The sequence below is a fragment of the Paenibacillus sp. GM2 genome (assembly GCF_900069005.2).
Classification (GTDB): domain Bacteria; phylum Bacillota; class Bacilli; order Paenibacillales; family Paenibacillaceae; genus Fontibacillus.
Genome location: NZ_LN831279.1, coordinates 1249467 through 1307137 on the forward strand (window position 1 = coordinate 1249467; position 57671 = coordinate 1307137).

Genomic DNA, 57671 nt, shown 5'->3' on the forward strand with positions numbered 1-57671 from the left:
CAATGACGACATGGTAAGAGGCGCGCCAGAGGTCGATCAGGTACTGGATGAATTCATTAAATTCGCCGGAGATGCGGTACTGGTCGCTCATAATGCCCGCTTTGACGTTGATTTTGTAAATGCAAAGCTGAAGGAGCTTGGGAGACCGCCTATGCTCAACCCGGTTCTGGATACACTGGAGCTGGCACGTTTGATTCACCCGAGTTTGAAAAATCATAGATTGAACACACTGGCATCGAAATACAAAGTTTCACTGGAAAATCACCACCGCGCAATCGACGATACCATAGCACTTGCCGGTGTATTAACCGGGCTGATCGAAGACGCGATTACGCAGGAAAGAATGACCACGCTCGATCGTCTGAACGACCGGGTTGGCAAGGATCTGTCCAATACCCGTCCGTTCCATTGCGGAATTTATGCCTTGAATACGACCGGCAAGAAGAATTTGTTCAAGCTGATCTCTATGTCGCATACCGAGTATTTCAAGCGGGTTCCATGTATCCCGAAATCGAAGCTGACTGAAATGCGCGAGGGGATACTTGTCATCTCAGGTTGTGAGAAAGGAGAGTTCTTCGAGGCTGTATTGAATAAGACGGTCGAAGAAGCTGAGGAAGTTGCCGGCTTTTATGATGTACTGGAGATTCAGCCGTTAACGATGTATATGCATCTGGTCGATAAAGGCCTGGTCGGCAGTGTTGAGGAATTGAAGACGGCAATTCGCAAAGTGGTTGAGATTGGCTTTAAGCTGGGCAAGCCAGTCATCGCTACCGGAAATGCACACTACCTTGAGCCTAGGGATAAAATTTTTCGCGATATTACGATCCATGGCATTACCGGTTTCAGTCCGCTGAAGGATCTCCGCAAGCCGGATGCGCACTTCCGCACGACGGACGAAATGTTGGCTGAATTTGAATTTCTCGGTAAGGACAAGGCTTATGAGGTTGTCGTGACGAATACGGCGAATCTGGCGGATTCCTTCGAGGATCTTGAATTGTTTCCGGACAAGCTGTTCACGCCGATTATTGATGGGGCGGACGAAGAAATCCGTTCAACCTGTTACAATACAGCACGCTCTATGTATGGGGAGGATTTGCCTGAGGTGGTCGTCAAGCGGCTGGAAAAAGAACTCGAACCGATTATCAAGTACGGGTTCTCGGCCAACTATCTGATCTCGGCAAAACTTGTTAAGAAATCCAATCAGGATGGCTATCTCGTAGGTTCACGGGGGTCGGTCGGTTCCTCAATCGTGGCTACCTTCCTCGGTATATCCGAGGTTAATCCGCTTCCAGCTCATTATATGTGCCGTAATCCGGAATGCAAGCATAGTGAATGGTTCCTGGATGGCAGCGTACCGAGTGGCTTCGACCTTCCTGCGAAGGATTGCCCGAAGTGCGGCCAGCCGCTAAAGGGAGAGGGACAGGATATTCCGTTCGAAACCTTCCTGGGTTTTAAAGGCGATAAGGTCCCCGATATAGATCTTAACTTCTCCGGGGAATATCAGCCGGAGGCTCACAATTTTACGAAGGTTATCTTTGGGGAGAAGAACGTATTTCGCGCGGGTACGATTGGTACCGTAGCGGAGAAGACTGCGTTTGGCTTTGCGAAGAAGTATGAGGAAGAGCATCATAAGCATTGGCGCAGTGCAGAGCTAAACAGGCTGGCGGCCGGATGTACCGGCGTGAAGCGTAGTACAGGCCAGCATCCTGGCGGGATCGTCGTCGTGCCTGACTATATTGAAGTCGAAGATGTTACACCTGTACAATATCCGGCTGATGATACGAGTGCGGAATGGAAGACGACTCACTTCGATTATCATGCATTTGAAGCCAACTTGCTTAAGCTTGATATTCTCGGCCATGATGATCCGACAATGATGCGGATGCTGCAGGATTTGACCGGGATTGATCCAACGACGATCCCGATGAATGATCCCAAGGTGATGAGTATGTTCAACTCAACGGAATCGCTGGGAGTGACTCCGGAGCAAATTCGGACTCCGGTGGCAACTTACGGGGTTCCCGAGATGGGAACCAAGTTTGTACGCCAGATGCTGGTCGAATCACAGCCATCTTCGTTTGCGGATTTGCTGCAGATTTCCGGATTGTCCCACGGTACTGGCGTTTGGCTGGGCAATGCCCAGGAATTGATCAAGAATGGCACATGCAACATTAAGACGGTGATTGGCTGTCGGGATGATATTATGCTGTTCCTGATTTACAAAGCGGGAATGGATGCCGGATTGGCCTTTAAAATTACGGAAAGCGTTCGTAAGGGGAAAGGCTTGACGCCGGAATGGATTGATGAGATGAAGAAATGCAAGGTGCCGCAGTGGTACATTGATTCCTGCCTCAAGATCCAATACATGTTTCCGAAGGCGCACGCGTCCGCTTATGTTATTTCGGCGGTGCGTACCGCTTACTTTAAGCTATATTATCCGATCGAGTTCTACGCGACTTATTTCTCGGTCCGTGGTGAAGATTTCGATATTGAGTTATGCTGCCAGGGATATGAAGCGATATACCGCAAGATCGAGGAGATCGAGCAGAAGGGCTTCCAGGCGTTGCCGAAGGAGAAAGCGATGCTGCCGATTCTGGAGATGGCGCTGGAAATGACAGCGCGCGGTTTCCGGTTCAAGATGATCGATCTGTACCGTTCTGATGCAACTCGCTTTATTGTAGATGGCGATGCCCTGATTCCTCCGTTTGCCGCTTTGGCAGGAATCGGGGAGAATGCGGCGCGGAACATCGCTGCGGCGAAGGAAGCAGGGGAATTCCTCTCCGTGGAAGATTTTCAGCAGAGATCCAAAGCAAGTAAGACGATCATTGAACTGTTGGGTTCGCTGGGCTGTTTCCGTGACTTGCCGGAGAGCAATCAGCTCTCCTTGTTCTAACCTAAGGATAGGGCTAAGGGTGGTAAAGGTGTTTTACTTGTCACTATTACCAGACTATGTTATAATTTTTTTGGTAATCATGGAGATAGAAACGTTGTCTAAAGAGTGGGGAAACCCACTCTTTACTCTTTGGTATACAGGAAACAATTGATGGAGGTAATGTACTCTTGAGCACACCGAAAATCAAAGCGGCCGTAGAACAGATGGTAATGCCATATCTCGAGCAGAACGGCTTTGAATTGGTTGATATTGAATATGTAAAGGAAGGCAGCAATTGGTTTCTGCGTGTCTTCGTTGACAAGGACGGCGGCATCGATATTGATGACTGCGGCCGGATCAGCGAATATCTCAGCGAGAAGCTGGATGAGAATGATCCGATTCCATCCGCGTACTTCCTTGAAGTGTCCTCGCCCGGTGCGGAACGGCCGTTGAAGAAAGCGGACGATATCGTCAAAGCCGTAGGCAAGGATGTGTTTGTCACTACATACGAGCCGGTGAATGGCCTGAAGGAATTTGAGGGACGCCTTCTCTCTTTTGAGAGTGACGAGCTCGTCATTGAAATCGGCAAGCAGAAACATGCCGTATCGTATAGTAAAGTTGCTAGCGCCAGATTGGCGATTATTTTTTAACAACACTTATATAGGATTATGAAAGGGGGAACTCGAGGCAAATGAGTATGGATTTTATCGAAGCCTTGAATGATTTGGAAAGGGAAAAAGGGATCAGCAAAGATATATTATTTGAAGCTATTGAAGCAGCACTGATCTCCAGCTATAAACGGAATTTTAATACGGCGCAGAACGTTCGTGTAGACATGAACCGTCATACGGGATCCATCAGAGTATTTGCGCGCAAGCTCATTGTTGAAGAAGTTCTCGATCCTCGGACGGAAATTTCGCTGCATTCAGCACGTGAGATCAATCCCAGCTTCCAGCTGGACGATGTAGCGGAAATTGAAGTAACGCCTAGAGATTTCGGACGGATCGCGGCGCAGACGGCGAAGCAGGTGGTAACCCAACGCATTCGTGAAGCGGAGCGCGGACTGATCTATAACGCTTTTGTCGAGAAGGAAGAGGATATCGTTACGGGTATCGTACAGCGTCAGGACTTGCGTAATGTCTATGTCGATCTCGGCAAGATTGAAGCGCATCTTCCGTTGAATGAATTAATGCCCGGCGAGAAGTTCAAGCACGGCGATCGGATCAAAGCGTATATTACAAAGGTTGAGAATACGACCAAAGGGCCGCAAATTTTGCTGTCCCGTACGCATCCTGGTTTGTTGAAGCGTTTGTTCGAGCTGGAGGTTCCTGAGATTTTCGATGGCGTTGTTGAAATTCGTTCTGTTGCCCGCGAAGCAGGGTTCCGTTCGAAGATCGCCGTCTATTCCCGCAATAGCGAGGTAGATCCGGTCGGCTCTTGCGTTGGTCCGAAGGGCACGCGCGTGCAGACGATTGTAACCGAACTACATGGGGAAAAGATCGACATCGTGCGCTATTCCGACAATATTGAAGAGTATGTAGCCAATGCGCTTAGCCCTTCCAAGGTGCTGGAGGTGCAGGTATTCGAGCCCGAGAAGATGGCTCGTGTTATCGTGCCGGATTATCAGCTCTCGCTGGCGATTGGCATTAAGGGGCAGAATGCAAGGCTTGCTGCTAAGCTGACAGGCTGGAAGATCGATATTAAGAGCGAAACTCAGGCAGAGGAAGAATTCGGTAGAGAGAAGACCGAGCAGGATGAAATGCCGCAGGACTCCGTATCTATTGATTTTTAGTATATGAGTGCAACATGAACAACCTCTTTAAAGAGATATAGGCATAACCGGGAGTATGTATGGGGGGCTTGAAATGAAAGCTAAAAAAATACCAATGCGCAAATGCGTAGCTTGCCAGCAAATGATGCCGAAAAAATCGTTGATTCGCGTCGTTCGTTCACCAGAGGGTGAGGTTTCGATTGATTTGACTGGCAAAAAGTCGGGGCGTGGTGCTTATCTTTGCGGACAGGTTGCTTGCTTTAAGCTCGCCCATAAGAACCGCGCGCTGGATCGGGCCTTGAAGGCTACGGTAGGAGCAGAGGTCTACGAACAGTTGGCCCATGATTTCCTGGCGATCGAGGATGAATTCCATCTCAGCCAGGAGCAGGAAGAGGCAGATAGCGATGAGTAAAATGTTGTCCCGGCTTGGCCTGGCCATGCGTGCTGGCAAGTTGGTGACCGGTGATGAGATCGTAATGAAAGCCATTCGGTCGAAAGAGGCCAAACTGGTTATCGTTGCGGGGGACGCTTCAAATAATACCCACAAGAAATTCCGCGATAAATGCGGCACATACAAAGTCCCTTTGATCATCGGGCCGGATCGGATCCGTCTCGGTTCAAGTATTGGAAAACCAGAGCGGGTCGTAATAGCACTGACGGATCAAGGGTTTGCCGATATGATTCGAGAAGAAATCGAGAAAACGCCGGAGGTGGAGTATATTGAGTAAACAAGAAAACAAAGATAAACTCAGAGTCTATGAATATGCGAAGTCACTTAATATGAGCAGCAAGGAAATTATAACCATTCTTAAGCGCCTGAATATCCCAGTTAACAATCATATGAGCGTTATGGAGAATGACACCGTTACAAAAGTGGAGCAATTCTTCAAGGATATTAAGAGCAATGCAGCAGCCAAACGTGATGGAGGCGGGCGCAATGAGGCTTCTTCTAAGCCGGCTTCAGCCAACGCCAAGCCAGAACCAGCGAAGAGTGGTGCTGATCATCATGGGAACCAGGCCCACGCTGCGTCAACCAATCAAGGAACAAGCAACAACAAAAATCAACAAGAAAAGCAGGTAAGCATGAATACAAAAACAAATTCCAATAGACCATCTGCCACAGGCAGCAATACAGCGACACAAGATAGAAGTCAACGTTCCAACGGGGGGAGCCAGCAAGGCTCACGTCCGCAACAGGGCGGCTCACGTCCACAACAGAATTCAAACCAACCTGGGAACCGTGGCCAGCAATCAGGCCGTCCTCAGGGGCAAGGTGGTGGCGGACAACAGCAACGCCCCAATTCATCGCAGCAAACTCGCAGCGGTTCTACACCTTCAACCCAGGCTAGTTCTGATAAGGGAGGCAAGAAGTTTGACCGCGAGAAGCCGGCATTTAACACTGACCGTAGCAATAACAGCAATAGTGGACAAAATCAAGGTGCCAAAAAAGGCAAATTCACGAATAACAACAATAAGTCCAAAGGCTTTGATGATAATCGCCAGGGCGGATTCAGAAATAACCGCGGTGGTAGAGGCGGTAAAGGCGGCAGAGGCGGCAATCAACAGCCTCCGCGCGAGAAGATTGATAATACACCGAAGAAGATCATTGTGCGCGGCACAATGACCGTTGGTGAGGCGGCCAAGCTGCTGCATAAGGATGCTTCGGAAGTTATTAAGAAGCTTATGCTGCTCGGCGTCATGGCAGCAATCAACCAGGAGCTTGATATCGATACAATCCTGCTGTTGGCCGGTGAATTCGGTGTAGAAGTAGAAGTGAAGATCCCTGTTGAGGATGATCGCTTCGAGACGGTAGAGGAAGTTGATGATGAAGCAGACTTGAAAGCACGTCCGCCAGTCGTTACGATTATGGGTCACGTTGACCACGGTAAAACGACGTTGCTTGATGCTATCCGCTCGACGAATGTATCCAGTGGAGAAGCCGGCGGCATTACTCAGCATATCGGTGCATATCAAGTTGAAATCAACGGCAAGAAAATCTCATTCCTCGATACACCGGGTCACGAAGCGTTTACAGCGATGCGTGCTCGCGGTGCGCAATTGACGGACATTACAATTATCGTTGTTGCTGCAGATGACGGCGTCATGCCGCAGACCGTTGAGGCGATCAACCACGCCAAGGCAGCCGGACTGCCGATTATCGTTGCTGTCAATAAGATCGATAAACCCGAAGCTAATCCAGATAAAGTGAAGCAAGAATTGACCGAATACGAACTTGTTCCGGAGGAATGGGGCGGAGATACGATCTTCGTAAACGTATCAGCCAAGCAAAGAATGGGTCTTGAGGAACTGCTCGAAATGATTCTTCTCGTAGCAGAGGTTAACGAGTATAAAGCAAATCCTAACAAGCGCGCCCGTGGAGCAGTCATTGAGGCGGAGCTTGATAAGAATCGCGGACCGGTTGCACGGGTGCTCGTGCAGCATGGTACATTTAAGGTTGGCGATGCCTTTGTAGCCGGCAACTGCTTTGGCCGCGTGCGTGCCATGGTGAATGACAAGGGACGCCGCATTAAGGAAGCAGGGCCTTCAACACCGGTTGAAATTACCGGTCTGAATGAAGTGCCGCAAGCTGGCGATCCGTTCATGGTGTTTGAGGATGAGCGCAAGGCTCGTTCGATCGCCGATAAACGGGCGACGACTGAACGTCAATCCTCGCTTGGAGCCAATACCCGCGTTACGCTTGATGACCTATTCCGCCATATCAAGGAAGGCGAGATTAAGGATTTGAACGTTATTATCAAAGCGGACGTCCAAGGTTCCGTCGAGGCGCTTAAGGGGTCGCTCGAGAAGATCGAGGTTGAAGGCGTACGCGTGAAGATTATTCATAGCGGTGCCGGAGCGATTACAGAATCGGATATTATTTTGGCAGCGGCATCGAACGCGATTGTTATCGGCTTTAACGTTCGTCCGGATAGTCAGACTAAAGCGACTGCCGAGCAAGAAAATGTAGATATCAGGCTTCATCGCGTCATCTACAATGCCATCGAAGAGATTGAGCAAGCGATGAAGGGAATGCTGGATCCGGTTTATAAAGAATCGGTTATCGGGCATGCTGAAGTAAGAAATACGTTCAAGGTCAGCAAGGTCGGAACGATTGCAGGTTGTATGGTTACTTCCGGCAAGATTACCCGTTCCGCAGAAGCACGCTTGATTCGCGACGGCATCGTGGTGTACGAGGGCAAGATCGATTCCCTCAAACGCTTCAAGGATGATGCTAAGGAAGTGGCTCAAGGTTATGAGTGCGGTATTACCTTGGACAATTACCATGATGTTAAAGAGGGCGACGTGATCGAAGCATTTATTATGGAAACCGTCGAACCTAAGTAAGGTGAGGTGTCATCAATGGCCAAGAATCGTACCGGCCGGGTAGGCGAAGAGATCAAGAAGGAACTTAGCGTGATGATCCAACGCGAATTGAAGGATCCGCGCATTGGATTTGTTACAGTCACAGGTGTCGATGTAACCAATGATTTATCGCAAGCCAAAGTGTATTTAAGCGTGTTTGGCGATGAAGAACAGAAGAAGGATACGCTCAAAGCACTCGACAAAGCAACCGGCTTCCTGCGGACTGAAATCGGTAAGCGAATCAGATTGCGCCATACACCTGAGCTGATCTTCAAGATCGACGAGTCAATTGCTTATGGTAGCCGTATCGAGAAGCTGCTCGATGAAATTTCGGATGAAGGCGAAAATTAACAACAAGGTGGATTCAAAAGATGTAAGTCTTTTGGATTCACCTCTTAAAGGAGACGGCAATGCAAACCAAAGAACGTGAGTTCCAGCAGGTAAAACAATTCCTGATGGAGCATGACGATTTCCTGGTCGTAGCGCATATTCAGCCGGATGGAGATGCAGTCAGTTCCACGTTAGCAGTGGGCTGGCTTCTCTCTTGTTTGGGCAAAAATTATAGAATGGCGAATGAGGGGCCGATCCCTCGCCGTATGAGCTATTTATGGGAAGCTAAGCAGATTGTAGATCTCTCGTTGGCTCCGCTTGATACCAAATTCAGCCATGTCATCTGCGTAGATTGCGCAGATTTTAAGCGAGTTGGTCGGACTGCGGAATGGTTCGCTGATGATGCCCTTATCTTGAATATTGATCATCATCCAACCAATGATGCATACGGTGCCGTCAATTTAATTGTGCCTGAGGCGGCTGCGACCGCGGAGATTTTATATGATTTACTAAAATATATGGAGATTCCGTTGAACTTTGAGGTTGCAACGGCGATCTATACCGGAATGTTAACCGATACCGGAGGATTCAGATATTCCAACACGACGCCGAAGGTGATGGCGATTGCTTCAGATCTGCTTGAATACAAGGTGGATGGTCCGGGCTTGTCCGAGCTGCTGCTTGAACAAATGACTTTGCCTCAATTGAAGCTCTTGACGAGAGCGTTGAACGAGCTGCAGATCACGGAGGATGGCAAGATCAGTTGGGTAGTGATCCAGGACGGGGATATGAAAGAAACCGGGGCGATACATGAGGATCTTGAAGGTATTGTGAATTACCCTCGCAATATTCAAGGGGTCGAAGTCGGGATGCTGTTCAAGGTGATTCACGAAAGCGCCGTGAAAGTCAGTCTTCGATCCGCGGGCAAGGTAGATGTGGCCAAGGTTGCCCAAAGCTTTGGGGGTGGCGGCCATGTGCGTGCGGCTGGAGCGCGGATCGAGGGGGATCTGGCACAGATCGTGTCCCGTGTTGTGGAGCAGGTGAAATTACAGCTATGATACCTTATGAAGGAATTCTTCCTATCGCCAAGCCGGTTGGCTTCACCTCACACGATGTTGTTGCCAAAGCGCGCGGCATTTTAAAAATGAAGCGGATCGGCCATACAGGGACGCTTGATCCGGCGGTGACTGGAGTCTTGCCGCTATGCCTCGGAAGAGCAACTAGAATGGTTGAGTATTTGCAAGAATTGCCCAAGGAATATGAAGCCACGCTCGTGCTAGGCATTGCCACTGATACAGAGGATATGACCGGAACGGTAATTGAACGTAGGGAGCATGCCGCTGTAAATGAAGAACAGGTGTCTGCCGTCTTGTCTCAATTCATCGGTACAATATCACAGGTTCCTCCGATGTATTCGGCCGTGAAGCAGGATGGGAAGCGACTCTATGAGCTGGCCCGCGAGGGGAAGGTCGTAGATCGCAAGGCGCGTGAAGTGACGATACATGAGCTGGAGCTGATTTCCTATCAAGCGGATCTTGAATATCCGGAACTGTCATTTCGCGTGCTGTGCTCCAAGGGGACCTATATCCGCACGCTTTGTGTGGACATCGGGCGGGCTCTAGGCATTCCAGCGTCGATGCTTCGACTCAAGCGCACAATGTCCGCCGGAATTCGGGATGAGCATTGCCTGACGCTGGAACAGGTAGCTGAGCAAGTTCAAGCTGGAACCTTGCAGTCTTGCCTGTTGCCAATCGATCGGGCTGTTCAGCATTTGCCGGCCCATATCGTGCAAGAGGAAAAGGTACAGGCGGCCCTGCAAGGACAACGCCTCTCCCCTTATGCGATCAAGCCTTCAGCGAATCGTGGGGACGTCATCCGTCTATACAGTCCTGCCGAGCAGTTTTTAGGCATTTTTCGTATTGGGGAAGAGACCGGGGCGATTACCCCTGTGAAAGTATTTCTGCCCGATTCGAATTAGGCTTGGAGCAGGCTCAGCCTCTAATCTGCTCCGTGATCAAAAAGTGGACTTTTTTTCAAACTATCTCTATATCAGTGAAATTGCAGGTGAGACAAGTGGAAACGATATATTTGACCTATCCTTTAACTGAAGATGTGATCGCACGGTGTGCTAGAAAGCAGGTCATTGCCATCGGACAATTCGATGGACTGCATCTAGGTCATGCGAGTGTCATTAAATCTGCATTACGGGTTGCTGCTGAGCAGGGCCTCCCCTCCGGCGTAATGACGTTTCATCCCCATCCGAAAGAAGTCATGAAGAAAGGTGACTATGAAGGATACCTGACCCCACCGGCGGAGAAAGAGAAGATTATCCGCGATATGGGTGTGGATTATTTATATATTGTTGAATTCAATGACAGCTTCTCGCGAGTAAGTCCGCAGAACTTCGTCAGCGGCATGCTGATGCCGCTTGAGATTCATACCGCTGTCGTTGGCTTTGATTTTCATTTTGGATACCGTGGTGAAGGCCATGCGGGAATGCTGCGCGAGCTGAGCGATTACAAGCTTGATGTCGCGATTGTGCCTCCTTTTCTGATCGAAGGCGATAAAGTAAGCAGCTCCAACATCCGCCTTGATCTTCAAGAAGGCAATGTGAAGCAAGTGCGGCGGTTATTAGGCCGTCCTTACTCCTTGTCGGGAATCGTTATGCACGGTGAAAAGCGCGGACGGACCATTGGTTTCCCGACGGCCAATTTGAAGATGGATGAGCATTTTGTCTTACCGAAAAAAGGAGTTTATGCCGTAAAGGTTGGCTACGAGGCTCAGGTGCTGCATGGAGTTATGAATGTAGGAGTCAAGCCGACCTTCCATGAGAATGAGACGGTTCCCTCCATCGAAATTCATCTGCTAGACTTCAGTGGAGATCTGTACGGAAAACCGCTAGCAGTCGAGCTAATCGATTTTATTCGCGAGGAACGTAAATTCGGTTCTATTGAGCAATTGATTGCGCAAATTACCAAGGATGCCGAGACGGCGAAGCAAATATTACCTTCGGCAGAATAATGCGAACAAGCATCATTTACTTTTATCTCTTATCTATGTTATACTGATTTACGTTGCTCATGCAGGAGTTTCCGCATGTCAACATACAACCTTGGCTTGGTTGTCAGGTCTCACCGTCCGACTACTAGGCTAATGGCGATTCTTGTAAAGGAGGTGGATAGGATGGCATTAACTCAAGAGCGTAAACAACAATTGATCGAAGAGTACAAAACTCATGAATCCGACACCGGATCACCAGAGGTACAAATTGCTATCCTCACGGAGAACATCGTGAATTTGACGGATCACTTGCGTTCCCATAAGAAGGATCATCACTCTCGTCGTGGTCTTCTGAAGATGGTTGGTCAACGCCGCAAGCTGTTGGCTTACTTGAAGAACAAAGACGTTAGACGTTACTCCGCGTTGATCGAAAGACTCGGATTGCGCCGTTAATTTTCCTTTGTTTGAGAAGCAGCCTGGTAGCCGCCGAGCGCTATTACAGCGAATGGCCGGCAGCCGGGTTGCTTTTTACGAAGAAATACAATACGTACCGTTTCCTGAAATAATGACGCATATATGCTAATGAAGGGCTCCGTGAGGAGCTTTTGTTTTAGCTATAATGAGAAAAACAAACAATAATCATTTTTGTTGCTTTATGAATCGGATAGAAGCAGGAAATAATGAGATTTGTAACGAAGTTTTATTTGTGAATAAGGAGGGATTTCATGGAAAAGCATGTGAAGATGGAGTTGGGAGGAAGACCTCTTACATTGGAGACCGGGCGTCTGGCCAAGCAGGCTAACGCTGCGGTAATGGTCCGGTATGGGGATACAGCTGTGCTGTGTACTGTTACAGCATCTGCGGAACCTAAGGACCTGGATTTTTTCCCATTGACCGTGAACTATGAAGAGAAGTTGTACGCTGTAGGTAAAATTCCTGGCGGCTTTATCAAGCGCGAAGGACGCCCTAGCGAGAAAGCCATTCTTGCAAGCCGGTTGACCGACCGCCCGATCCGCCCGCTGTTCCCAGAAGGGTTCCGCAATGATGTACAGATCGTGAATCTGGTTATGAGTGTGGACCAGGACTGTGAGCCTGAAATTGCTGCAATGATCGGTACTTCGGCCGCACTGAGCATATCGGATGTGCCTTTTAATGGACCGATTGGCGGCGTTGCTGTAGGACGTGTAAATGGCGAATTCGTCATTAACCCGAATATTGCTCAGCAAGAAGCAAGCGATATCTATGTTGTTGTCTCCGGCACCAAAGATGCAATCATGATGGTTGAAGCCGAAGCTAATGAGGTTCCGGAAGAAGTGATGCTGGAAGCGATTATGTTCGGACATGATGAGATCAAGAAGATCATCGCCGTTATTGAAGAGCTGGTTGCTGTTGCAGGCAAAGAAAAAATGGAAGTGAAGCTGCACGCTGTTAATGCTGAGGTAAATAGCGAGGTTCGCGCTTATGCTTCCGAGCGTTTGGTTGCAGCGGTTAAGATTGCGGAGAAGCATGCCCGTCAGGATGCGATCGATGCGATCAATGATGAGACGGTCGCTTATTTTGAGGAGAAGTACATAGAATCTCCTGAGTTATTGGATGATGTGAAGGAAGTGCTGCATGACATCGTCAAAGAAGAAGTGCGCCGCTTAATCACTCACGATAAAGTTCGTCCGGACGGACGCAAATTAAATGAGATTCGTCCGATCGAATGCGACATCAATTTGCTGCCGCGTACCCATGGCTCTGGTCTGTTCACTCGTGGTCAGACGCAAGCGCTTAGCATTTGTACGCTTGGAGCATTGGGCGATGTACAAATCCTCGACGGCATCGACCTTGAGGAATCAAAGCGATTCATGCATCATTACAACTTCCCGCCATTTAGTGTGGGCGAGGCTCGTCCTCTGCGCGCACCAGGCCGTCGTGAAATTGGGCATGGCGCATTGGGTGAACGGGCGCTGTCAAAGGTTATTCCGCCAGAATCGGAATTCCCTTACACGATTCGCCTTGTATCTGAAGTTTTGGAATCGAACGGCTCTACTTCACAAGCGAGCATCTGTGCCAGCACACTGGCTATGATGGATGCTGGTGTTCCGATCAAAGCGCCTGTTGCCGGTGTAGCTATGGGCTTGATCAAGGACGGAGAGCATGTATCGATCCTAACAGATATTCAAGGGATGGAAGATCATCTCGGCGATATGGACTTCAAGGTAGCAGGTACAGCAGAAGGCGTAACCGCGATTCAAATGGATATCAAGATCGACGGAATCGATCGTCAAATTTTGTCCGAAGCCTTGGAGCAAGCAAAAGAAGGCCGTATGTTCATCCTGGGCAAAATGCAGGAACGCATCCATGCTCCGAAGGAGCATTTGTCTCCGTATGCCCCTAAGATTACAATCATGAACATTAATCCGGACAAAATCCGCGATGTTATCGGTGCTGGTGGCAAGATCATTAACAAGATCATTGAGGAAACCGGCGTTAAGATTGATATTGAGCAGGATGGACGAGTCTTCATCGCTTCAACCGATGAAGAGATGAATAACAAAGCACGCTCAATTATCGAAGGCATCGTTAAGGAAGTTGTCGTTGGCGAGATTTACGTAGGTACGGTTAAACGGATTGAGAAATTCGGCGCCTTCGTTGAAATCCTGCCGGGCAAGGACGGATTAGTGCACATCTCCCAGCTTTCAACGGAACGTGTTGCAAAAGTAGAGGATGTCATTGCGATCGGGGACACAATTACTGTTAAAGTAACCGAGATTGATCAACAGGGACGTGTTAACCTTTCCCGTAAAGCGGTATTAACCGCGGAGGAAAAATCACACTCTTAAGCTCTAACTTTGAACAGATACCGTTACGGGAAAAGAGGCAGAATGATTATTCTGGCTCTTTTTTGCGTGCTCATTTATTTATACTTGTTTTTTACTTTGAATCTGCGGTTGAATTCATGCCATAATTAATAAATATTCTGCCATCGCAATTAGGGTTGCCAAGAATGGGAGGGGCGAGATGGCTACAAAAGAGAAATTATCAATGACCTGGCTCTTAACCTATTTGAAGCCGGTCAGGGGGAAGCTGGCGCTTCTGCTTGTCATGCTGCTTGCCTCAACAGCTTTGCAGCTTATTCATCCGCAGATTGTGGCACGCTTTATCGATACAGCCGCTGCGGACGGTCTCGTATCCAGCCTGCTGGTGCTTGCGGGCGCTTTTCTCGTGGTGGCTGTAAGCAATCAGTTAATTACAGTAGCCGTAAGCTACATAGGCAATGATGTCGCCTGGAGGTCAACGAACAAGCTGCGTGGCGATTTGCTCAGACACTGTCTGAAGCTGGATATGCGGTTCCATAATCTGAAGACCCCAGGAGAAATGATCGAGCGAGTTGATGGCGATGTAACGGGGATCTCAAATTTTTTTGCTATGTTCATTGTTCAAGTTATCGGGAGCTTTGTACTGCTGGCCGGAATCCTAGGATATATGTATAATGTTAACGCGCTAATCGCTGGCGTAATGACCTTGTTCACCCTGCTTGCGATTCTGTTCATGGTCATCATCCGCAATTTGGGTGTACAGTCGTCCAAGAAAGAGCGGGAAGCGAGTGCGGCTCTATTTGGTCTGATCGAGGAGCGAATCGCCGGGATCGAGGATGTGCAGGCCAACGGGCATGTGCCTTATGTGATGAATCGCTTCTACCGCGCGATGCGCTCGGTAGCGATAACGGGACGAAGGGCATGGATGCTGCGAATCATTCCCTGGAACACGACGGTCGTCCTGTTTGCGCTTGCCGTAACTGCAGTGCTGCTGCTTGGCGTTCATTATTATTTAACGGGGAGAATATCGCTTGGCATGCTGTTCCTCATCTATCAATATACACAGATGCTGAATGATCCGATTGAGATGCTTGGCGATCAGGTGCAGGAGTTCCAAAAGGCGAAATCGGGTATGCTCCGCTCCAGAGAACTGCTGTCAAGCCGCAGCGAGATTATTGGCGGGGATCAGGCGTTATTGCCTGAATGTGCTCTAAGTCTGGAATTTGAAGCGGTCTCGTTCCATTATAGCGAGGATAAGCCCGTCTTGAACAATCTGTCGTTCCGGGTTGAAGCCGGGGAGAGACTGGGGATTATTGGTCGTACGGGGAGTGGCAAATCGAGTCTTAGCCGTGTTCTGCTACGACTCTATAACATCAATCAAGGGGTAATCCGAATCGGAGGCATCGATATTACGAAGCTGGATCTGCCTTCGCTCTATCAGCGTGTAGGGATGGTTACTCAGGACGTACAGCTATTCGACGGGACGCTGCGTGACAATCTAACGCTGTTTAATACAGAGGTAACGGATGAACAAATACTGGAGACGACGGGACGCCTTGGGCTGAGTACATGGATTGAAGCTTTGCCGGATGGACTGGATACTCATCTCTCCTCGGGAGGCTCTTCCTTGTCAGCCGGAGAAGCCCAGCTGTTCGCCTTGACACGTGTATTTCTAACCGAGCCGAGTCTCGTCGTTCTGGATGAGCCGTCGTCAAGATTGGACGCAGCTACGGAATCGATGCTTCAGATCGCTGTGGACTCGCTGATGGAGCATTGCACCGGAGTCGTTATCGCACACCGCCTGGCTACGTTGGAGCAGGTTGACAAGATCCTAGTGCTCGGTGATGGGCAGATCCTGGAGTTCGGTGATCGGAAGGAGCTGGCTGACCGTCCGGATTCGCACTACGCCAAATTGCTGGCAACCGGCCGAGAGGAGGAATTGGCATGAATATTACAGGCTTTATCAGCCGCCTATTCCGATATAAGCCAGTCCTGTTTATTTTAAATGGATTGCTGTGGGGAGTATTTCACTCTTTACCGCTCCTGTTTGGACTCGGAATGCAGTGGTTTTTTGACCGTGCGACGATGGGGAGCGATAATTATTTGTGGCTTGCCACGCCACTGATCTTCCTGGCGGTGGTCAGATTTCTGCGTGTGGGAACCTTCTTCACCGCTTTCTATCAATGGGTAACTTATATTTTTCATATTCAAGCAATTTTGCGTACAAATATGCTGGCGGGAATTATGCGCTGGCCGGGTCGGAACCTGCCTGCGACTCCCGGGGAGGCTATGAGCCGTTTTCGGGATGATGTAAATGAGGTGGTCGAATATGTGGAGTCCTGGGTTGATTTCTGGGGCCGGCTGATATTTGCCGCCGCATCCATTATCATTATGGCCAATATTAACTGGAAGATCACACTGGTTGCGATTCTCCCTCTGCTTATCGTCACCTTGCTGAACAATCTGTCTGGCAATAAAGCGCGCAAATACGGCCAGATGAACCGTGAGGCAACCGGACGCATTACGAGCTTCATTGCTGAGACTTTTGGGGCGGTGCAGGCGCTCAAGCTTGGCCAGGCCGAGGAGCATGTGCATCGCAAGTTTACTGAGCTTAATGAGGAGCGGCGTCAGGCGGCGCTGAAGGACAATTTGTTCAAGCAGTGGATGAGATCACTGAACCAGCATGTGCTAAGCATATGCACAGGGTTGATCTTGCTCATGTGTGCGGCAGAGATGAAGGCGGGGCGGTTTACAGTAGGGGATTTCGCCTTATATACGACCTATCTTACCAATATTGGCTTCAGTATTTCGTTATTTGGCTATATGGTATATCAGCATAAACGTCTAAAAGTATCTTTTGATAGAATGCGTAATTTGTTCAGGCCAGGTGAAGAGGATCGAATTATCGAAGCGAGAGAGACTTATCTGAACAGTGAGCCTCCGGAGCTGCCGGTACGTCAGAAAAAGCCGGAGGAGCGTCTGCGAAGTCTTGAGGTGAATAACTTGTCCTACCATTACCCGGAATCGGACAGCGGGATATCGCAAGTGAATCTGCGGCTTGAGCGGGGACAATTCCTCGTAATTACCGGTCGGATCGGCTCGGGTAAATCAACGTTGGTACGGACGCTGCTAGGGCTTCTGCCTAAAGAAGAAGGAGAGATTCTGTGGAATGGCCAGGAGGTGCACACCGCCGAGTTCCTGATCCCTCCAAGAGCAGCCTACACTCCACAGGTGCCTCGTCTGTTCAGTGATACATTGAAGGAGAATATCGTGCAGGGTGGACCGGATGAGCAAACTCTGGAACGGGCGATCCGCCTGTCCGTCATGGACAAAGATATAGCCGATCTTGATGACGGACTGGATACTTATGTAGGTCCACGTGGAGTTATGTTGTCTGGCGGGCAGATTCAACGGGCAGCGACAGCCAGGATGCTGATGACAGATTCGGACTTGTGTATATTTGATGATCTCTCTAGCGCGCTAGATGTAGAGACCGAGCAGAAGGTATGGGAAGGACTGTTCCAGGAAACGGATGTAACCTGTATTGCCGTATCGCACCGGCGCGCAGCGTTAAGTAGGGCGGATCATATAATAGTTATGAAAGAAGGGCAAATCGAAGCTGAAGGTACTTTGCAGGACCTGTTAGCCTCCTGTGAAGAAATGCGCCTGCTGTGGCAAGGTGAATCTGCGGATTCGGATCGGGCGGAAATCGTTAAAAAGGTGGAATTGAGCTCGATATAAAGAAGATAAATTTAAGCTATAAATTGGACGTACCCGGCGATTAGAATCGCCGGGTACTTGTGTATTATGCGCTATTAGAGTTGTTCAAAAGGTATGCATCCGAGATCGCTTTCTACGAAAACATACCAGACTAAACGCCTCAGCCCTTGGCTTGATCCAGCCCTTTTGGTGCTGAAAAGCGAACTTTTGAACATGAACTATGAATAAAGCGACTCTTATAAATTTAACCTCTGACAGCACAATAGAAAAAATGCTGTACACGGTTCCGTATTTGTGAAGTTCATCAATCGGTACATTACTTCTAAAACAACAAAAGCCCTGCCTCTCTTTCGTCCTTGCGGCTCCGAAGACCGCTCCAGCGTGAATCAGAAAATTTCAAACGTTCCGTAAACTAGAAACTCTTACTTTGTAGGGTTATCAAATAGGAATTTTCTTCACTTCTAGATGGGTTAATTAGAAAACTTAGAGGAACTTACGAGGTTAAATTTACTCAACGAATGTAATTATAACATAAGTTTTCTGAAAAGGACAGGATTATTTCCAAACTGTGCTTATTTCGCATATTCCGGGACTTGTCTTCATAAGATTAGGACAAAACCCGCTGAAGGGGTGAGTCTGTCATGAGTCGAAAAAAACTGGTGGTTATCGTAGCAACAACCTTGCTCGTGATGATGCTGGGTCAGTTTGCCGGAATTCACAAATTTGTAGCAGGCGGAGACCCTGAGAAGGGCAATAAGCTTGTGCTCGGTTTACTTGGGGAGCAGAAAGAGGATGATCCCTTGCTGGCGCAAATACGCGCCGAGGCAGATAAACGGAGAATCGAGCCTATCGATGCAGTCAATGACCGGGTATGGAAAGCTGTTCCCGGATACAATGGTCGTGAGGTAGACATAGATAAGACCTATGAAAAGGCTAAAGCAGCAGGTCCCGGCCAGAAGCTTGAGTTCGTCTATCGCGAGCTGAAGCCGAAGGTCAGCCTGGATGATCTGGGGGCGGTGCCGATCTTTCGCGGTAATCCCAACAAGCCGATGGCTGCATTTATGATTAATGTGGCCTGGGGCAACGAGTATATTACTCCAATGCTGGACACGCTCGATGAAGCTAATGTGAAAGCAACCTTTTTCTTTGATGGAAGCTGGCTGAAGAAGAATACCGATCTGGCGCTGGAAATTCAAAAAAGAGGGCATCAGCTTGAGAATCATGCTTATTCCCATCCGAACATGAGTCAACTGGACGATAGCCGGGCCCGGCTGGAAATATCGAAGACGAAGGATCTGCTGAAGGAGAAGTTAGGGGTAGAGAATCGCTGGTTCGCACCGCCGTCCGGGGATTACAATCAGAGAACGGTCGATCTGGCGGCTGAGCAAGGACTAAAAACGGTATTATGGACCGTAGATACGGTTGATTGGCAGAAGCCTGCAGCAAGCACAATTATACAAAAAATCGCTCAAAAGGTGGAGCCCGGATCGTTGATTCTGATGCATCCCACCGCATCCTCACGAGATGCCCTAAAAGGGATGATTCAGGTGATTGAGCGCAAGGGGATCAAGCTGGGCACGGTGGCAGAGACCTTGTCCTCAGAACGAATCGATACGCCTGGAGTTGAGCGGTAGCCTTTTTTTTGATAGGATAGGATTGCATTTATCAATTCGCGGGTTGCTGGTCAAGCTATCCGTTTAAATGATGGTTCACGAAACAAGTTTTGCGGGGCAAAACCTTTAGGAGGATCCTTAGTGAATAAGACGCAATTAAGCAATGGCCTGCGGGTCGTTACGGAGAAAATTCCATCCTGTCGATCGGTCTCCTTCGGAATTTGGGTGAAAACCGGATCGCGTAATGAAACGCCGGAGCAGGGCGGGATTTCTCATTTTATTGAACACATGCTGTTCAAGGGAACGTCAAAATACAGCGCCAAAGACATCGCTGAGGAATTTGATGCCATCGGCGGCAATGTTAATGCGTTCACCTCAAAAGAGTATACTTGCTTCTATGCCAAGGTACTTGATGAACATCTGCCGATTGCAGTTGATGTGCTATCGGATATGTTCTTTCATTCGCTGTTTGATGCCGAAGAGCTTCGCAAAGAGAAGAACGTCATCCTGGAGGAAATCTCGATGTATGAAGATACGCCGGACGACATGGTTCATGATCTTATAACAGAAGCCGCCTATGGGGGACATCCTCTGGCTCTGCCTATTCTCGGAACCGAGGAGAAGCTTCTGGCGATGACGCCAGATCATCTTCGCCAATATATGAGAGAGAAGTATACGATCGAGAATACTGTGATCAGTGTTGCAGGCAATATCGATGACTCTCTGATGGAGCTGCTAGAGAAATATTTCGGAAGTTTCAGCAATCATGGTATTAGCGATCCATTGGTTGTGCCCGAATTCCTGGGCGAGCTCAAGTTCTATAAGAAGAAGACGGAGCAAAATCATATCTGTCTCTCTTTCCCGGGACTTGCTACTGGGGATGACAGACAATATGCGATGGTGCTGCTTAACAATGCGATTGGCGGCGGCATGAGCTCTCGCCTGTTCCAGGAAATTCGCGAGAAGCGCGGCCTGGCCTACTCTGTCTATTCCTATCATAGCTCCAGTGCGGATAGCGGCCTGTTTACGGTCTATGCCGGAACTGCCCCTAAGCAGACCGAGGATGTTCTGAGCTTGACGAAAGAAATTTTGCAAGATATCGCCCAAAACGGACTGACTGATAACGAGCTCCGCAAGGGCAAGGAGCAGCTTAAGGGCAGCCTGATTCTAAGTTTGGAGAGTACGGGGAGCCGGATGAACCGCCTCGGTAAGAATGAATTGATGCTGGGACGTCATTTTACCCTCGATCAAATGATAGATCGTATTGATGCGGTAACGATGGATGATGTAAACTATTGTATTATGGAAATGTTCAAGAAGCCGTTCGCACTTGCCATGGTAGGTGCTTCGGACCGGGCAATATCCGGATTAAGGAGAGATGAACTTGTCATTTGATGTACAGCTAAAACGTATGCCAGGCAATGAGGATGTAGAGCTTCCCCGCAAAATGTCTGAACTTGCCTCTGGTTTTGATCTTTATGCAGCAGTAACACAGGATATCAGATTGCAGCCGGGAGAACGGTTCCTCGTACCGACCGGCATTGCAATCGCCATGCCAGCCGGGCTTGAGGCGCAAGTCCGTCCGCGCAGCGGATTGGCATTGAAGCATGGTATTACATGCCTTAACACGCCCGGGACGATCGATGCCGATTATCGCGGAGAGATCAAAGTGCTTTTGATTAATCTGGGGCATGAGGCGTTCACAATTACACGCAATGAGCGGATTGCGCAGATGGTGTTTCAGACTGTGCCTGTGGTCAACCTGGTTGCCGTGGACGAGCTGTCCGATACAGAGCGTGGGGCCGGTGGATTTGGCCATACGGGAACGAAGTAAAAGCTCCGTAGAAGTTGGCCTGGATTTGAAACTTCAGGTCAGCATATCATGTGAAGAGACATACTTAAAACAAGCAAGCATCCTGCCTTCGGTTGGAAAAACCGGGGCCGGATGCTTGTTTTTTTATATGTAACTTGAGCCGCGCAAAAAGATAACCCCCCCTCCATCACCACTTGGTAGGCAACGGCATACTATGCTCTATACTGTATTGCCTGGAAGGAGTGGCGTCCTGAATGCTGACCGGTCTTACAATTGTGTTCCTGGGTGGAGATGCCAGGCAGATCGAAGTCATTAATAAGTGCATTGAACTGGATGCCTCAGTTCGTCTGGTTGGCTTCGACAAGTTGGAAAATCCGCCATCCGGAGTGAGGCATGAAGCATTGTCTTCTGTTTTGCTGCAAGAGGCGGATATTATCGTCATGCCGGTGATTGGCTGCGATGACAATGGAATTATCGCTGCGCCGTTCGGAAGCGGAGATCTGGTGATGAAGCAGGAGCTGTTCATGGCCATACGGGAGGGAGGCCTGGTCTACACGGGCATGGCCAAGAGTTTGCTGCGACGGATGAGCAGCGAGTATGGTTTCCGGCTCATCGAACTCCTTGATCGTGATGATGTGGCGATATACAATTCGATTCCGACGGCAGAGGGAGCCCTTATGATGGCAATTCAGAATACTGATATTACCATTCACGGCTCGACCTGTGTCGTGCTTGGAATTGGGAGAACAGGCTTCACTCTGGCGAAGACTTTGCAGGGATTAGGAGCGAAAATCAGGGTAGGTGTCCGCAGGGAGGCGGATGCTGCGAGAGCGGCCGTTATGGGCTGGGAGCCTTTTATGACAAGGGATTTGACCGCTTGCACCAGCGATATTGACTTGATTTTTAATACAATACCGACTATGATAATCACAGCGCAAATCATATCGAAATTGCCCAGAAGAACGGTAATTATCGACCTTGCCTCAGCTCCTGGCGGAACGGATTTCCGCTTCGCCGAGAAGCGTGGAATCAAAGCGCTCCTTGCTCCCGGATTACCTGGAATCGTAGCTCCTAAAACGGCTGGAATTATTATAGCGAACACATTGTGTCAGTCGATTACGGAAGAGTTCCATTTACGGGGGGATGAAGAGTGAATTGGCAAGGTGTAACAGTAGGTTATGCGGTAACAGGCTCACATTGTACACTTGCTGAGGTGATGCCGCAAATCCAGCGTTTTGTGGATGATGGTGCTAAAGTTGTTCCGATCATATCCCAATCGGTACTAACAACGGATACCCGTTTTGGCAAATCAGAGGATTGGCAGGAGCAGTTAAGAGATATTACCGGGAATAATATCATTTCTACAATTGTCGAGGCCGAGCCGCTCGGACCTAAGAAATTGCTGGATATTATGGTTATAGCGCCTTGTACAGGAACTACGACCAGTAAACTTGCGAATGCGGTAACAGACAGTCCTGTCCTGATGGCAGCAAAAGCGCAAATGCGCAATGGGCGTCCGCTAGTGGTCGCTATTTCAACGAATGATGGTCTGGGGTTTAATCTGGCGAATATCGCCAAGCTTATCGTCGCGAAGAATATATACTTCGTTCCTTTCGGTCAGGATAATCCGGCAGAGAAGCCGAATTCTCTGGTGGCACGGATGGAACTGGTTCCTGAGGCCTGCTTCGCGGCGCTTGAAGGTAAGCAATTGCAGCCGCTCATTGTAGAACGGTTCAATTCATAGGGGCATATGAAGGATTATTAACTTAGGTAACAGCAACCTGCGTGCGTATTCCGGTTGTTTATGGGCATTTTGAGGTCGGTCTATTGTCAAAGTTGGCACGGGTCACGATCTGGATGAAGTGAGAAGCTTGCTGTCCGATGCACCGGGTGTGACGCTTGTTGACGATCCGGCAGTGCAGAGCTGGAGCTCTGGTTACGGAAACTGCCGTCAAGACGGAGGTGTTCATAGAGCGTCTGCGTCGTAATCTTGGCAATGCACGGGCGCTAAATTGTAGATTGTGTCCGATAATCTGCTGAAAAGGCGCAGCATGGAACGCTGTTTAAATTGCAGAGATTATTGCAGCTAATGGATAAAACTTGATACCATAGCAGCCTAGAACAACGGAATAAAGTCAAGCTTTACTCCGCATACGTAAATTGGAGGAATACCCATGCGCATCTTAGTGCAAAAATTCGGTGGCACTTCTCTCTCCACTCCGGAGGCAAGAGATTACGTCATCTCACATATTCGCCGGGAGCTGGCTAACGGTTTCCGGCTCGTTGTGGTGGTGTCAGCAATGGGCCGCAAAGGCGACCCGTATGCAACAGACACGCTTCTTGATCTTATTGCTGGCAGCGGGGGATCATTGGAGCCGCGGGAACAGGATCTGCTGTTAGCCTGTGGTGAAATGATCTCCGCTTCCATGCTTAGCAGCCTGCTAAATAGAGAGAATATCTCTTCTTCCGTATTAACGGGAGCGCAGGCGGGGTTCCGAACGGATAGCCATTATGGCAACGCCAGAATTCTCGATATTGTACCTACCCGAGTGCTGGAGCAGTTGGAGCAGAAAGATGTTGTGATTGTAACCGGGTTCCAGGGGCAAAATCAGATCGGCGATTTTACGACGCTGGGACGCGGTGGAAGCGACACTTCGGCAACAGCGCTGGGTGCGGCGCTTCATGCTGAAATGGTCGATATTTATACGGATGTGAACGGCATCCTTACAGCAGACCCTAGAATCGTAGAGGATGCAAGACAGCTTGACTATGTGAGTTATGCTGAAATATGCAATATGGCTCATCAAGGGGCTAAGGTCATTCATCCGCGGGCAGTTGAAATTGCCATGCAATCAGGTATACCTGTGCGCGTACGTTCCACTTTCTCGGAAAGCGAAGGAACGCTCGTTGCGAATCCGGAAGGGTTCAAGGATGTGCAACTTGGCATTCTGGACCGTTATGTTACCGGCATCGCCTATGTGAACAATGTGACACAGATCAAGGTTGATGCATCGGGTAGTAACAATAAGGAGTCCTTGCAGCTGCAAGTCTTCAAGACGATGGCAGAAAATTCAATCAGTGTCGATTTTATTAATGTTACCCCGTCAGGAGTCGTTTATACGGTATTTGACCATGATTCCGATAAAGCGGTACAGGTATTGGAGCAGCACGGCTTGAAGCCGGATGTATTGACAGGCTGTGCCAAAGTATCGGTCATCGGCGGTGGAATCAATGGGGTTCCGGGAATTATGGCCAAAATCGTTGAAGCCTTAACGGAGCAAAAGGTACAGATTTTGCAATCTGCAGACTCCAATACGACGATTTGGGTGCTAGTTAATCAGGATGATATGGTGGCGGCATTGCGGGCTTTGCATACCAAGTTTGAACTGGGCCGGTAGATCGCTTAAGCCTATAAATAAGTTTTATTCCGCTTATTCAGCGAATTGAGAGGGGAGACGAAGATGGATTTCGGTAGATTGATTACAGCGATGGTTACACCATTTGATGAACAGAATCGAATTCATTGGGGCGAGACAGCTCGTCTTATCGATTATCTAATTGAGGAACAGAAGTCCGACAGCCTGGTAGTATGCGGTACGACCGGCGAGTCTCCAACATTGACAGACGAGGAAAAGCTGGAGTTATTTCGCTTTACAGTAGAACATGTGGCTGGCAGATGCAAAGTGATTGCGGGGACAGGAAGCAACAATACAGCCCACACTATTGAATTGTCCAAAGAAGCGGAGAAGCTGGGTGTAGATGGACTGCTGCTTGTAGCCCCATACTATAATAAGCCTTCCCAGGAAGGCTTATATCAACATTTCTCTGCAATTGCTAATTCGGTTTCATTACCAGCAGTACTGTATAATATCCCAGGTCGTACGGGGATAAGCATCAGTGCCGAGACCACCTTGAGATTAGCGCAAATCCCTAATATTGTTGCCACGAAGGAGTGTGCTCCCCTGGATCAGGTAGCCGAGATTGCCAGCGGCGCACCGGCCGGTTTCATAGTGTATTCCGGTGATGATGCGGCTGCGCTTCCGGCTCTGGCCGTAGGGGCCTATGGGGTTGTAAGTGTGGCAAGCCATATCGTGGGCAGCCCGATGAAGGAAATGATCACTGGCTTCCTGGCAGGTCAGGTAGAAGAAGCTGCAAAGCTGCATCAAAGACTGCTGCCTGTGTTTAAGGGATTGTTCGAATGCCCGAATCCGGTTGCTGTGAAGTACGCGCTTAATCTGCGCGGATATTTGGTGGGTTCGGTGCGACTGCCGCTTATTCCTCCGACAGAGGCGGAAGCAGAGCGCATTCGCGAGTTGCTGAACTAGTTCGCGACAACCAAATTTATGATACTTAACCATAAAGCGATGCCTTGAATGAGGCATTGCTTTTTTTATTATGGAGCAATGTAGAGGTATGCGGTAAATTCGGCTGACTTGTTTTTTATCTTTTTAATCATGTATAATGTAATTCAAGTGACTGGGTGCGGTTAAGTTTTTTATAGTTTCATTTAAATGAGCACTGATCGGGTGCATAACAACAAATTCAAAAATTTTTGACGTCCAAACAAATTAGGAGGGTTAGATTCACTTGTCCAAAAAAATGAATAATGATAAACTGATGATCTTTTCATTGGGCGGCGTTGCCGAAATCGGAAAGAACATGTACGTCGTTCAATATGCCAATGATATCGTCGTCATCGATGCCGGTTTGAAATTCCCGGAGGAAGATATGCTTGGCATTGACATCGTCATTCCTGATATTACTTACTTGACGGAGAACCGTGATAAAGTAAGGGGTATCTTGATTACCCATGGTCATGAAGATCATATCGGTGGCTTGCCATACGTTCTCAAAAACCTGAATGTACCTGTCTACGGTACTAAGCTTACATTGGGGCTGGTTGAGAACAAGCTGAAGGAGGCAGGTCTGCTTGGTGAGACGAAGCGGGTGCTTATTAACGCCGATTCCGAAGTTCAATTGGGGTCTACGATGAAGGCCACCTTCTTCAGAACGAACCATAGTATTCCGGATTCCGTCGGGGTATGTCTGGAGACACCAGAAGGCAATGTCGTTCACACGGGGGACTTCAAATTCGACCATACGCCGGTGAACAATCAGTTTGCCGATCTTCATCGCATGGGTGAAATCGGGAAGAAAGGCGTGCTCGCCTTACTATCGGATAGTACGAATGCGGAGAGACCCGGTTTTACGCCATCTGAGAAAAATGTAGGCATCGTGCTTGACGATATCTTCAGCAAGGCCGCACAGCGGGTAGTTGTCGCGACCTTCGCTTCCAACGTTCATCGGATTCAGCAGGTCATTGATGCGGCTTATACAACGGGACGCAAGGTAACTATCATCGGGCGCAGCATGGTGAACGTGGTGACGATTGCCTCTGAGCTTGGTTATCTGAATGTACCTGACGGCTTGTTGATTGAGCCGGAAGAGATCAATAAAATGGCCGCAGATCGTGTAGTCATTCTCTGTACAGGCAGCCAAGGCGAACCTATGTCCGCTCTGACGCGGATGGCGCGCTCAACACATCGCAAGGTCGATATTTTGCCTGGGGATACCGTTATCATCGCTGCTACTCCAGTACCTGGTAATGAGAAGTATGTTGGAAGAACGATTGATGAATTATTCCGTCTAGGTGCGGAAGTAATATATAGCGGTTCAAATTCCGGAGTCCACGTATCGGGTCACGGCAGTCAGGAAGAGCTTAAGCTGATGCTGAACCTGATGCGTCCGAAATATTTCATCCCAATACACGGTGAATACCGGATGCTTCGCAAGCATGCGCTTCTTGGGGAATCCGTTGGCGTTGATCCAGACAATATCTTTCTGGTTGATATCGGAGATATTGTCGAGATCCAGAACGGTGTAGCCCGCAAGGCAGGCAAAGTTCCGTCCGGTAATGTACTGATTGACGGGCTTGGCGTTGGTGACGTAGGTAATATTGTACTGCGCGACCGCAAGCTTCTGTCACAGGACGGAATTCTGGTTGTCGTTGTCACGCTGAGTAAGCAGGATGGCACTATCGTCTCTGGGCCGGACATTATATCCAGAGGTTTCGTATATGTGCGTGAGTCTGAAGGGCTCTTGGAAGAAGCGAACCGGATCGTATCCAGCACACTGGAGAAATTGATGAGCGAGAACGTGAATGAGTGGGCTTCGTTGAAGACCAGCGTCAAAGATGCGCTCGGACGTTTCCTATATGAACAGACACGTCGCAGACCGATGATTTTGCCAATCATCATGGAAGTGTAATACTTCTGTAAATTTAGCTAATTAAATAATATTTTAGGCACACAGTCGCCTCTCTCCCAAAGGTAATATTGGACGGTTCCCCGTGGGAGGGGGGCTTTTTTTGTGTTGCGGCACTTCTTCTGCTTGGTATTGTAATGAGGCCATAGGAATAACGGCATACTAAACCTTATGGACGCAAGATTAGATTACAGGCTAATGCCGGAAGGAAAGGTGCATCATGCATAGACATAGTGAAGTATCAATGAGGCAGGAGATCGAGCCCGGGGAAAAGCCCGAGGTACAGCAGCCGATGCCTGAGGATAAACCCGATGTAACTGAGATGATCCAGCAGCTTGGTCAAACGGCTGTACCGACTCCAGGAGAGTCCAACATATATTGCTTGACGATAATCGGTCAGATCGAAGGTCATCTTGTGCTGCCTCCGCAGAATAAGACGACGAAGTATGAGCATTTGATTCCGCAATTGGTTGCAGCTGAACAAAATCCGAAGATTGAGGGCTTGCTCATCATTTTAAATACGGTTGGCGGTGATGTAGAAGCAGGGCTGGCCATCGCCGAGATGATCGCTTCCCTTACTAAACCTACGGTCACAGTCGTTATAGGAGGCGGACATAGCATTGGCGTACCTATTGCTGTTGCTTCTAATTATTCGCTGATCGCCGAGAGTGCGACGATGACCATTCATCCGATTCGCATGACCGGGCTGGTTATCGGTGTTCCGCAGACATTCGAGTACATCGAGAAAATGCAGGAGCGCGTGGTCCGTTTCGTAACGTCGCATTCTAATATTACTGAACAAATGTTCAAGGAGCTGATGTTCAAGACGGGCGAGCTTAATCGGGATATCGGAACCTCGGTCGGGGGAAACGATGCAGTCAAATATGGCCTGATTGACGGGGTTGGCGGGATCGGTGAAGGTTTGCTTCAATTGAACAGTCTGATCGATTCGCGAAGAAAAACTGCCCAAGGAGGACCGAAGCAATGACGCATTATACCATTATGCCGGAAGAGGAATACTGGGCCCAGCCTGAGGTTCAGGAAATGTATACGGAGCTCGAGATGGGAGGCGTTCTGATGCAGGTCCGGATGGAACAGGGCAATCGGGCTACAATTATCAGGCTGCTGCGCTGTAATCTTGAGGATTATTTGAACCCGCGGCTCGCTCCCGGCCAGCAAATCATCTATATGCCAACCTTGTTTAATTAAGTGTGTGACCCAAAAGCAGCCTTTTGAACCGCCTCAATTAAATCAAGTTCAAAAAGCGGGTTTTCAAAACCGAGAAGGTTGGATGAAGCTAGGGCGTGAGGAGCGGAGCGTACGTGGTTTGTACGAGAGCACCGGGAGGGCTCGGTTGAATTTAAGATTCGATGTCGAGTAACTTCTTGGTAAATCTTCGTGTTAGATATAGAATTTATTCGTTATCAGCGGAAGCTGATGAAATTCTATATCGCAAGAAACCCTACCTCTGGATCGCGGTCGCTCATCCTTGAATTACCTCGGGCGGTTTTCTTATCAAAAGCAGCCTTTTTGAACGACCTCAAAGAAAGGGGTAGCGGTTTTATCGGGTGAATATGGTATAATATTCATCTGGGGGGTGTTCCTGTTTTGGCAAAAAAAAGGAAGAAGAAAAAGGCTGTTGCCATAGGCAATTTACTAAAATATGAAATTTATGGGATCATCCTGATTACTCTATCTATAATAGCGCTATCCGGCGAAGCTGCGGTGGGGAGAACACTGTCCAAGATGTCGGCTCTTTTGCTGGGCAAGTTCTATTTCGTGATTCCTTTAATAGGTATTTATGTTGGACTAGCCGTTATGATCAATCGCAAATGGCCATCCCGCTGGACGACTAGACGCAGCGGGGGCCTTCTTGCTGTGCTCGCGCTCGCTCTGATGAGCACTCTAATTTCGATGCAGCAAAGGCTGGAGCCGGTTGTTCCGATGACCTTTGGCAATATTTTGAATCAGATTCATATCGATCTGCGCACCTCATTATTTCAGCCGACAGCGATTGAAGCGGGCTTCAGCATGCTGAATTTAAATATCAGTGGAGGATATATTGGCGGTATTGAATTTGCGTTGCTTTACTCTCTGTTTGGTCCTGCTGGAGCTACGCTGATTATGATCGTTATGCTGGCGATCAGCTTTATGCTGATTACCGGTTTATCCTACGTGGATATTGTTCGTCTGCTTCGTGGCAGATTGGGGGAGCTGGGCAAACAGATGGGCGAGAAAGTGCGAATGCTGCGCCCTGTTCCCGTGAAGAACCGGAATCGGCGGGAGGCGAAGCCGGTGGCAGTATCGCCAGAGGACATGGAAGACGATGCAGGTTATATGCTGGCTGATGAGGAACCGCCGTCTACGCCAAAGAAGAAACCGGTATTTTTCCAGTTGTTTGGCTTTAAAGGCGTTTCTGCAAACCAAGCTGAGACCGCGAATGATTACATAGATGAAGACCAGCAGACGGAACCATTGGAATCAGACGCTTCCCAAGGCATTAACTGGAACGAATTGAAATATGAAGGCCAGCAGAACGGGGAGCTCGCCGCTGAGGATAGAGGCCCAATCATTCGAGATTTCTTCGACAATATTCAGCGGGAGAGTCGTCTGCATGAAGAGGATGAAGCCATGGAGGAAGATCTAGACTTAGAAGGCTTCGATCATGCGGCGACTTATCCAGAAGAGGAGCAAATTCCTTCCGGCCCCCTTGCTGAAGAAAGCTTCATGAATGAGGCGGCGGACTTGGATGAGATAGACTCCAGTCCTGAAGCGGAAGCTTCCTCGGGAGAACAGGAAACCGAAACGGATGTGCCGATAGCACCTCCCAAGCCTGCACCAAAGCCATATAAATTGCCATCGTTCCGTTTGCTCTCGAAGCCTGCCGGATCAGGCAAAGCCGGCGATCAGGCAGATTATATGCAAACTGCTCGCAAGCTTGAAGCTACGCTGGAGAGCTTCGGGGTGCGCGCGCGCGTGCTTGAAGTGGTAAGGGGGCCTGCGGTAACCCGTTATGAGGTGCAGCCGGATATCGGCGTGAAGGTTAGCCGGATTGTCAATCTGACTGACGATATTGCGCTGGCGCTTGCCGCCAAAGATATCCGCATGGAAGCGCCGATACCTGGTAAATCCGCGATTGGCATTGAAGTGCCCAATAATGAAGTTTCTCTTGTCACGATGCGTGAAGTTATGGAGACGCCGACCTTTATGAATTCGGAGGCTCGATTAACGATCGCCTTTGGTCGCGATATTTCAGGACAGACCATCGTTGGCAATCTGGCCAAGATGCCGCATTTGCTCGTTGCCGGAGCAACTGGCTCAGGCAAATCGGTATGTATTAACGGGATCATCACAAGTATTCTGTACAAAGCCAAACCGGATGAGGTCAAGTTTATGATGGTTGACCCGAAAATGGTCGAGCTTAATGTATATAACGGTATTCCTCATTTGCTGACTCCGGTAGTTACCGATCCACGCCGCGCTTCACTGGCGCTGAAGAAGATTGTTGTTGAGATGGAGAAGCGCTATGAGCTGTTCTCCAAATCGGGAGCCCGCAATATTGAAGGTTATAACCAAATGATGCAAGATAATCCCGAGGCTGTACTGCCTTATATCGTCGTCATTGTGGACGAGCTTGCCGATTTGATGATGGTAGCTGCGCATGATGTAGAGGATGCCATTGCACGTCTTGCACAAATGGCGCGGGCCGCGGGTATTCATTTGATTATTGCTACACAACGGCCTTCGGTTGACGTTATTACCGGGGTGATTAAAGCTAATATTCCGTCGCGAATTGCCTTTGGGGTCTCCTCACAGGTCGATTCCCGTACGATTCTCGACATGGCCGGTGCTGAGAAGCTGCTTGGCCGTGGTGATATGCTGTATATGCCGATGGGCGCCTCGAAGCCGATCCGCGTACAAGGTGCATTTATGAGTGATCAGGAGGTCGAGACCATCGTCTCTTATGTGCGGACTCAAGGCCAAGCGGAATATGATGAGAGCCTGGTTCCGGAAATCGATGAGGAGTCGACAGAGCCGGAAGAGGTTCTCGATGAATTGTATGATCAGGCGGTGCAGATTGTCCTTGAGGCGAAGCAGGCTTCGGTATCGCTTCTGCAGCGAAGAATGCGCGTTGGCTATACCCGGGCCGCAAGATTAATCGATTCGATGGAAGCGCGGGGGATCGTAGGTCCCTATGAAGGAAGTAAACCGCGGGAAGTGCTGCTTACAATGGAGCAATTCAAAATGAATAATAATAAAATCTCATCGTAGAGCAGTTTTTTTAAAAAGCCACCTCAGCTCTATGCTCATATCATAGCTGCAAAACCTCATTTGTTGCTGCCTTTTTTGGAGTGCATAGGAAGTGGTCGGGCTTGTCATACTAAAGTCAACCATCCATGTTAATCCACAACAGAAAGGTAGAGCTAAACGAATGATAAAAGCGAAAATATGGTATGCCGCCGGTTTAGTGCTGCTTTTATTTGGCATCGGGTTCGGGATATATCATTTTACCCAGGCCAACGATGTAAAGGCAAATCAAGAGGTTCCCAAGCAGGCCGTGCCTGTATTTAGTGAACAGGTTATCAACTATGGTGCATTTGGACAGGATGTATACGAGCTCCAAGGCCGTCTGGCTTTTTTGGGTTTTTATTACGGGAAGATCGACAGTAAATTCGGAGATAAGACCCGGGATTCCTTAAAGTGGTTCCAATCCGAGTTCGGACTCAAGGTGGATGGTCTAGCAGGTCCGAAAACGAAGCTTATGCTATGGAAAGCAACCAAGGAATGGAAGCCGGGTATGGAGTCAGGCCAGGGAACGGGCAAGGAGACGGCAAAGACTCCGTCGAAGGAACCGGAGAAAGGGAAGGAAAGTGAGGAGTTATCGCCTTCCAATGCGATGGGACTTTCACAAAATGATTTGAACATAATGGCGAATGCCGTATATGGTGAATCACGCGGAGAGCCGTTTGAAGGTCAGGTTGCGGTTGCCGCTGTCATTCTGAATCGGGTCAAATCGCCAAGCTTTCCGAATACCGTCTCAGGGGTTATCTTCCAGCCAGGGGCCTTTACAGCGGTTGCTGACGGGCAAATCTGGCTGACGCCGAACGAGACTGCCAAGAAGGCGGTTCAGCAAGCATTAAATGGTTGGGATCCTTCCGGAGGCTGCCTCTATTATTTCAATCCGGAGACAGCAACTTCTAAATGGATCTGGACCAGACCGCAGGTTAAGACGATTGGAAAGCATATTTTCTGTATGTAAATAGATCTAAATGAAGAGCAGCCGCTTGCTTGATGGGCGGTTGCTTCTTTCCTTTCCAATGGTATAGAATGGAACTAATTTCATTGTTAAATTCGAAGTGGTCCACATCTGGCCACTGATTTTTAAGCGGGTGGATTTAGCTTCGAATCTTCATTTCGCCTGTTTTTTACACATGCATGATTTGCATTTTAAGTCTTTTGTAAAGGAGTTTTGGTCTTGAACAAGATGATTTTTGAACGGGGCAGCGTGGGTCAAATTCGGATTCATGTAATGCCGACTACCAGATTCAAGACGTTTGCAGTGTCGCTCTATGCAGGTATTCCTCTGGCCAGAGAGACGGTTACTGCGACAGCTCTAACGCCGTTTGTACTTCGTCGCGGTACCGCTTCATATCCGGAGACAACCCAGTTTAGAGAGCAGTTAGAGCGTTTGTACGGCGCGGGATTCGGTTTTGATGTCTACAAAAGGGGTAATTATCAGATCGTTCAGTTTCGGATGGATACAATAAATGATTCGTTTGTGCAGAGCGAGCAGTCGCTCCTGTCGCAGAGCTTTGAATTTCTTGGTGAAGTCGTAACGAAGCCCGTGACAGAGTCAAATGCTTTTCGCCCATCTTATGTCGCTTCGGAGCGCGAGAATGTGCGCAAGAAGCTTGAGGCGATCATCAACGACAAAATGCGTTATGCTGCTGAGCGCTGTATTGAGGAAATGTTCCGCAATGACAGCTATCGGTTGCATCCTCTTGGCGAGCGCAGCGATCTTGAACAAAATACACCTGAATCGTTATATAACGCTTATCAAGAATGGCTGAAGAACGCAAGCCTTGATCTATATGTTGTAGGGGATACGACGCTGGCTGAGGTTGAAGAGCTGGTGACGCATCATTTTCAATTGAATCGTTCTGCCTCCCCGGGTTATGAGCCGGAGCGAGTGAAGCTATCCAATACCGAACCACGAACAATTACTGAAAAGCTGGATGTAAGCCAGGGCAAGCTAAATCTTGGACTTCGCACGGATATCACCTATGGGGATGAACGCTATGCTGCTGCATTGTTGTATAACGGAATTCTCGGAAGTTATCCGCATTCCAAGCTTTTCGTAAATGTACGGGAGAAGGAAAGTCTGGCTTATTATGCAGCTTCGAGATTTGATGGCCATAAGGGAATGATCGGCATTCAATCCGGCATTGAGATCGCTAACTATGAAAAAGCTTTAGATATTATCAAGGCCCAATTAGCTAGCCTGCAAGCCGGCGAGATCAGTGAGATGGAAATGACACAGACCAAAGCGATGATCCGCAACAGTCTGCTGGAAATGCAGGACTCGGCGTTTGAAATGATCGCTTATGATTTCAACCGGATACTTTCCGGCAAGGATCGTCCGGTAGAGCAATTGCTAAGCGAGGTAGAACAGGTGCAGCCTGCCGATGTTGTTGAAGCAGCGAATACGGTTCGGCTTGACACGATATACTTTTTGACAGGGCAGAAGGAGGGATAACCTGTGGAAGCTATCACTTATGATCGATTACAGGAAACCTTATATCACGAGACGATGAGCAACGGTTTGCAGGTTTATGTACTTCCCAAGCCCGGATTCCAAAAGACTTACGCTACTTTTTCCACAAAGTACGGTTCGATCGATAATCATTTCAGGGTAGAAGGCGAATCGGAAATATCAGTGCCGGATGGCATAGCCCATTTTCTTGAGCATAAAATGTTCGAGGAGCCAGAGGGCGATATCTTCACCAAATTCGCTATGCAAGGGGCTTCGGCTAACGCCTTTACCAGCTTTGATCAGACGGTATACCTGTTCTCGGCTACGGAAAATATTATGGCCAATCTGGAAACTCTTGTGAACTTTGTGCAGCATCCTTATTTCACGGATCAGAATGTGGAGAAGGAAAAGGGAATTATCGGCCAGGAAATCGGTATGTATGGAGATAATCCGGATTGGAGAGTGTATTTCGGCTTAATTGAAGCGATGTATGCGGTGCATCCAGTTCGCATCGATATTGCCGGAACGGTGGAATCAATCGCCACGATTACGAAGGAGACGTTATACACTTGTTATAATGCCTTCTACCATCCAAGCAACATGCTGCTGTTTGTCGTGGGCGGGGTGGATCCTGAAGAAGTATTCCGAATGATTCGGGACAATCAGGCGGCCAAGGATTACAAGCCGCAGGGTGCGATTGAACGTTTGTTTGACCAAGAGCCCACTGCTGTACACCAGGCTCGTAAAGTTTCCAAGCTGCCGGTTTCGCTGCCAAAATGTCTGTTTGGCTTCAAAGAGACGCAACTGGGGGTTTCTGGAGAAGAACTGTTACGCCGGGATTTAACGACAAAGCTGGCGATGGATCTGCTGCTTGGCTCAAGCACGAAGCTTTACCAGAAGCTCTATGATATGGATTTGATATCGGACGGCTTCTCTTATGAATATAACAGTAATCCGCATTACTGTTTCTCGGCGATTGGCGGGGATACCAAAGACCCGGATCAATTGCTGGAAGTCATCAAGAGCGAGATCGAGGCTGTCAAGGCCAGCGGATTCCGGGCGGAGGATTTTGTACGGGCCAAGAACAAGAAGATCGGTGGTTATCTGCGGATGCTGAACTATCCGGAGAATATCGCCCATGAATTTACCAGATATAACTTCCGGGGCGGGGACCTGTTCAAGGTACTGCCGATTTATGAAACCTTGACACTGGAGGATGTAAACGAACGTCTGCGCGAGCATATTGACTGGAATCAATTAGCTGTATCACTAGTGGTGAGTCCGTAATATGACAATACAACATGGGAGCGAGAAAAGCATCGGGGATATGACGGTTCTCGTTACGGGAGCCAGCCGAGGGATTGGAGCGCAAATTGCGCTCCGATTCGCGTCGGTGGGGATGAATGTAGTGATTCACTATTTGAATTCGCATGAAAGAGCGAATGAAGTAGCCAGACAATGCATGGAGATGGGGGCGAAGGTACATACCATCTCTGCAGATTTGCGGAGCAAGACGGAGATTGAACGGATGAAGGAGAGGCTGGCGGGCTACGGATTGCATCCGGATATTCTTGTGAATAATGCGGGAATTTCCCATTACGGACTGCTGACGGATGTCGAGGAGGCTAAATGGGACGAGATTATGGATGTTAACTTGAAGAGTGTCTTTCTGCTGAGTCAGGCTTTTTTGCCCTACATGATATCGCAGCGTTTCGGGCGGATCATTAATGTGTCCTCCGTCTGGGGCATCTCCGGCGGCTCTTGCGAGGTTGTCTATTCCGCCGCCAAAGGCGGCGTTAACGCCTTTACGAAAGCGCTGGCCAAGGAAGCAGCCCCTTCCGGCGTAACCGTAAATGCGGTCGCTCCGGGGGCTGTGAAGACGGATATGATGGACCGCTTCGATGCCGAAGAACTGAAACAATTGGAGGAGGATATTCCGGTGGGCAGGCTCGCCGCACCGGAGGAGATATCCTCTCTGGTTTATTTTTTGGCTTTGCCGGAGTCCAGCTATATTACAGGTCAGATCATTAGCCCGAACGGGGGCTGGATTACCTGATTTAGGCTGTGCTGTCTCGTGAATAAATGAGCAGGGAATAACGAATATTACGACTGTTGATTATAATTTACCGACATTGAGGAGGAGTTAATTTTGTCAACAGTACTCAAAAATTTTGATACATGGAAGAAGTTCCTGGGTGAGCGCGTAAAACATGCGGAGAACGCAGGTTTTAGCGGGGAAGCCATCGCCAATCTTGCTTATGAGATTGGGGGATTTCTGGAGGACAAGGTTGATCCGCAAAATGATTCCAACCGTACTCTGAAAGAACTGTGGGATGTCGGGGATGAATCGGAGCGCAAGGCAATCGCTCGTCTGATGGTTAAATTGGCGAAGAAAAACGCATAGACTTGCCTGGAAAGCTCCCGAAATCTGGGGGCTTTTCTCCCATTTTTTACAACTACTTGCCTTTCAAAAATTTTTTCTTTATTATTAGACACGTATTGTTTTATACGTTTCGGCGAGAAAGTATCCATTTATGTTCGAAAGGCAGGACATTTGGATGATTTTGTCGAAAAAGAGTAGTCTGTAAGGAATATAAGAAGGTGTATGTTTGATGGGTCAAAGACAGTGGTATTTGGAGTATAGAATACATAAGAACCGCCCGGGCTTGTTAGGTGATATTGCATCGATGCTCGGTATGCTGGAAGTCAATATTTTGACCATTAACGGGGTAGAAGGAGATACGCGCGGACTGCTGCTGGAAAGCGATGAAGATGAGAAGATTGAGCAGATTGGAAAAATGCTGGCCAAAGTGGACAGTATAACCGTAACTGCGCTCCGCAGCCCTCGACTGGTTGATTTGTTAGCGGTTCGACATGGTCGGTATATTGAGCGGGACTCAGACGATTTGAAGACATTTCGTTTTAGCCGTGATGAATTAGGTCTTTTGGTGGACTTTCTAGGTGAAGTGCTTAAGAAGGATGGCCATCAAATGATTGGTCTCAAAGGAATGCCCCGTGTAGGCAAGACGGAATCCATCATTGCCGGAAGCGTCTGCGCAATGAAGCGCTGGACGTTCGTATCTTCCACACTGCTGCGGCAGACGATACGAACACAGCTCTCTGAAGAGGAAAATAATCCACAGCATGTATTTATTATAGATGGAATTATGAGCACGATGCGATCCAATGAGAAGCATAATCAGCTGATCAAACAAATTATGGAGATGCCTTCCACGAAGGTGATTGAGCACCCGGATGTATTTATAGAGCATACGGATTATAGTTATGACGATTTTGACATTATTATCGAATTACGTAACAATCCGGAAGAGAAAATCGTTAAAGATACGTTTGCTACGCAATATCCGGAGGATTAAACTTTAGATTAAATGAAGCTCTTGTATTGACAGTGTTATGTCAATTGGTGTGATAGAAGAGGGAGTATAAATAATATCAGGAGGTGATGGTCGTGTCGGATTTGGGACAACAGTTAAAAGAAGCTCGTCTATCTATGGGCCTATCATTGGATGACGTTCAGGAAATAACAAAGATACGCAAGCGATACTTGGAAGCCATCGAGGCGGGAGACTATAAGGTTTTACCGGGGAGTTTTTATGTCCGGGCATTTATCAAAACATATGCGGAAGCAGTAGGGATTAACGCGGATGAACTTCTGGCCGAACATAAACAGAATGTGCCGGAAGCGGTACCGGACACAACCATGGAACCTGTGCTTCAGAAGCGTCGCAGCAGACAGACCACTGAACGCAATTCGAAGTGGCTTACGACTGCTTTGATGTGGTCTTTCTTTGCGCTGATTGTGATCGTCATTTATTTATATTTCACCGTATGGAGTCAGTCGAATGAGGCAAAGACCAAAGAGCCTGATCCAACAGCGATTACTAACAATTCGGAAAATCCGCAAAATAATACAAAGCCGAATTCCAATACAGGAACTGATCAAGATGGCGCGACAAATACGAATGCCGGTACGGATGATCAGACGGGAACTCCTGGTGATGGAAATGCAACGGATACAAATACAACGGGGCCTGATGATACGAATACGGATAATACGGCTAACAAAGAAGTTGTCGTAGCTCCTGACGGCAAGGAAGGAAGTACGACGAAGTTCAAGGTACAACCTGTAGGCAGTGAACCGGTGAAAATCGTCATTACAGCGAAGGGCAGCAGCTGGGTTGAAGTGCGCAAGGGCGATAAGCGCGGCGAGAAGCTTTACTATCAGACGATGCAAGATGGTGAAGTGCTGAACTTTGATCTTGGCGAGGAAGGGATGTTTATCAAGTCCGGAGCCTCTCCGAATACGACGATTACCGTTGGAGGACAGGTCGTTGATGACGGCAAGAATACTTCGAAAATTCAATTGAACCTGGGTACCGTGGATACTTCTTCGGATTCAAATAGTGCAAATACAGGCACTAATAGTTCCAATGCCAGTACTGACGGAACGGTAACGGGTCAATAATAAAATATAACAGGTGTAGGCTGAGCAGAGGGTTCAGTCACACCTGTTTTTTTATTATGAAGGGGCTTAATACTCGACTTTGCTAAATTTATTACATATAATTAGGAGACATAGGATTATAGTGTGTTCATTGGTAATTTTGCCTGAGCACCCTTATAGAGAAAGGAATGTGAAAGATGGCTTCAGAAAGCTCTTTTGATATTGTCTCCAAAATGGACATGCAGGAACTATCCAATGCCATTGACCAAACGGAGCGTGAAATTGCGAACCGGTTTGACTTCAAGGGCAGCAAAAGTGAACTTAAGGTAGAGAAGGATGTACTGGTCGTTATTTCCGATGATGAGTACAAGCTTGGTGCAGTCATAGATATTCTGCAGTCGAAGATGATCAAGCGCGGTCTGCCGATCAAGAATCTGGATTATGGCAAGGTCGAGCCGGCCTCCCTGGGCACCGTTCGTCAACGGATCAAGTTGAAGCAAGGGATCGATCAGGAAAATGCGAAGAAGATTAATGTCCTGATCCGCGACTCGAAGCTGAAGGTGAAGAGCCAGATCCAGGGGGATCAAATTCGCGTAACCGGCAAGAGCAGAGATGATTTGCAGCAAGTAATCCAAATGCTTCGCAAAGCGGATCTTACTGTCGATCTACAGTTTACGAATATGAAGTAAGCAGAATTATGATTGTGTCTTCGATAGTTCATGACATGCGGTCTCTCGTAGCGGCCAAGCCGCGACGTGAGACTTTTTCATGTTTTTGACAGCGGTATTCACGAAATATTATACTTATACAGGGTATTATGGTTGTAAAATGGAGGGGCTCATAGCATGATGACTGAAAAGGTGAAGATCGTTACATTAGGCTGCGAGAAAAATATGGTTGACTCCGAGATTATGTCCGGTCTGATTGATCAGCGCGGATATTCACTTGTAGAGCAGGCAGAGGACGCAACCGTTATTATCGTAAATACTTGCGGATTTATTGATGCCGCCAAAGAGGAGTCCGTAAATACGATTCTTGATTTGGCCGAGCTCAAAGAGACAGGTAAGCTGAAGGCGCTTATCGTATCGGGCTGCTTAACGCAGCGTTATAAACAGGCACTGATGGAAGAAATGCCGGAGATTGATGGGATCGTTGGTACCGGCGACTTCTATAACATTAATCAGATCGTCGATGAAGCGTTAGGAGGTAAGAAACCGGCATTTGTCGGGAATCCTGTATTTAACTACGAGGAGATCTTGCCTCGCAAGTTATCGACGGAGAAATATACAACCTATGTGAAGATCGCGGAAGGCTGCGACAATAACTGTACCTTCTGCAGCATTCCTATTATGCGGGGGGCATTCCGCAGTCGCTCTATGGAGTCCATTGTTGCGGAAGTGACCGGGCTTGCGGCTCAAGGTGTGAAGGAGATCAGCTTGATCGCCCAAGATACAACGAATTACGGAACTGATCTGTACGATGGAGAGTATAAGCTGGCAGAGCTGATCAACAAGGCCAGTGAGGTGCCAGGTATCGAGTGGGTCAGACTGCACTACGCTTATCCGGGCTTCTTCACAGACGAACTGATCGAGACGATGGCCTCTAATCCGAAGGTCTGCAAATATATCGACATGCCACTGCAGCATAGTGAGGATGCGGTGTTAAAGCGTATGAGGAGACCGGGCCGAAATCGTGATATACGTGAGCTTATCGCCAAGATCCGCTCGCGGATCCCGGGTGTGGCGCTGCGTACTTCATTGATCGTAGGTTTCCCAGGAGAGACGGAAGAGGACTTTGAACGGTTATGCGATTTTGTTAGAGAGGTTAAATTTGATCGCCTGGGCGTCTTTACATACTCCAAGGAGGACGATACCCCTGCTTCGCGTCTGCCAAACCAAATCGACGAGGAAGTTAAGGAGTGGCGGGCGAATACGCTTATGGAAATTCAGCGGCAGGTGTCCAATGAGAACAACGGAAAATATGTTGGACAGGTGCTGGAGGTATTGATCGAAAGCTATGATGGTCGCAGCGATGTGTTTGTCGGCCGTTCGCAGTATGATGCACCGGAAATTGACGGAGATGTCTATGTCTCGAATTGCAAAGTTGAAATTGGTGAGATTATTCCAGTACGAATTACTCATGCCTATGAATATGATATGTCCGGGGAGGGTGTACTTTGAATCTGCCCAATCGTATCACTTTAGCGCGTATTTTCATGATCCCGCTGATGTTGGTGTTCTTGCTGTTTGATTTTGAGTGGTGGTCTCATGAATTGATTCTGGGGAGTTACTCACTGTCTGTGAATCATCTGATTGCAGCTATTCTGTTCATTATTGCCGCGAGCACAGATGGCATCGATGGACATATTGCCCGTAAACGCAATCTTGTCACTAATCTTGGCAAGCTGCTTGATCCCCTTGCTGATAAGCTGCTTGTAGCGGCTGCGCTAATATCGCTCGTAGCCCTCGATAAGGTGAACGGATGGGTGGTCGTCATCATTATCAGTCGTGAGTTTGCAGTTACGGGTTTGCGTGAGATCGCCTTGCTGGAAGGCTCGGTGATTGCTGCCAGCAATTGGGGAAAAGCGAAGACGATTACGCAGATTATTGCCATCTCGGCTTTGCTGCTTAACAATTTCCCGTTCGAATGGATCGGATTTCCATTTGCGGACATTATGATTTGGCTTGCGACGATCATTACGGTGTATTCCGGGATTGATTACTTCGTCAAGAACAAGCATGTGCTGAACTTTTCAAAAATGTAATCGCTAATGGAACTTTTGCTGGGGGTTATAATACCTCTTATCCAATTGGAGAAAGAGACAACTTCGAGAAGGTAGCTTAATTATAGCTATGTGTTCAAGTACTTTTTGAACAATCTCTAAAAGGGAGAAATGACTTGAATGAAAGCGGAAATTATTGCCGTAGGAACGGAACTGCTGCTGGGGCAAATCGTCAATTCCAACGCCCAATATTTGTCTCAGGAGCTGGCTTCGCTAGGGATTGATGTCTACTTCCAGACCGTAGTGGGCGATAATACATCCCGGCTCAAGCAAGCGATCGAGCTGGCCGCAGGACGGGCGGACGTATTGATCTTTACTGGGGGGCTCGGTCCCACTCAGGATGATCTAACGAAAGATGTAGTGGGCGAGGTGCTGGACAGATCCTTACATATCGACCGGATGGCCATGGATAATATAGAGCGGTTCTTCAAGGATCGCGACGTGCCGATGACGGAAAATAATCGTAGGCAGGCGCTGTCTATAGACGGGGCAACCCCGCTGGCCAATGAAACAGGTCTTGCTGTAGGAAATGCTCTCGCTGAGGGCGGGAAATTTTATATTTTGCTGCCCGGACCGCCTAGCGAGATGAAGCCGATGTTCGAGCAACAGGCTAAGCCCTGGATGATGCAGCATGTGCTGACGAATGAATCTCCAATCTATTCGCGAATGCTTAAATTCGCCGGTATCGGTGAATCGGCTTTAGAGACCAAGCTGCTTGATCTGATTGAAAGTCAAACCGATCCTACAATAGCTCCTTATGCCAAGGAGAGCGAGGTAACGATCCGCATCTCGACAAAGGCGGACAGCCAGAGCGCCGCCGAGGGCAAGCTGGACGTGATGGAGAAGCAGATCGCTTCTCGCCTGCCGGAGCATTTCTATGCGAATGAGGATGTGCCGATCGAGAAGACCATCGTCGATATGATGACGGAGCAGGGACTTACAGTCAGTTGTGCGGAGAGCTGTACCGGTGGCATGCTGATGCAGACAATCACGACGATCCCTGGCAGCGCCACCGTTTTCCTCGGCGGAATCGTGTGCTATTCCAATGCCATGAAGGAGAAGCTGCTCAACGTACCGCATGATCTGCTGGAGGGCGAGAACGCGCCCGGAGCCGTCAGCGCTGAGACAGCGAAGGTGCTGGCTGAACAGGTGCGGATGATCGTGGATACCGATTTTGGCCTCGCCGTTACCGGCGTAGCTGGACCTGCCTATTCCGAGCGCAAGCCGGTGGGGCTGGTCTATATCGCGATGTCTCGCCGTAATGGCGATACCGAGGTGCACGAACTGCATCTGAAGGGGAACCGCAACACGATCCGTCTGCGCTCCACCAAGGCTGTTCTTTACCATCTCTGGAAGCAGCTTAAACGGAATGAGAACCAAGCTGGCAAATAACCATTGCCGGACTCCTAAATATTGGATATAATCGAATTACGGAAGAACCGTAGCCCAACTTGCTTCAAGTTGCTGCTGCGGTTCTTTTTTGCGTAATTGCGTGATGAAGTATGGAGAGAGAAGAGAGGAGGCTTTGATCGCTGCTGGAACCAATGGAGAACCAAAGGTGATCTAAAGACAGGGCTGATGCAGCAATTGATATGTAATATAATATCCCGGACTATCGTATACCGCACGAAGTAGAGCGAATCCCGCAGGGAGAGCGCCGATCAAGTTCTCGAAGTAGCACCATAAGTGTATTAAGGAAGTGAGGCGGACGAAGCCACGGACGTCACAATGGAAGTGCCGCGCGCCGCCCGAAGTAGAGCGAATCCCGCAGGGAGAGCGCCATTAGAACTCCAACATAGCACCAAGGGCAGGAGCACAAAAAGTAAAGCGTGCCCGAAGGGAGGAAAGCGTTGATTGGAGACCGTATACCCGGGTGCCTCGAAAGCAGCAGAACTCCCCAGCCCAGGTAACCAAGGAGATCCAAAAGTAGGACGTGCCCGAAGGGGGAAAAGCGTGCCACGTGCCAAAGTAGAGCTCTCCCCATTGGGGAGAGCGGCTAAGGAGCGCCTGTTCCCCATCCACCCGTTAGTTCAGTTTGCAGGAGTCCAGAGGGCGGCAGGCCCTTTGGAGCCCTCCCTTACGGTAAGGGAGGGTTTGGGTGGGTTGAGACTACGAATGTATGTTCGAAAAAATGCTTGGCAAACGTTTCAAAACAAGGTACAATTGTTGTATAAAAGAAATTGATTTTCTTATTTAACTAATTTGTCATCAATCAAATTTGTGTAAATTTCTAATCATTGAGAAGGATGTGAGCTGATTGTCAGACCGCCGTGCTGCGCTGGAAATGGCGCTTCGTCAAATAGAAAAACAATTCGGAAAAGGTTCGATCATGAAGTTGGGAGAATCCACCCATATGCAGGTGGAAATTGTACCCAGCGGATCGATAGCATTGGATATCGCGCTTGGAACCGGGGGATTGCCTCGGGGGAGAATTATTGAAGTATACGGACCGGAATCATCCGGTAAGACTACCGTAGCCTTGCATGCAATCGCGGAAGTTCAAAAGGTTGGTGGACAAGCTGCATTTATCGATGCCGAGCACGCGCTTGACCCTTCCTATGCAAGTAAGCTAGGTGTAAATATTGATGAGTTGCTGTTGTCTCAGCCGGACACAGGCGAGCAGGCGTTGGAAATCGCCGAAGCGCTTGTTCGCAGCGGCGCAGTAGATATCATTGTTATAGACTCCGTAGCAGCCTTGGTACCTAAGGCTGAAATCGAAGGCGAGATGGGCGATTCTCATGTCGGCTTGCAAGCTCGTCTGATGTCCCAGGCACTTCGTAAACTGTCCGGGGCGATCAGTAAATCCAAGACGATTGCCATCTTTATCAACCAGCTTCGTGAGAAGGTGGGCGTAATGTTCGGTAATCCGGAGACCACTCCAGGTGGACGAGCACTCAAGTTCTATTCGACGGTTCGCCTTGATGTTCGCCGGGTAGAGACGATCAAGATGGGTAATGACATGGTCGGTAACCGGACCCGGATTAAAGTTGTAAAGAATAAGGTAGCTCCGCCGTTCAAACAGGCAGAGATTGATATTATGTATGGTGAAGGGATCTCCAAGGAAGGCAGCATTATCGATATCGGCGTTGAGCAGGATATTGTGGATAAGAGCGGCGCTTGGTATTCCTTTGCTGGCGAGCGTCTCGGTCAGGGACGTGAGAATGCGAAGCAGTATTTGAAGGAGCATCCGGAAATTGCAAATACGATTGAGCAGAAGATTCGCGAGAACAGCAACCTGACGACTTCAGTTGCGCCATCGTCTTCAAGCGAGCAGGAAGAAGAAGCTAAGGAAGAGCAGGCACTTTTCGAAGAAGAGTAAGAATGATATGGAGCGCTCTGCCGCCAGTAAACACTGGTTCGGACAGGGCGCTCTTGTCTAATAAAGGAGCGTAAACCTGGTGGAGCAACGATTTGGGAAGTCTAGATCCAAACCGTATACAGGAGCGGGCAAGGATAATGAGAAGGACGAAATCATCGACATTTCTGATCCTGGCTCATGGGAGAATCGCCTTTCATATAAGAATGAAGAATCGGAAAAAGCAGCAAGCCCAGCGGCAGCAGAGGGAAATGATCTGTCTGCTTTCCCTGAGGATAAAGAGCTGACCATTACATCGGTGCAGCTGCTGAAATCGCCAAAATTCCGATACCGTATTTACTTCGGTACTTTCCAGGTGGAAGTGCATGAAGATGTGATGGTCAAGTATCGCATGATGAAGGGCGCTGTATTTACCAAACTTGAATTGGAAGAGATCGTAATTGCCGATGAACGGCAGCGGGGATATGGAGAAGCCTTGAAATATCTTAGCCGCAAACCGCGAACTTCTTTTGAAATCGCTACTCGACTTAAAGAGAAGGGATGGAGCGAGGAGACGATTGGTGAAGTAATCGAACGGTTGATCCAAGAGCGTTGGATCAATGACGCCGCATACGCTCAGGAATGGGCAGGACAACGTCTTCGCAGCCGCGGGAAGGGTAAGGCATGGATCAGATATGAACTGCGTCAGAAGGGCATTTCCAAGCCTTTGATTGAAGAGGCGCTAGGGCAGGTCAGCGAAGACGAGGAGTATGACAGCGCCATGCAGCTCGCGCAGCGTAAATGGCGGACTACGTCCGGAGAGACGGCGGACAAGAAGCGCAAGATAGGCGCATTTTTAATGCGGAGGGGCTTCTCCGGCCAGCTCGCTGGCAAGGTACTCCGTGAGCTGATTCAAAAAGATGGTATAGAAGACAGGGATGAGTGGGAAGAATTATAAATTCATAGCGATATAGAGGGACACAGATTGTACAATCATGTCCTTTGCTTGACAATTTCTTTCATTAAATAATAAAATGGTCATGAATCTATATCATGTGGATCCTTATTCCTTCCAAATGATGGATCTAACTAGATTCTATTCGCAATCATGGGGCCAAGATTCCGGCATTTTAACGGAATATTCATGCTGATTTGGCGTGATAGCCTGTCTGAATCGGCAAGAAATCGATTCTTTGTATGATGATGAATGAAAACTGAAAACTAACAAGCATCCCAGGGAATGCCTTGGAGGAAACAGCGGGGAGGTGAACAGATGGACACAGTAATCTGGATCATTCTCGTTGCCGTCGCCGCTTTATTCTTTGGGTTCGGGATCGGATATTTTATTCGCAAATCTCTTGCAGAGGCTAAAATTTCCAGTGCGGAACATGCAGCAAGTCAAATTTTGGAAAGTGCAAAAAAAGACGCAGAAGCACTGAAAAAGGAAACGGTTCTTGAAGCGAAAGACGAAATTCATAAACTGAGAACCGAAGCTGACAAAGACATTCGTGAACGTCGGAATGAAATTCAACGACAAGAAAGACGATTGTTGCAAAAAGAAGAGTCGCTGGATAAAAAAATTGAATCACTGGAACGTAAAGAAGAACAAGTAGCTGGCAAAGAGAAGAGAATTGAAGAAACCCAGCAACAGATCGATCTGCTCTATAAGAGTCAGGTTCAGGAACTTGAGCGTATTTCCAATTTGAGCATGGAGGACGCCCGCACGATCATTCTTAATAATGTCGAGCAGGAGGTTCGCCATGAAACGGCTCAAATGATTAAAGACATTGAGTTGCAGGCGAAGGAAGAAGCCGATAAGAAATCGCGTGAAATTATTACACTAGCTATTCAGCGGTGTGCCGCTGATCACGTTGCTGAGACGACCGTCTCGGTAGTTGCTCTTCCGAATGAAGAGATGAAGGGCCGGATTATCGGGCGTGAAGGCCGCAACATCAGAGCACTGGAAACGTTGACTGGTATTGACTTGATTATCGATGACACGCCGGAAGCGGTTATCCTGTCAGGTTTTGATCCAATCCGTCGTGAAATCGCCCGCACAGCGCTGGAGAAACTGGTAGCTGACGGACGAATTCACCCAGCACGGATCGAAGAGATGGTTGAGAAATCACGTCGTGAAGTGGACGAAAGAATTCGTGAATACGGTGAACAAGCGACATTTGAGGTTGGTGTTCACGCGCTGCACCCGGATTTAATCAAGATTTTGGGTCGTCTCAAGTTCCGGACAAGCTATGGTCAGAACGTGCTGAAGCACTCGATGGAAGTAGCTTACTTGGCCGGACTTATGGCCGCCGAGTTGGGCGAGGATATTGCGCTTGCCAAACGTGCCGGACTGTTGCATGACATCGGGAAAGCGCTGGATCATGAAGTGGAAGGATCTCATGTCGAAATCGGCGTGGAACTGGCGAAGAAATACAAGGAACATCCGGTTGTTATCAATAGCATCGCTTCCCACCACGGAGATTGTGAAGCTACTTCGGTTATCGCTATGCTGGTTGGTGCGGCTGATGCATTGTCGGCAGCTAGACCTGGCGCTCGGCGTGAAACGTTGGAAACCTATATCCGTCGTTTGGAGAAGCTGGAAGAGATTTCGGAATCATTCGAAGGTGTGGAGAAGTCATTCGCAATTCAGGCAGGTCGCGAGGTTCGCGTTATGGTACAGCCTGAGAAAATCGATGATGCTGAAGCGTTCCGTCTGGCGCGTGACATTACGAAGAAGATTGAGAGTGAGCTGGATTATCCGGGTCACATCAAGGTTACGGTTATTCGTGAGACGAGAGCGGTTGAATATGCGAAGTAAAGGTTATGCTGATGAAGTGGCCCCTCGTGGGCCGCTTTTTCATTGAAAGCTCTATATTGAGAGGTTCAATCGATCCACTTACGTTAAGCAAAACCTCTCATCAGCACCTATGGATGAGCGGCCACGATGTGTAGACAGATCTATGAAAACTCTAACGAAACTACGTATCGTTATTTCCTTAAAAACAGAGGCAAAAAAAATCTAACGAAACGTCATATCGTTATTCAGGAGAAATCCCTGCTTTTAACCGCTAATTTGCAAAAATAGCGCTACCCAGTTTCGTTAAAAATCCCAGGAGCCCGTTATGGGTCAAATAGCGCTACCCAGTTTCGTTAGAGATTCTACTAAGAAACAGCAGTGTACGGAATGGAGGAGAGACATTATTAAACTTTTATTTATTGGAGATATTGTTGGCAGTACGGGGCGGAAAGCAGTGCGGGAATCCCTTCCTCGCTTAAAATCTAAATACAGTCCCCATATTATTATCGCAAACGGGGAGAACGCGGCGTCCGGACGCGGAATTACGGAGAAGATTGCTAAGGAATTTTTCGATCTAGGCATCCACGGTTTGACGATGGGCAATCATACCTGGGATAACAAGGAGATCTTCGACTTTATTGACCGTGAGCCGCGAATGGTTCGTCCGGCCAACTTCCCTCCAGGGACACCCGGGATCGGTCATACCGTTATTAAGGGGAATGGCAAGGAACTGGCGGTGGTCAATCTGATGGGGCGCACGTTCTTGCCGGCGATTGATGATCCGTTCCGGGTAGCGGATGATATTCTAGCCGAGCTGTCGAAGAAGCATAAATGCATCATGGTTGATTTCCATGCCGAAGCAACATCGGAGAAGATTGCTATGGGCTGGTATTTAGATGGCAGAACTTCCTTCGTTGTAGGAACACATACGCATGTGCAGAGCAATGACGATATTATTTTGCCGCAGGGCACCGCTTATTTGACGGATTCCGGCATGGTTGGATCTCGTGAAGGAGTGCTGGGGATGGAGCGTTCGGCGGTGATTCGCAAGTTCACGACGCAGCTGCCGGTTCGGTTCCAGGTATGTGAAGGTAAATGGCATTTCCACGCTGTGTTCGTCGAGATCGATGAAGCCACCGGCAAAGCGAAAAAGATCGAGAAGATAAAAATGCTTGAAGATGAATGGTTCATGGACTAACGGATCAGATATACTCTAAAAATAGGTCTTCAAAAGGCGGCTTTCAGCATGAATGCAGTGCTTCCGATACTGTTTTCCCAAAAGACGGCTTTCAATACTAAAGCTGATGCTTCCGATGCGCGTTTTTTTCAAAACATTTCAGGAGTATGAGGCCAGAGCCTGTTGCTCATCCTTGGATGAGTTCGATCCCTTTTCTCGTGAGGAATGGACTTTTTGAACGACCTTCAAGGTACCTCCCAAAAAAGAAGGAATTATTTTGCAGCTCACGAATATCTTCTAAGTAGTGGAGTCAAACCATTATTCCCAGGGAGGTACTTACCATGGAAGTATTAAAAGTTTCAGCAAAGTCCAATCCCAACTCCGTTGCCGGTGCTCTAGCTGGAGTTCTAAGAGAGCGTGGTGCTGCTGAACTTCAGGCTATTGGAGCGGGTGCTCTTAACCAGGCCATCAAGGCGGTAGCCATAGCCCGGGGATTCGTTGCACCTAGCGGCGTAGATCTGATATGCATTCCGGCTTTTACGGATATTGTGATTGATGGTGAGGATCGCACGGCGATCAAGCTCATAGTTGAACCTAGATAAGGTCTTGTAGGAATGTAGGTGAACCTGTTTACTCATAAGTAGACAGGTTTTTTTGCTTTTTTGTAAAAAATGAATATGTATAAGCAAGATTTAAAATATACTGGAAAATAGAGTGATGAAGGAGGGGGACGTATTGAAAATTGTTGACTTCCATTGTGATGTGCTTAGCAAAATACAGCTGGATCGCAGTCTGGACTTCAAGGGTGATAATGGACTTGATGTCAATCTAGAGCGTATGAAGCAAGGAGGGGTAGATCTGCAATGCTTTGCCATCTACCTATCGGAGAAATTAGGCCCGCCGGGCATTGAACATATCATGGAGCAGCTTGATCTATTTCAGGAGCGTATCGCATCGGAAGGAATCGGTCTCATTAGAAATACTGCTGATTTGGAACGGGTCGCAGCTTCGGGAGAGAGGAGCGGCTTGCTCTCTATTGAAGGAGCGGATGGCCTGGAGGGGGATTTATTCTACTTACGGCTTTGTTATGAACGGGGAGTGCGCTTTCTCGGGATTACCTGGAATTATGCGAATTGGGCGGCGGATGGTGTGATGGAGCTGCGTAATGGCGGCTTCACTCGTAAGGGGCTTGAGCTGGTGCAGGTCTGTCACGAGCTAGGAATTATACTAGATGTATCACATTTATCTCAGAAGGGCTTCTGGGAGCTGGTAGAGCTGTCTGAGAGTGCGAAGCGGCCTTTTATTGCCTCTCATTCGAATGCCTATCATATTTGCGCTCATGCCCGGAATTTGCACGATGAACAAATCAGAGCGATAATAGATAGCGGCGGTCGGATCGGTGTGACATTTGTCCCTTGGTTTGTAAAAGACAGCACAGTGGTACATAGTGAGGATCTGCTGCCGCATCTCGATCATATTTGCCAGCTGGGCGGCGAGAAGCAAATTATGTTTGGCTCCGATTTTGACGGAATTGATACCCATATAGATGATTTGCGGCATGCAGGTGATTATTACAGATGGGTAGAGACCCTGCTTAAACACTATCCGGAAGAGCTTGTAAAGGGCTGGATGTCCGGCAATGCCCTGGAATTTTTGCAAAAGTGGCTACCCTCAGATAAGTAAGCGCTTTAATTAATCCAATTACGAGATCGTTATGATCGAAAACAACTATATGAAAAAGGGTGGAAAACGCTTGCTTTTTATATGTCTTCGACATAAAATTGACATGACTCTGAAACAGAATGTTCACAAGTGTCACGGTAAAGTGTGATAGTTAACATGTCGATGTTCTGGGAGTGCTATTATTATTTTAATTTTATATCTTTTATAGTGCGATACGATTAAAGGGGTGGGCGATCTTGATTAGTCAATTGTCTTGGAAGATCGGTGGACAGCAAGGCGAAGGGGTTGAAAGTACGGACCGGATTTTTTCGACAGCCTTGAATAGACTTGGGTATTATTTGTACGGATACCGTCATTTTTCCTCGCGTATTAAAGGTGGTCATACGAACAACAAAATCCGGATTAGTACCAAGCCGATTCGAGCTATTTCCGACGACTTGGACATCTTAGTCGCTTTTGACCAAGAAAGTATCGATTTGAATGCGCATGAGCTATGCAGCGGTGGAGTCATTGTTGCAGACGCCAAGTTTAATCCGTCTGTTCCTGAAGGAATCGATGCGAAGCTGTTCCCTGTTCCAATTACGAGCATTGCGGAGGAACTGGGCACTTCGCTGATGAAGAATATGGTTGCTTCAGGCGCCTCTTGGGCCCTCTTGGGATTGCCGCTTGAAGTATTTAATAAAGCGGTTGAAGAGGAATTTGGCCGTAAAGGTCAAGCCATTGTGGACAAAAATATCGAAGCGGTGAAGCGCGGTGCCGATTTTGTACTGGAGCTGGCCGGGGGACCTCTTGATAACTTCAAGCTGGAACCGGCTGACGGCAAGCAGAAGCTGTTCATGATCGGTAACGATGCGATCGGACTTGGTGCGGTTGCGGCAGGCTGCCGAATCATGAGTGCATATCCGATTACACCGGCTTCCGAAATTATGGAATATTTGATTAAGAAATTGCCTAAGCTTGGCGGCACCGTTGTACAAACGGAGGATGAAATTGCCGCCATTACGATGGCTATCGGTTCGAACTATGCCGGTGTACGCTCTATGACCGCATCAGCGGGCCCTGGATTGTCGCTGATGATGGAGGCGATCGGACTTGCCGGCATGACCGAGACGCCGGTCGTTATCGTTGATACACAGCGTGGCGGCCCAAGTACCGGGCTTCCGACAAAGCAGGAGCAGAGCGATATCAATGCCCTGATCTACGGAACGCATGGCGAAATTCCAAAGATCGTCATTGCGCCTAGCTCGATCGAGGAATGCTTCTATGATACCGTTGAAGCGTTCAATCTGGCTGAGAAGTATCAGGTTCCGGTCATCGTGGCTACCGATCTGCAATTATCCTTGGGCAAGCAGTCCTGTGAAATGCTGGATTATAACAAGATTCAAATCGAACGCGGTTATATCGTGAAGGATATTCCGGAACGTGAAGATAAGAGTATGTTCAACCGTTACGCGGTGACGGACAATGGTATTTCTCCTCGGGTATTGCCTGGCGAGAAGAATGGTATTCACCATGTTACTGGCGTAGAGCATGATGAAGCCGGACGTCCGTCCGAATCGACGGCCAACCGGAAGAAAATGATGGATAAACGTCTGCGTAAGCTGGACGAAATGCAGATTACGAACCCGATTCATCTGCATTCCCCGCATGCCGAGCCCGATCTTCTGATCGTAGGCATGGGCTCAACAGGCGGCACAATCGATCAAGCTCGCCTTCGCCTGAATGGTGAAGGAGTGACATCGAACCATATGACGGTACGCCAAATGCATCCGTTCCCAACGGAACTGATCCTTCCGGAAATCGAGAAGGCGAAGAAGGTTCTCGTATTTGAGAATAACGCGACGGGCCAATTGGCGAACCTGATGAAGCTGCATTGCGGCAACCATGACAAAATTCTGAATGCATTAAAATATGATGGCAGTCCGTTCCTGCCTTCGGAAGTATTCGAAGAATGCGCAAAGGCCGCCGGCTATAAACCGCACGAGGAGTTGGTACAAAATGGCAACCTTTAAGGAGTTCCGTAACAATATCAAACCTAACTGGTGTCCAGGTTGTGGAGATTTTTCAGTGCAGGCCGCGATTCAGCGCGCTGCAGCGAATGTAGGACTTGAACCGGAGAACTTGGCTGTAATCTCAGGCATCGGTTGCTCCGGGCGGATTTCGGGGTACATTAACGCGTATGGTCTTCACGGCATTCATGGCCGTGCGCTCCCGATCGCACAAGGCGTGAAGCTGGCTAACCGCGATCTGACGGTGATCGCATCCGGCGGTGACGGTGATGGGTTCGCGATCGGTATCGGGCATACCATCCATGCGATCCGCAGAAATATTAATATGACCTACATCGTTATGGATAATCAGATTTATGGCCTGACGAAGGGGCAAACTTCACCGCGCAGCGGTGAGGGCTTCAAGACGAAGAGCACGCCGGAAGGCTCGATTGAATCGACGCTTTCCCCGCTTGAGCTGGCGATTTCAGCCGGGGCGACCTTCGTGGCTCAATCGTTCTCCAGCGATCTGAAGCAACTGACTTCCTTGATCGAACAAGGCATTCAGCATGAAGGCTTCTCGTTAATCAACGTATTCAGCCCGTGCGTCACCTTTAACAAGGTGAACACATACGATTGGTTCAAAGAACATATTACGAATCTCGACACGATGCCGGATTATGATCCTAGCAACCGCACGCAGGCCATGACGACGTTGATGGATACGGGCAGCATGATTACGGGTCTGATCTATCAGAACAAAGACAGGAAGTGCTATGAGGACCTGGTTCATGGCTTTAAGCCAGAGCCGCTTGTGAATCAGCCGCTGGCATTAAGCGAGACTGAGTTTGACAATCTTGTTGCAGAATTCAGATAATTGGTAAAAAGATGCCCGTATTTTACGGACATCTTTTTCTTTTTACATGAAAAAGGTGTATAATAAGGGGCGATGTAGAAATGTCACACCCGTGATAGAGAAAAAACGAGGAGTGTTTACAAAATGAGCAAGACTGTACCTGTCGGCGTATCAGCACGTCATATTCATTTAACTCAAGAGCATATTGAAGCTTTGTTTGGACAAGGTTATCAGCTTACTGAATTCAAGCCGTTGTCCCAACCAGGACAATTTGCGTCTAACGAGACAGTAGCTGTCGTTGGACCGAAAGGCCAATTTGACAAAGTTCGCATTTTGGGCCCTGCACGTCCGGCTTCCCAATTGGAAATTTCCCGTACGGATTCCTTTGCTATCGGCGTTAAGGCTCCGGTTCGTGAGTCCGGCAAGATTGACGGAACGCCTGGAATCAAAGTAGTGGGTCCTGCTGGCGAAGTTGAACTGGAGCAAGGCGTGATCGTAGCAGCGCGTCATATCCACTTCCACACTTCCGATGCTGCGAAATGGGGCATCCAGGATAAAGAATTGCTGAAGGTTCGTTTCGGCGGAGAACGCGGTATGATTATGGAAAATGTCATCGCGCGTGTATCGGATTCCTTCGCACTTGATATGCATATCGATACAGATGAAGCGAATGCTGCTGGCGCCAAAAATGGCGATATCGCAGAAATCGTAGAATAATCATCGGTTATTATAGACAAGGGTCTCGCTCGATCGTAACAGATCGGCGAGACCCTTTATTCATTAGGAGGATTTTGCAGGTTGAATTAATCGCTTTCGATCGCTACGGCATGAGCGATGCATGGAATGCTCTCTCCTTGCTGAAAGGATAGCGGGGAGAGGAGGGCGCCGGTAGCAACGACAAGCAGTCGCTTCAACTCGCCGCGCTTCATACGATTCAGCAAATGGCCGTAAGTAACAACAGCGGAGCAGGCGCACCCGCTCGCCCCAGCCTGTACATTCTGCTTATCGTAGTTATAAATCATCATCCCGCAGTCCTGATAATCCGTCTGGTCGATCGGGAAGTTATTGCGCTTGAATAATTCCTTGGCGATCTTATAGCCAACTTTGGATAGATCGCCAGTAACGATCAGATCATAATACGAAGGTTCAATCTGCATATCTCGGAAGTGAGCCTGGATGGTGTCGACTGCCGCCGGTGCCATCGCTGCGCCCATATTAAAGGGGTCCGTGATTCCCATATCGATCACGCGGCCAATCGTCGCTGAAGTAATTTTCGGACCGCTCCCTTCCAGCGACAGGACGGCTGAACCTGAACCGGTGACTGTAAATTGCGCGGTTGGCGGCTTTTGCGAACCGTATTCCGTCGGATATCTGAACTGCTTCTCCACACTGGCATTATGACTGCAAGTCCCGGCCAGCGCGTGCTTGGCACCGTTATAATTCACAATATATGCTGCCAAGGCCAGGCTTTCCATCGAGGTAGAGCAGGCCCCGAATACACCCAGATAAGGGATGCTTAGCGTCCGGGCAGCAAAGCTGCTGCTAATAATCTGGTTCATCAGATCGCCGCCGAAGTAGAATTGAATTTGTTCCTTCGTCAGTCCAGCCTTCTCAATAGCTTTCTTGGCGGACTCTTCAAGCAACGTTTTCTCCGCCTTTTCCCAGCTGTCTTGACCTAAGTACAGATCGCCATGAATGATGTCGAAGTCATTGGCTAAGGGCCCCTGCCCTTCGAAGGGGCCGACGATGGTAGCGCTGCTTATAATGGTTGGCTTATTCTCGAACACCCAGCTTTGATGGCCTTTTAGCATAGTTAATGACCTCCCCCGGCAAAATCTGGAATGAAGATAGCGTAAAATAAACCTACGATAAACGCTGCAAAGGTACCGAACACGATGACGGAACCGGCGAGCTGGAACATGCCGGCGCCAACGCCGAGAACCATTCCTTCCGCGCGATGCTCAAGCGCAGACGAGGTCATGGAATTGGCGAATCCGGTGACCGGCACGGCTGTGCCTGCCCCGGCCCACTGTGCGATCTTATCATAGACCCCCAGGCAGGTCAGAATAACAGCGATCAGAACGAGCACGGCAACCGTCGGATTAGAGGCGCTCTTCTCGTCAAATCCGCCAAAAGCGATAAAGGCCTGGCGAATGCACTCGCCGAGCAAACAGATCATCCCACCGACCAGGAAAGCACGAAGACAGTTTTTGAGCACCGGGCGTTTAGGCTCCATGGATGAAGCCAGGCGCTGGTACTTTTGCTGCGTAGGAGTCATTTTTTTGTTTTTTGCATTAGCCATGTTACGCACTTCCTTTATTGTTGTATCAACACTTGCCTCGTGTCATCAATGACGTGCTGCAATTGCTCGGAGCAGGTGGTATATATTTGCTTATTCGTCTCGTTCTCCGTCGAGAGGGCGAACATTTCGAGATCCGCTTGACATTTCTTGAGTGTTGCCAGAAGCAGCGGTTTCTCTTGAGGTTGCGGAATTTTGATTTTATCATCGTACAGGTCGACATAGAGCTGCCCATAGCCATCGACCTGGCCAAGATAGACATTTTCAAGGGACACGCCTTGCTTCTCCAGCTCGGTATTTAGCCATTGCCGACCGAAGCCAGCTGTTGCCAGAGGTTCGTCCATGATTTTGCCGTCAAGGATGACGGTTTGCGGCTCGGCTTCGGTCGGGATCGAAATCCCCAGCTGCGCCAGCGTAATCGGTTGATATTGATCCTTCAGCAAGGCGTTAACCTGGCCATCCGGTTCGATGACGGCATATTCGACCTGGGATACCTTAAAGATGCTCTTCCTGCGAAGCTGCTCCATGAGCTCTTCATTGGTCAGCTTCTCTTTCATCAGATTGTCCTCGAGGACTTTGCCATCTTTAATAAGAACTGTGCCTTTGCTGTCGATGACATCCCGTGATTTCTTGCTCTTCATCTGCAGGAACTCGATTCCCAGGGAGACTAAGAACCAGGTCACGATAGCGACAAGCGCAATGTACCAATCTTGGTCGTGATTTATGGATAGGAAAGCCGCTAAATCCCCTATTGTTATCCCCGTAACATATTCGAAGAAGGTTAATTGCGAGAGCTGCCTTTTTCCAAGAATACGGGTCATGAGAAAGAGCACGAAGGCGGCGGATAAAGTTCTGATGATAATTTCTAACCACACGGGCATAGCGAGAAAGCTCCTTTCAGCATGCATGCGCAATTTGACATTTACTTATCAGATTTTTGAACAGTCATTGTATCCCAATTATGCGCAACTTGCGTTATTTTACTAACACAATATATGGCAAGAGGCTGATGAATCAGTCCGAGCGAATATGGCAAAATTAATGCTTGTTCAAATTGAATCAGATAAGGTGGTGAACAAATTGACTGTAGCATCCCAAGTGAAGACAACCGTTGCATCCCTCAAAAGTGCCCAGGCCAGCCTTGAGTCATTTGCTCTAAGCACTCAAAACCAGGAAGCCAAGCAACTGTTCACTAATGCTGCCCAGCAAACGCAGCAAATCGTGGATCAAGTGCAATCCCGCGTTCAACAGCTGGAGCAGGAAGAGCCACAGTATAAAGGTTTCTAAGCATTAAAAGGGTATAAAGAGAAGCTTCGTTCTGACCGGAACGGGGTTTCTTTTTTTTGTGGAATAAGTGTGTGCGTTAAGGACTGTGGAAAAAGACCTTTTCGCGGGCACCCAGGTAGATAAGCACTATAAATCATGTTATAATTTAGTGTAATGCATTTTTATAAGGTTGCTGAACCTCATGGGTACACACATAGATTGGTAAAAGGGAGTGAGCCGACACCGTGGCTAAAGAAACCAAGGATTACTCCAAGTATTTTGATTTTTCGGACGCTAAAGTCATCTCGGAGGACGAACGAGGGAAGAAGATCAGAATCCGCGGACGGGAGATCCAAATCTTGTCGGAACCGAACAGCCGAATTGAGAAGCAGCGTGGCAAGGAAGAGATCAAAGTGCTATATGACAATATGGTACCGGAGGAGCTTCGGCATATTGGACTCGGCAAGCACTATATTGTGTATACGTTTGGTTGCCAAATGAATGAGCATGACAGTGAGACGATCAAGGGCCTTCTGGAGCAGATGGGTTATCAGCCCACGGAGGATCGTAAGGAAGCGGATATTATTCTGTACAATACCTGTGCGATCCGCGAGAATGCCGAAGACAAAGTATTCGGTGAACTTGGGCATATGAAAGTATTGAAAATGGAGAAGCCGGATTTACTGCTCGGCGTATGCGGCTGCATGTCGCAGGAAGAGGGCATTGTCAACCGGATCTTGCAGAAGCATGGTTTTGTAG

General features: G+C 48.5%; 50 protein-coding genes and 1 pseudogene (2 of these 51 cut by a window edge). 48 read left to right on the forward strand and 3 right to left on the reverse strand.

The window, feature by feature from the left end; all coding sequences use genetic code 11:
- The 46 genes and pseudogenes from BN1360_RS15425 to pduL all read left to right on the forward strand — a co-directional run.
- Window positions 1-2893, forward strand: the 3' portion of a protein-coding gene (locus BN1360_RS15425; RefSeq protein ID WP_068780747.1) for a PolC-type DNA polymerase III. 1424 nt of this gene lie to the left of the window's left edge; only the last 2893 of its 4317 coding nucleotides appear in the window; its start codon lies beyond the left edge, outside the window; the stop codon is at window positions 2891-2893.
- A 167-nt stretch (window positions 2894-3060) separates the two neighbouring features.
- On the forward strand, window positions 3061-3522 hold the full coding sequence (rimP, locus tag BN1360_RS15430; RefSeq protein WP_068780748.1) for a ribosome maturation factor RimP: 462 nt from the start codon (window positions 3061-3063) through the stop codon (window positions 3520-3522).
- A 41-nt stretch (window positions 3523-3563) separates the two neighbouring features.
- Complete coding sequence (gene nusA, locus BN1360_RS15435) at window positions 3564-4664, forward strand: transcription termination factor NusA (protein ID WP_068780749.1); 1101 nt, start codon at window positions 3564-3566, stop codon at window positions 4662-4664.
- 73 nt (window positions 4665-4737) lie between these two features.
- Complete coding sequence (gene rnpM, locus BN1360_RS15440; protein WP_068780750.1) at window positions 4738-5055, forward strand: RNase P modulator RnpM; 318 nt, start codon at window positions 4738-4740, stop codon at window positions 5053-5055.
- Window positions 5048-5371 (forward strand): L7Ae/L30e/S12e/Gadd45 family ribosomal protein, encoded by a 324-nt coding sequence (locus BN1360_RS15445; RefSeq protein ID WP_068780751.1) that lies wholly within the window; start codon window positions 5048-5050, stop codon window positions 5369-5371. Before rnpM ends, BN1360_RS15445 begins: the two co-directional genes overlap by 8 nt.
- Entirely contained in the window at window positions 5364-7988 is a 2625-nt protein-coding gene (infB, locus tag BN1360_RS15450; protein ID WP_068780752.1) for a translation initiation factor IF-2, read from the forward strand. The genes BN1360_RS15445 and infB overlap by 8 nt, the downstream gene beginning before the upstream one ends.
- Window positions 7989-8003: 15 nt before the next feature.
- Window positions 8004-8357, forward strand: a complete 354-nt coding sequence (rbfA, locus tag BN1360_RS15455) for a 30S ribosome-binding factor RbfA (protein WP_068780753.1) — start codon at window positions 8004-8006, stop codon at window positions 8355-8357.
- A gap of 59 nt (window positions 8358-8416) precedes the next feature.
- A complete protein-coding gene (locus BN1360_RS15460) occupies window positions 8417-9394 on the forward strand; it encodes a DHH family phosphoesterase (RefSeq protein WP_068780754.1) in 978 nt (325 codons plus the stop codon).
- A complete protein-coding gene (gene truB, locus BN1360_RS15465; protein ID WP_068780755.1) occupies window positions 9391-10314 on the forward strand; it encodes a tRNA pseudouridine(55) synthase TruB in 924 nt (307 codons plus the stop codon). The genes BN1360_RS15460 and truB overlap by 4 nt, the downstream gene beginning before the upstream one ends.
- A 95-nt stretch (window positions 10315-10409) precedes the next feature.
- Window positions 10410-11357 carry a bifunctional riboflavin kinase/FAD synthetase gene (locus BN1360_RS15470; protein WP_068780756.1) on the forward strand — a complete coding sequence of 316 codons (948 nt, stop codon included), beginning with the start codon at window positions 10410-10412 and terminating at the stop codon, window positions 11355-11357.
- 162 nt (window positions 11358-11519) lie between these two features.
- Window positions 11520-11789, forward strand: a complete 270-nt coding sequence (gene rpsO / locus BN1360_RS15475) for a 30S ribosomal protein S15 (RefSeq protein WP_068780757.1) — start codon at window positions 11520-11522, stop codon at window positions 11787-11789.
- A gap of 272 nt (window positions 11790-12061) precedes the next feature.
- On the forward strand, window positions 12062-14164 hold the full coding sequence (pnp, locus tag BN1360_RS15480) for a polyribonucleotide nucleotidyltransferase (protein WP_068780758.1): 2103 nt from the start codon (window positions 12062-12064) through the stop codon (window positions 14162-14164).
- 178 nt (window positions 14165-14342) lie between these two features.
- A complete protein-coding gene (locus BN1360_RS15485) occupies window positions 14343-16088 on the forward strand; it encodes an ABC transporter ATP-binding protein (RefSeq protein WP_068780759.1) in 1746 nt (581 codons plus the stop codon).
- A complete protein-coding gene (locus BN1360_RS15490) occupies window positions 16085-17881 on the forward strand; it encodes an ABC transporter ATP-binding protein (RefSeq protein ID WP_068780760.1) in 1797 nt (598 codons plus the stop codon). The genes BN1360_RS15485 and BN1360_RS15490 overlap by 4 nt, the downstream gene beginning before the upstream one ends.
- Before the next feature lie 620 nt (window positions 17882-18501).
- Window positions 18502-19494: a polysaccharide deacetylase family protein gene (locus BN1360_RS15495; RefSeq protein WP_068780761.1), complete on the forward strand. Its 993-nt coding sequence runs from the start codon at window positions 18502-18504 to the stop codon at window positions 19492-19494.
- 120 nt (window positions 19495-19614) lie between these two features.
- Window positions 19615-20868 (forward strand): M16 family metallopeptidase, encoded by a 1254-nt coding sequence (locus tag BN1360_RS15500; protein ID WP_068780762.1) that lies wholly within the window; start codon window positions 19615-19617, stop codon window positions 20866-20868.
- Window positions 20852-21307: a dUTP diphosphatase gene (gene dut / locus BN1360_RS15505; protein WP_068780763.1), complete on the forward strand. Its 456-nt coding sequence runs from the start codon at window positions 20852-20854 to the stop codon at window positions 21305-21307. Before BN1360_RS15500 ends, dut begins: the two co-directional genes overlap by 17 nt.
- 233 nt (window positions 21308-21540) lie before the next feature.
- Window positions 21541-22440, forward strand: a complete 900-nt coding sequence (gene dpsA, locus BN1360_RS15510; RefSeq protein ID WP_068780764.1) for a dipicolinate synthase subunit DpsA — start codon at window positions 21541-21543, stop codon at window positions 22438-22440.
- The gene (locus tag BN1360_RS15515; protein ID WP_068780765.1) at window positions 22437-23030 is read left to right on the forward strand and encodes a dipicolinate synthase subunit B; all 594 of its coding nucleotides are present in this window, start codon (window positions 22437-22439) and stop codon (window positions 23028-23030) included. The genes dpsA and BN1360_RS15515 overlap by 4 nt, the downstream gene beginning before the upstream one ends.
- 26 nt (window positions 23031-23056) lie before the next feature.
- Window positions 23057-23353 (forward strand): annotated as a pseudogene (locus BN1360_RS26430) (Asd/ArgC dimerization domain-containing protein); the annotation flags it as partial.
- A 107-nt stretch (window positions 23354-23460) separates the two neighbouring features.
- Window positions 23461-24684 (forward strand): aspartate kinase, encoded by a 1224-nt coding sequence (dapG, locus tag BN1360_RS15520; RefSeq protein WP_068780766.1) that lies wholly within the window; start codon window positions 23461-23463, stop codon window positions 24682-24684.
- Window positions 24685-24747: 63 nt separating this feature from the next.
- The gene (dapA, locus tag BN1360_RS15525; RefSeq protein WP_068780767.1) at window positions 24748-25611 is read left to right on the forward strand and encodes a 4-hydroxy-tetrahydrodipicolinate synthase; all 864 of its coding nucleotides are present in this window, start codon (window positions 24748-24750) and stop codon (window positions 25609-25611) included.
- 262 nt (window positions 25612-25873) lie between these two features.
- Window positions 25874-27553, forward strand: a complete 1680-nt coding sequence (locus BN1360_RS15530) for a ribonuclease J (RefSeq protein ID WP_068780768.1) — start codon at window positions 25874-25876, stop codon at window positions 27551-27553.
- Window positions 27554-27770: 217 nt separating this feature from the next.
- Complete coding sequence (locus BN1360_RS15535) at window positions 27771-28538, forward strand: ClpP family protease (protein ID WP_068780769.1); 768 nt, start codon at window positions 27771-27773, stop codon at window positions 28536-28538.
- The gene (locus BN1360_RS15540; protein ID WP_068780770.1) at window positions 28535-28759 is read left to right on the forward strand and encodes a YlzJ-like family protein; all 225 of its coding nucleotides are present in this window, start codon (window positions 28535-28537) and stop codon (window positions 28757-28759) included. The genes BN1360_RS15535 and BN1360_RS15540 overlap by 4 nt, the downstream gene beginning before the upstream one ends.
- A 399-nt stretch (window positions 28760-29158) precedes the next feature.
- Window positions 29159-31822, forward strand: coding sequence for an FtsK/SpoIIIE family DNA translocase (locus BN1360_RS15545; RefSeq protein WP_068780771.1), 2664 nt, complete (start codon window positions 29159-29161; stop codon window positions 31820-31822).
- Window positions 31823-31982: 160 nt separating this feature from the next.
- Window positions 31983-32810, forward strand: coding sequence for a spore cortex-lytic enzyme (gene sleB / locus BN1360_RS15550; protein ID WP_068780772.1), 828 nt, complete (start codon window positions 31983-31985; stop codon window positions 32808-32810).
- A 216-nt stretch (window positions 32811-33026) separates the two neighbouring features.
- Window positions 33027-34307, forward strand: a complete 1281-nt coding sequence (yfmF, locus tag BN1360_RS15555) for an EF-P 5-aminopentanol modification-associated protein YfmF (RefSeq protein ID WP_068780773.1) — start codon at window positions 33027-33029, stop codon at window positions 34305-34307.
- Window positions 34308-34310: 3 nt separating this feature from the next.
- Window positions 34311-35591 carry an EF-P 5-aminopentanol modification-associated protein YfmH gene (gene yfmH, locus BN1360_RS15560; RefSeq protein WP_068780774.1) on the forward strand — a complete coding sequence of 427 codons (1281 nt, stop codon included), beginning with the start codon at window positions 34311-34313 and terminating at the stop codon, window positions 35589-35591.
- 1 nt (window position 35592) lies between these two features.
- Entirely contained in the window at window positions 35593-36360 is a 768-nt protein-coding gene (ymfI, locus tag BN1360_RS15565) for an elongation factor P 5-aminopentanone reductase (RefSeq protein WP_068780775.1), read from the forward strand.
- Window positions 36361-36453: 93 nt separating this feature from the next.
- Window positions 36454-36708 (forward strand): DUF3243 domain-containing protein, encoded by a 255-nt coding sequence (locus tag BN1360_RS15570; RefSeq protein WP_068780776.1) that lies wholly within the window; start codon window positions 36454-36456, stop codon window positions 36706-36708.
- 208 nt (window positions 36709-36916) lie between these two features.
- Window positions 36917-37681, forward strand: a complete 765-nt coding sequence (locus tag BN1360_RS15575; RefSeq protein WP_068780777.1) for a DUF3388 domain-containing protein — start codon at window positions 36917-36919, stop codon at window positions 37679-37681.
- A gap of 92 nt (window positions 37682-37773) precedes the next feature.
- On the forward strand, window positions 37774-38790 hold the full coding sequence (locus tag BN1360_RS15580) for a RodZ domain-containing protein (RefSeq protein ID WP_068780778.1): 1017 nt from the start codon (window positions 37774-37776) through the stop codon (window positions 38788-38790).
- 176 nt (window positions 38791-38966) lie between these two features.
- On the forward strand, window positions 38967-39458 hold the full coding sequence (locus tag BN1360_RS15585) for a YajQ family cyclic di-GMP-binding protein (protein WP_068780779.1): 492 nt from the start codon (window positions 38967-38969) through the stop codon (window positions 39456-39458).
- Window positions 39459-39617: 159 nt separating this feature from the next.
- Entirely contained in the window at window positions 39618-40949 is a 1332-nt protein-coding gene (gene rimO / locus BN1360_RS15590; RefSeq protein WP_068780951.1) for a 30S ribosomal protein S12 methylthiotransferase RimO, read from the forward strand.
- On the forward strand, window positions 40946-41533 hold the full coding sequence (pgsA, locus tag BN1360_RS15595) for a CDP-diacylglycerol--glycerol-3-phosphate 3-phosphatidyltransferase (protein WP_068780780.1): 588 nt from the start codon (window positions 40946-40948) through the stop codon (window positions 41531-41533). The genes rimO and pgsA overlap by 4 nt, the downstream gene beginning before the upstream one ends.
- 138 nt (window positions 41534-41671) lie before the next feature.
- On the forward strand, window positions 41672-42943 hold the full coding sequence (locus BN1360_RS15600; RefSeq protein WP_068780781.1) for a competence/damage-inducible protein A: 1272 nt from the start codon (window positions 41672-41674) through the stop codon (window positions 42941-42943).
- An 865-nt stretch (window positions 42944-43808) separates the two neighbouring features.
- Complete coding sequence (gene recA, locus BN1360_RS15605; protein WP_068780783.1) at window positions 43809-44870, forward strand: recombinase RecA; 1062 nt, start codon at window positions 43809-43811, stop codon at window positions 44868-44870.
- 79 nt (window positions 44871-44949) lie between these two features.
- Window positions 44950-45804 (forward strand): regulatory protein RecX, encoded by an 855-nt coding sequence (locus tag BN1360_RS15610; RefSeq protein ID WP_082790081.1) that lies wholly within the window; start codon window positions 44950-44952, stop codon window positions 45802-45804.
- 315 nt (window positions 45805-46119) lie between these two features.
- Window positions 46120-47664 carry a ribonuclease Y gene (gene rny / locus BN1360_RS15615; RefSeq protein ID WP_068780784.1) on the forward strand — a complete coding sequence of 515 codons (1545 nt, stop codon included), beginning with the start codon at window positions 46120-46122 and terminating at the stop codon, window positions 47662-47664.
- A 382-nt stretch (window positions 47665-48046) separates the two neighbouring features.
- On the forward strand, window positions 48047-48841 hold the full coding sequence (locus tag BN1360_RS15620; protein WP_068780953.1) for a TIGR00282 family metallophosphoesterase: 795 nt from the start codon (window positions 48047-48049) through the stop codon (window positions 48839-48841).
- Between the two features lie 320 nt (window positions 48842-49161).
- Window positions 49162-49422 carry a stage V sporulation protein S gene (locus BN1360_RS15625; protein ID WP_006286829.1) on the forward strand — a complete coding sequence of 87 codons (261 nt, stop codon included), beginning with the start codon at window positions 49162-49164 and terminating at the stop codon, window positions 49420-49422.
- 133 nt (window positions 49423-49555) lie between these two features.
- Window positions 49556-50503 carry a dipeptidase gene (locus tag BN1360_RS15630; RefSeq protein ID WP_420707905.1) on the forward strand — a complete coding sequence of 316 codons (948 nt, stop codon included), beginning with the start codon at window positions 49556-49558 and terminating at the stop codon, window positions 50501-50503.
- A 236-nt stretch (window positions 50504-50739) separates the two neighbouring features.
- Entirely contained in the window at window positions 50740-52515 is a 1776-nt protein-coding gene (locus tag BN1360_RS15635) for a 2-oxoacid:acceptor oxidoreductase subunit alpha (protein WP_068780786.1), read from the forward strand.
- Window positions 52502-53368, forward strand: coding sequence for a 2-oxoacid:ferredoxin oxidoreductase subunit beta (locus BN1360_RS15640; protein ID WP_068780787.1), 867 nt, complete (start codon window positions 52502-52504; stop codon window positions 53366-53368). Before BN1360_RS15635 ends, BN1360_RS15640 begins: the two co-directional genes overlap by 14 nt.
- Window positions 53369-53491: 123 nt before the next feature.
- Complete coding sequence (gene pduL / locus BN1360_RS15645) at window positions 53492-54064, forward strand: phosphate propanoyltransferase (RefSeq protein ID WP_068780788.1); 573 nt, start codon at window positions 53492-53494, stop codon at window positions 54062-54064.
- An 86-nt stretch (window positions 54065-54150) separates the two neighbouring features.
- On the opposite strand, the gene spoVAD is transcribed toward pduL, so the two are convergent.
- Genes spoVAD through BN1360_RS15660 form a run of 3 tightly spaced genes read right to left on the reverse strand, consistent with a single transcriptional unit; the run spans window position 54151 to window position 56527 of the window.
- Window positions 54151-55158: a stage V sporulation protein AD gene (gene spoVAD / locus BN1360_RS15650; RefSeq protein WP_068780789.1), complete on the reverse strand. Its 1008-nt coding sequence runs from the start codon at window positions 55156-55158 to the stop codon at window positions 54151-54153.
- 2 nt (window positions 55159-55160) lie between these two features.
- Complete coding sequence (spoVAC, locus tag BN1360_RS15655) at window positions 55161-55649, reverse strand: stage V sporulation protein AC (protein ID WP_068780790.1); 489 nt, start codon at window positions 55647-55649, stop codon at window positions 55161-55163.
- Window positions 55650-55663: 14 nt separating this feature from the next.
- Window positions 55664-56527, reverse strand: coding sequence for a DUF421 domain-containing protein (locus tag BN1360_RS15660; protein ID WP_068780791.1), 864 nt, complete (start codon window positions 56525-56527; stop codon window positions 55664-55666).
- Window positions 56528-56726: 199 nt separating this feature from the next.
- Between BN1360_RS15660 and BN1360_RS15665 the strand changes: the two genes are divergently transcribed.
- Window positions 56727-56933, forward strand: coding sequence for a DUF1657 domain-containing protein (locus tag BN1360_RS15665; protein ID WP_068780954.1), 207 nt, complete (start codon window positions 56727-56729; stop codon window positions 56931-56933).
- A gap of 224 nt (window positions 56934-57157) precedes the next feature.
- Window positions 57158-57671: the 5' end (the start) of a tRNA (N6-isopentenyl adenosine(37)-C2)-methylthiotransferase MiaB gene (miaB, locus tag BN1360_RS15670; RefSeq protein WP_068780792.1), read on the forward strand. The gene runs 1040 nt beyond the window's last position; 514 of the gene's 1554 nt are visible here — the first part of the coding sequence; its start codon is at window positions 57158-57160; its stop codon lies beyond the right edge, outside the window.

Coding starts and splice junctions, on each gene's coding strand:
- BN1360_RS15540 (WP_068780770.1), top strand. CDS start 28,535: ATGACGCATTATACCATTATGCCGGAAGAGGAATACTGGGCCCAGCCT.
- nusA (WP_068780749.1), top strand. CDS start 3,564: ATGAGTATGGATTTTATCGAAGCCTTGAATGATTTGGAAAGGGAAAAA.
- rpsO (WP_068780757.1), top strand. CDS start 11,520: ATGGCATTAACTCAAGAGCGTAAACAACAATTGATCGAAGAGTACAAA.
- BN1360_RS15640 (WP_068780787.1), top strand. CDS start 52,502: ATGGCAACCTTTAAGGAGTTCCGTAACAATATCAAACCTAACTGGTGT.
- rimO (WP_068780951.1), top strand. CDS start 39,618: ATGACTGAAAAGGTGAAGATCGTTACATTAGGCTGCGAGAAAAATATG.
- BN1360_RS15660 (WP_068780791.1), bottom strand. CDS start 56,527: ATGCCCGTGTGGTTAGAAATTATCATCAGAACTTTATCCGCCGCCTTC.
- BN1360_RS15460 (WP_068780754.1), top strand. CDS start 8,417: ATGCAAACCAAAGAACGTGAGTTCCAGCAGGTAAAACAATTCCTGATG.
- BN1360_RS15535 (WP_068780769.1), top strand. CDS start 27,771: ATGCATAGACATAGTGAAGTATCAATGAGGCAGGAGATCGAGCCCGGG.
- rbfA (WP_068780753.1), top strand. CDS start 8,004: ATGGCCAAGAATCGTACCGGCCGGGTAGGCGAAGAGATCAAGAAGGAA.
- dapA (WP_068780767.1), top strand. CDS start 24,748: ATGGATTTCGGTAGATTGATTACAGCGATGGTTACACCATTTGATGAA.
- truB (WP_068780755.1), top strand. CDS start 9,391: ATGATACCTTATGAAGGAATTCTTCCTATCGCCAAGCCGGTTGGCTTC.
- ymfI (WP_068780775.1), top strand. CDS start 35,593: ATGACAATACAACATGGGAGCGAGAAAAGCATCGGGGATATGACGGTT.
- BN1360_RS15575 (WP_068780777.1), top strand. CDS start 36,917: ATGGGTCAAAGACAGTGGTATTTGGAGTATAGAATACATAAGAACCGC.
- spoVAD (WP_068780789.1), bottom strand. CDS start 55,158: ATGCTAAAAGGCCATCAAAGCTGGGTGTTCGAGAATAAGCCAACCATT.
- BN1360_RS15625 (WP_006286829.1), top strand. CDS start 49,162: ATGGAAGTATTAAAAGTTTCAGCAAAGTCCAATCCCAACTCCGTTGCC.
- spoVAC (WP_068780790.1), bottom strand. CDS start 55,649: ATGGCTAATGCAAAAAACAAAAAAATGACTCCTACGCAGCAAAAGTAC.
- dpsA (WP_068780764.1), top strand. CDS start 21,541: ATGCTGACCGGTCTTACAATTGTGTTCCTGGGTGGAGATGCCAGGCAG.
- BN1360_RS15585 (WP_068780779.1), top strand. CDS start 38,967: ATGGCTTCAGAAAGCTCTTTTGATATTGTCTCCAAAATGGACATGCAG.
- pduL (WP_068780788.1), top strand. CDS start 53,492: ATGAGCAAGACTGTACCTGTCGGCGTATCAGCACGTCATATTCATTTA.
- rnpM (WP_068780750.1), top strand. CDS start 4,738: ATGAAAGCTAAAAAAATACCAATGCGCAAATGCGTAGCTTGCCAGCAA.
- pnp (WP_068780758.1), top strand. CDS start 12,062: ATGGAAAAGCATGTGAAGATGGAGTTGGGAGGAAGACCTCTTACATTG.
- dapG (WP_068780766.1), top strand. CDS start 23,461: ATGCGCATCTTAGTGCAAAAATTCGGTGGCACTTCTCTCTCCACTCCG.
- dut (WP_068780763.1), top strand. CDS start 20,852: ATGAACTTGTCATTTGATGTACAGCTAAAACGTATGCCAGGCAATGAG.
- BN1360_RS15600 (WP_068780781.1), top strand. CDS start 41,672: ATGAAAGCGGAAATTATTGCCGTAGGAACGGAACTGCTGCTGGGGCAA.
- BN1360_RS15445 (WP_068780751.1), top strand. CDS start 5,048: ATGAGTAAAATGTTGTCCCGGCTTGGCCTGGCCATGCGTGCTGGCAAG.
- rny (WP_068780784.1), top strand. CDS start 46,120: ATGGACACAGTAATCTGGATCATTCTCGTTGCCGTCGCCGCTTTATTC.
- sleB (WP_068780772.1), top strand. CDS start 31,983: ATGATAAAAGCGAAAATATGGTATGCCGCCGGTTTAGTGCTGCTTTTA.
- BN1360_RS15490 (WP_068780760.1), top strand. CDS start 16,085: ATGAATATTACAGGCTTTATCAGCCGCCTATTCCGATATAAGCCAGTC.
- BN1360_RS15495 (WP_068780761.1), top strand. CDS start 18,502: ATGAGTCGAAAAAAACTGGTGGTTATCGTAGCAACAACCTTGCTCGTG.
- BN1360_RS15485 (WP_068780759.1), top strand. CDS start 14,343: ATGGCTACAAAAGAGAAATTATCAATGACCTGGCTCTTAACCTATTTG.